A 57,671-nucleotide genomic window follows, 5' to 3' on the forward strand; every position below is an offset into this window, starting at 1 on the left:
CGGGGCGCCCAGTTATGCTGTTCGCCAGCGGCCATCACTGCAACATACCGGCCTGGATACCTGGCTGAGCTTCGGCCAGCGCCGGGTGCAGGATCAGGAAACCCTGTCGGTGGAGCTGACCTGCACCAACCACAACCTGCCGCGCCAGCTGCAGGTGGGGGATATCAACCAGGCTTGCGAGCAGACCCCCGAGTTTCTTGCGTTTCGCAACATCACGCCGGCAACCCCCAGTTTTGCGCCCCCCCTGGACAGCGACTTCCTGTGGCGGCTGATCAGCAATATGTCGCTCAACTATTTGTCATTGACCGATATCAACGCCTTGAGGGTGATCCTCGAAACCTATGACCTGCCGCGTTATCACGACCGCCAGGTGGAGAAGGTCAGCAGGAGAAGACTCGGCGCACTCCTGTCCATCAGCCACCAGCCAGTGGATCGATTGCACCGAGGCCTGCCATTTCGCGGCTTGCGGGTTGACCTCACCATCGACCCCGAGGGCTACCTGGGGGAGGGCGACGTGTTTGTCTTTGCCTCGGTACTGAATGAGTTCTTCGCGCTTTACGCCAGCCTCAACTCGTACCACGAACTGCGAGTCATCAGCACACAAGGAGACGTGTACCTATGGCCACCCCGGATGGGCCAGCAGCCCCTGCTTTAACCGCTCTGTCCCGAGTGATTCGCGAGTACTCGGTGTTTCAGGCGGTCGCGCAGATCATCGAGCGTCTGCGTGAGGCACACCCCTCGCTGGATGAGCAGGCGCTCTACGACCAGTTGGAGTTCCAGGCCAATCCAGGCTTCGGGTTTCCAGGCAACGATATTGACCGTGTGGAGTTTTTTGTCGAGCACGGCCATTTACGGGCACGACTACGTCTCAACGTGCTGGGCCTGTTTGGTACAGGGTCACCGCTGCCGGCGTTCTATGGCGAGCAAGCCTTTGCCGAAGTCAGGGGCGGCAACTCGACGCGTGATTTCCTGGATCTTTTTCACCATCGCCTGCACCGGCTGATGGTACCGATCTGGCGCAAATATCGTTACCAGGCGAGGTTTCAAACCGGTGCCCGGGATCCATTCTCCGAGCAGATGTTTGCGTTGGTGGGCCTGGGCGGCAGTGCAATTCGCAACGCCGCTCAACTGAACTGGAAGCGCCTGTTGCCCTACCTGGGGTTGCTGAGTCTGCGTGCCCACTCCGCCGCGTTGATCGAGACGGTGCTGCGTTATTACTTCAAGCACAGCCGGTTGGTGATCGAGCAGTGGGTCAAGCGCACGGTAGTGATTGCACACGAGCAGCGTAATGACCTGGGCCGTCGCTATAGCTCGCTGGGTTCTGACCTGGTGCTGGGGGATCGCATCGTCGACCGCAGTGGCATGTTCCGGGTTCATGTACTGGCACTCGACTGGGCGCGTTTTCACGAATTCTTGCCCACCGGGGCGGGGTATGAGCCGCTGTGTGCACTGGTGCGTTTCGCCGCCAGGGACCCCTTGGAATATGACGTACGGCTGGTGCTGGCTGAGGGTGAGGTGCGGCCGTTGCACATCGGCGAGCACAACGTCTGCCGCCTGGGCTGGACCAGTTGGTTGGGGCATGAGCGGGCAGATGGCGTGGTCACGTTGGCCAGTAAATCTCATTAGGGACTGATGGATATGATGAATGTGGATCTGCAACAACTTATCCAGGCATTGACGGCGCACACGCGGCGCGACCTGGAACGCTGCGCCGAACGTTGCGTCACCCGTGGCGGTGGCGAAGTCCTGGTGGAAGACCTGCTGCTGACCCTCCTGGAGCATCCTGATGGCGTATTGATGCGTGCGCTGCAGGATGCGGGCGTCGATGTCGGCGAACTGCATGCGGTGCTGCAACCCCGCACCGAACAAAGCGCCTCCCGCAATCCGGTGTTTTCACCCGCGCTGGTGCAATGGTTGCAGCAGGCCTTGCTGGTTGCCCACCTGGAACTGGGCCGAAGCGACGTGGAGCATGGCGCCTTGCTGCTTGCTCTGTTGCGTAACCCGCTGCAGCACGCGGGCAGTCGGTATCAGGCGGTATTGAGCAAGCTTGATGCGCAGCGGGTGCTGGGGTTTCTCTTGAGTGAAAGCCCGCAGATGCCTCCCGGTGAAGTGGGGAGTTCATTACTGGAACGCTTTACCCATGACCTGACTCGCCAGGCTCGGGACGGAAAACTCGACCCCGTACTGTGTCGCGATAACGAAATCCGGCAAATGATCGATACCCTCGCACGGCGTCGCAAGAACAACCCCATCCTGGTGGGCGAGGCAGGTGTCGGGAAAACCGCGATAGTCGAGGGGCTGGCCCTGCAGATAGCGGCCGGGCAAGTGCCAGAGGTGCTCAGGAGCGTGCGCCTGCTGACCTTGGACATGGGCTTGCTGCAAGCCGGGGCCAGTATCAAGGGCGAGTTTGAGCGACGCTTGAAAGGCTTGATCGACGAGGTGAGTGCATCGCTGCAACCGGTGATCCTGTTTATCGACGAGGCCCACACCCTGGTAGGTGCAGGCGGCCAGGCCGGTGGTTCCGATGCGGCCAACCTGCTCAAGCCGGCGCTGGCGCGGGGTGAGTTGCGCACCATCGCCGCCACGACTTGGTCGGAGTACAAGAAATACTTCGAGAAAGACCCGGCATTGGCGCGACGTTTCCAGCCGGTGCAGGTGCACGAGCCGAGGGTTGCGGATGCGGTGACGATTCTGCGTGGATTGGTCCCGGTGTACGAGGCCAGTCACGGCGTCTACGTACGTGATGATGCCGTGGTCGCCGCCGCGCAGTTGAGTGCTCGCTACCTCGCCGGCCGCCAGTTGCCTGACAAGGCAGTGGACGTATTGGACACCGCATGTGCTCGTGTGCGCATCAGCCTGGTCACGGCGCCAGAGGAACTGCAGCGGTTGCGTGCCGAACTGGCGGAGGGTACGCGTCAGCAACTCGCCGTGCGCCGGGACGCTGATGCGGGACTGGCCATCGATGAACTGGCGTTGCAGCAACTGACCCTGCGTCTGGAGGCCGCAGAGGTCGCACAGTTACAGCTTGAGCAGCGCTGGAGCCATCAGCGCGACCTGGCCGAGAAGGTGCTCTCGTTGCGCCAGCAACTGGCCGAGGCCCGCAGCCGGGGCGACCGGATTGAAACCCTTGAACGGGACCTTGCTGAAACCCATCACGGGTTGCAGGCCCTACCGCACGAGCAACGGCTGGTCAGCTTCGAAGTGTGCCCGCGATTGGTGGCCCAGGTAATCAGCGCCTGGACCGGCATCCCGCTGGAGCAGCTTGCCCGCGAACACAGCGCGAAGGTCATGAGCGTTGCCAGGGATCTGCGCGGCCGTATTCTCGGCCAGGAATGTGCCGTGCAGGTTCTGGATCGTTGCCTGCGCGCTGTCGCGGCCGGCGTGAACCGGCCTGATGCTCCCGTAGGAGTATTCCTGTTGGTGGGTCCCAGTGGTGTTGGCAAGACCGAGACCGCACACGCCTTGGCCGACCTGCTGTACGGCGGCGAGCGTTTTCTTACCACGGTCAATATGTCGGAGTACCAGGAGAAACATTCCTTGTCCCGGTTGATCGGTGCTCCACCGGGTTACGTCGGCTATGGGGAGGGCGGGGTGCTGACGGAGGCTGTGCGACAAAAGCCCTATTCAGTGGTGCTGCTCGACGAGGTGGAGAAGGCCGATCCGGATGTGTTGAACCTGTTTTACCAGGTGTTCGACAAAGGTGTGGCCAATGACGGTGAAGGGCGTGAAATCGATTTTCGCAACACCCTGATCCTGATGACTTCCAACCTGGGCAGCGACCGTATCACTGAGTTGTGTGCCGATGGGCAAAGACCGGATGTCGAGGTGCTGCATGCTGCTCTCCGGCCGGCCCTGACCGCTCATTTCAAACCGGCGTTGCTGGCTCGCATGCGTGTGGTCCCGTATTACCCGGTTGCGGGTGCCGTGCTGCATGAACTGATTGAAAACAAGCTGCAGCGCCTGGGCCAGCGCCTGCTTCAACGCAAGCTGACATTCAGTCACGCAGGGGAACTGGTCGGCCATATGGCCGAGCGCTGTAGCCACAGTGAGAGTGGCGCGAGGTTTGTCGATCAATGGATCGAGGCGAACCTGTTGCCACAGGTGGTGGACCGGCTGCTGGAGGCGATGGCCGTTGGCAAATCCCTGCAGTCCGTTCACGCGAGGCTGGGCACCAACGGCACTGTTCACTGTGAGTTCAACTGATGAAGAACGAACTGTTTGCCCGGTTGCCAGACCCGCTGGACTACGCCGGTGCCTTGCTGGGGTGGTTCACCCGGCTGGGTGCCCATAGCAACGAATCGACACTGGCCGAGGACTTCGCAGCAGGCGCCGCGCAGTTGAGCGCGTGCGAGCTAAGCCAGTTGTACCTGTTTGACCAGGCCACCGGCCGCCTCGACCTGGCTGCCCAGCACTTGCCGGGTGTACTGCCGCCCGGTGACGTTGCGAACCCGGGAACCGACTTCAAGCACGAGCAACTGCTGCAGTACGTTCTGGCACAGAACCGTGTACTGAACCTCACGGAGCTGGTCAGCAGTGTGTATGACACGGCGTTTCTGCCGGCGCTCGAGTTGCCCTGGCAATCACTGCTGTGCGTGCCATTGCCGGGGCCACGCCAGCAGGTGTCCGGGGTGTTGTTGTGTGCCAGTCAGCGAGGGACGGAGCTGGCTGGCTACGGGGCTTCCCTTGGGCAGTTGGGCAGCTTTGCCTTGAACCAGTTGGCCATGTTGCGACGAATGCGCCGGGTTCCCGGTGCCTTGAAGGTGGTCCGCAGCACGCCGGGCGCCAGTGCTTACGGCTTGATCGGTAACAGCACGGCGATGGATGAAACGTGCCGTCTGATCGGCAAGGTGGTGCACAGCCCCTACACCGTATTGTTGCGGGGAGAGACCGGCACTGGAAAAGAAGTGGTCGCACGGGCGATTCACGCAGCCGGGTCGCGCAGCAGCAAGGCCTTTGTGGTGCAAAACTGCGCCGCGTTTCCCGAAGGCCTGCTGGAAAGCGAATTGTTCGGCTACCGCAAAGGAGCTTTCACGGGCGCTGACAGAGACTACGTCGGCCTGTTTGACACCGCCCACGGCGGCACGCTGCTGCTGGACGAAATCGGTGATATGCCGCTGCCACTGCAGGCCAAGTTGTTGCGGGTGCTGCAGGAGGGCGAGATTCGGCCGTTGGGTGCCAATACGGCCCACAAGGTCGATGTGCGGATCCTCGCGGCGACCCATCGGGACCTCACGAGCATGGTGGCCGACGGGAGTTTTCGCGAGGACCTTTATTACCGGTTGGCGCAGTTCCCCATTGAGCTGCCGGCGCTGCGCCAGCGCGACGGTGATGTGTTGCAACTGGCCCGGCACTTCGCCGACAAGGCCTGCTCAATGCTCGGGCGGGCGTCGCTGGGCTGGTCGAGTGCGGCGCTGGATCAACTGTCCAGCCACAGCTTCCCCGGCAATGTTCGCGAGCTCAAATGCATGGTGGAGCGGGCGGTGCTGCTGTGCGACGACGACGTCATCCTGCCCGCGCACCTGTCGTTGTCGTCCGGCCTGACTGCGCCAGCGGTTGAGGCGACGCTGCGCCAGCGGATGGAGCGGGTCGAGCGGGTTGTGCTCATCGACTGCCTGCGCAAGAACCGCGGCAATCGAACCCGCACTGCCCGCGAGCTGGGCCTTGCCCGGCGGACGCTGCTGTACCGCCTTGCACGCCTGGACATTCCCTTTGGCGACGCCAAGGGAGAGTGCTGAATGGCGCGTTCCTCAAATTCTGCGAAGGTCCCGCCGACCTTCCGCACCTACCTCAACGGGAGATACCTGATGCCTGTTTGTCAGTGGCAAGCGCTGATGCTTGTGTTGTTTGTGCTGGGTGGCTGTAACACCAATCACGTCTTTGATGACGGCGACTACCGCCCGCTGGGTGATCCGCAGTCCATCAGTCGTGGCCAGTGAGCCCCCGGGAGCCCTATATGCAACTCGTGTTAGAGGTGTGCCCTGCGGGGCAGGCAGCGTCAGCGCCGGCCCTGCGCAAAACGCTCAACGGTGTCGGCGGCGTCATCGGCCGGGGAGCCAGTTGTGACTGGCGCCTTCCTGACACCAGCCGTCAGGTCTCCAGTCGTCATGCGGTGATCAGTTATCGTGATGGCCGGTACTTCCTCACGGACACCAGCAGCAATGGAACCCGCCTGGCAGGCAGTGGCGAGCGTCTGCGGGAGGGCCAGGAGCATCCGATAGATGACGGCGCGATATTTCAGTTAGGGCCGCTGGAAATCCGTGCACGGTTGGTCAGCCCTGCGATGGTTTCGGGCCAGGATGGATTGCACACGCTGATTCCCGATGACGCATTTTTTGACCTGGATCCGATGCGGGCATTGGCCCGCGAACTGCAGCGCGAGGACGAGTCGCCAGAGTTGGCCGCCCTGGGCATGCCCCCCCATGAAGCAATGCAGCGGACGGACCACGGGCCGCCGGACAGGGATCATTTGAAGGTTCCCGGGCTCGTCGAGCCCGTGCGCAAGGCTGCCTCGGGCCTCGAGCCGGCGCTTTCAAACCAAGGTTCAGAGCCATTCTGGTCGGCGTTTGCCCAGGCCCTGGGTATCGACCTGGACACCGTTGATGGGCCGGGAAGAGAGGTACTGGCGATCAAGGCGGCCGGGTTGCTCAGGCAAATGACTGAAGGATTGCAACAGAGCCTGAGCACCCGCAACGAGCTCAAGCATGAGCTGAAGCTGGCACTCACCCACACGGCGCTCCAGAGTCCCAATCCGCTTAACGACAGTGCTGATGCCGGTGCGGCCCTGGGGTTGCTGCTGGGCGTCGGGCAGTTGGGGCAGATGCCCGCCGAGAGGGTGGTCACGCGGGCCTACCGCGACCTGCAGGCGCACCAGGTGGCGTTGCTGGCGGCCTGCCGCGCAGCAGTGCGTGGAGCCCTGGCGGCCTTTGCACCGGGTCATTTGCTCCTGTGCTTCGAGCGCCAGGCGAAGCCCCCGCTGATTCCCCGGGGTGGCGCCCACTGGCGGGCGTATCAGCGTCACTACCAGGTGCTGATTGAGGACGAACATCTGAGCGAACGCTTGTTGGGCAGTGATTTCACCAAGGCCTACGAGGAGCAGATTCGTCTGATCTCCACCCTTCACCGTTATCCAGGATGACCTTCATGTCCCGAGTCACCGTTGCATTGTTGTACACCCTGATCGGTTTACTGGGTGGTTGCTCCCTGTCGCCCTTTTCGACACTGACCAAGCTGGACCTGACGCTGACCGCCAGCGAGCGAGTCAACCCGGATATTCACGGCCGACCGTCGCCGATCGTGGTGCGCCTGATGGAGCTTCGACACCCCGTGGCCTTTGAGAATGCAGACTTTTTCAGCCTTTACGGCCATGGGGCGCAGACCCTGCCCAAAGACCTGGTGAACCTTGAAGAGTTGGAGTTGCGCCCCGGGGATCAAACCACCCTCAAACTCAGCCTTGAGCCGGGCAGTCGTTATGTCGGCGTGCTGGCGGCCTATCGTGATTTGCCCCACGCGCAATGGCGCTACGTGTTGCCGGTGACGGTGCAGCAATTGACGCGCGCCGAACTGGTCCTTGATCAGGCCGGTATCCGGCTGGTGAATCCACACTCAGCCAAGGCGGTCGACTGACATGCACAGCCAAAAAGTCATCTGGCAGGAAGGCATGTTGCTGCGGCCTCAACATTTTCAGCAAAGCGACCGTTACCACGATCAGCAACTCAAGCGCCGCACCCAGTTGTTGTGCCGCCACGCCTGGGGCTTCCTGACCCTGGAAATTGATGTGCAATACCTGAATATGGGCAAGGTCGTTATCAGCCAGGCCAGCGGGATATTGCCCGATGGCAGCCTTTTCGAACTGGGCGGGGCCATGGAATCGCTGGTACTGGAGGTTCCGGCAAATGCCGGGAAGCAGGCCGTATACCTGGCCTTGCCGCTGGCTACCGGCAACTGCGTGGAAGCCCGTCGACCCGAGCAGGTCGATGTAGTAGCGCGTTACAAGACCCTGGCGGTAGACGTCAGTGACTCCAACGCCGGGGAGGATTCTCGTCGTCAGGTCAATTGCGGGCAGCTGGATTTTCGCCTGCTGCTGGGGGAGCAGCACAGTGATCAGCATTACGTGAAGCTCAAGGTTGCCCAAGTGCTCGGTTGTACCGAGGAGGGCGTCAGCCTGGACGCGGATTTCATCCCGACCTTCATTCACCTGCAGGGCTCGCGGTACCTGCTGTCCTGCCTCAAGGAGGTGATCAGCCTGCTCGCTTACCGGGGGGATGCCATCGCCGAGCGGATCCGCACCAACGGTGCCGCAGCCGGTGCGCAGGTCGGTGACTTCCTGATGCTGCAACTGATCAATCGCAGCGAACTGGTCTTGCGTCACTACCTGGGCCTGAGCCAGGTCAGTCCGGAAACCCTGTACCGAACACTGCTGTCGATCCTGGGTGAGCTGGCGACGTTTGCCAGCGACAGCAAGCGTGCGCACTTCGAGGGGTGTTACCGGCACAGCGAACAGGGTGCCAGCTTCCGTGAATTGATGGAGCCGATTCGCAGCCTGCTGTCGATGGTGCTTGAGCAGCACGCCGTCGAGCTTGTGCTACAGCCTCGCCAGTATGGGGTACTGGTGTGCCCGGTCAGGGATCTCAACCTGTTGGGGGCGGCGACCTTCATTCTGGCCGCCAGCGCCCAGTGTGACTCCGAGGAGCTGCGCCACCGGCTTCCGGCGCATCTCAAGGTCGGCCCTGTGGAGCGGATTCGCGAGTTGGTCAACCTGCAGTTGGCGGGCATCAGGATCAAGCCGCTGCCGGTGGCTCCCCGGCAGATTCCGTTTCATGCCGCAAACACCTATTTCATGCTCGAACTCGGTACCCGTGACATTGAGCAGTTGAAGCAATCGGGAGGGTTTGCCTTCCACGTCAGCGGCGAATTTGCCGAGCTGGAACTGAAATTCTGGGCCATCAGGAACTGAGACCATGGACAGGGAATACCCGCACGACGAGAAAACCATCCTGCTCGATCGACAGGGGCGCACGCCGGCGCAGGGGCCGGTCACTGACTTCGCATCGCCACCGCGTTTCGAACAACTGGAAGACCGGATGATTTACGCCGCCCGAATGCAGGGCGCGGAGCATTTCAACGTTGGCTTGAACAGTTTGGTTGCGCCTGCCTGGGCGCTGCTGTCCGAGGTGGTGCAGCTCAAGCGCAGCACCTCCCAGGAAAGCCTGCGCGGGCTCAACGAACGGCTGTCATCCGCTGTCACGCTTTTCGAGACCCGGGCCCGGCACGACGGCGCGCAGGTCAGCGAGGTCATGGCAGCGCGATATGTACTGTGCAGTGTGATCGACGAAGCGGTAGTCACCACCTCATGGGGCAGCCAGAGCGATTGGTCGAAGATGAGCCTGCTGAGCAGCTTTCACAATGAAACCTTCGGCGGCGAGAAGTTTTTCCAGCTGCTTGAGCGAATGTCGCGGGACCCTTTCAAGCACTTGGCGATGCTGGAGCTGATGTACCTGTGCCTGTCACTGGGGTTCGAGGGCAAGTACCGGGTCATGGAGCGTGGGTTGTTGCAGCTTGAGCAGGTTCGGGATGCGCTGTATCGGCAGATCCGGCATGTGCGGGGCGATTCCCCGCCTGCGTGCGCGCCGCCGCCCAGCCGGGGGGCGCAGCGCCAGAGACGGCTGAGGGTTGTGCCGGCGACCTGGATCGCAGTGTGTGTCGTGGCCAGCCTGCTGGCCTTGTATTCGGGGTTTGCCTGGGTGTTGGGAGAGCAGCGCGAGACGGTGCTGCAACGGTATCAATTATCGGCGCCGGACATTACCCGGGCGCCCCTCTAACGCAGGGAGCAACTCATGAACGCATTCTTCAGGAGCGCGGGCACCGTGCTGGCCAGGATTTGGGTCTGGAGCCTGTTGCTGGTGCTCGCGATCGCGATGATCGTGTGGTTCCTAGGGCCATTACTGGCTGTTGATGACTATCGGTTCTGGCAGGGAACTGCGGCGCGCCTGCTGACGATCAGCGGGCTGTTTTTGTTGTGGGGCCTGGCGATGGTGTATGCCAATTGGCGCAGCATGACCCGGCTACAAACCGTCGACAGTGTTGAGCAGCGCCAGGGTAAAGGGCAGATCGAAAACGAGCAGCGCCAACTGCGCGGTCGTTTCAAGGACGCCCTGTACACCCTGAAAAATTCGAGCATTTATGGCGACCGCAGCCCGCGTTGGCGCAACGCGCTGCCGTGGTATCTGCTGATCGGCAAGGAGGGCAGCGGCAAGTCCCGGTTGTTGGCCGCCAGTGGGTTGCAATTGCTCCAGGATCGTGGCGAGCCGATGGCGACGACGGGCTACTGTGATTGGCATTTCGCCGAAGACGGCCTGTTGCTCGACACGGCGGGCCGCTACCTTACCCAGCCCGACGGCGGTGTGGATGGCGCGGGTTGGTCGACGCTGTTGGGGCTGCTCAAGGCGCGTCGCCGGACACGTCCGCTCAATGGCGTGGTGGTCGCTCTCTCGATGGATACCTTGCTCCATGGCGGCGAGCGTGATCTGGAGAATGAGGCGCGGGCAGTCCAAAGCCGGCTGCAGGAAATCCGGCAGACGCTGCATGTGGACCTGCCGATTTACCTGGTGGTGACCCAGGCCGACCGTCTGCCGGGGTTTGCGGAATTCTTCGACCGTCCACTGAGTGAAGGCACTGATGCGGTGCTCGGCGAACCCATCGTTCCGGGCAAGGGCGGTATGGAAATGGGCCAGGTACGCCAGGCCTTTGAAGCACTGCTGCAGCGCCTGAGCGGTGAGCTTGTACAGCGACTGCACCAGGAGCGTAACAGCGACCTGCGGGGCCGGATGCTCGATTTCCCCCATCAGGCGGCCCGGATTGGCGAACGTCTGAGCCTGTACATCGAAGTGGCTTTCTGCGGCCCGCGTTATCAGCGCACCAACGGATTCCGTGGCTTCTACTTGACCAGTGCCGACGGTGGCCCACAGGCACTGGATCCTCGCCCACGCTTTATCCAGGGCTTGTTCAGCCTGATTCTGGCAGAAGCGGACCTGGCGGGCCTCGATAGCCTGGAACGGCGTCGAATTCGCTGGCGCCAGTGGGGGATGGGCCTGAGTGCACTGGTGGTGGTCGGGGCGGCCGGTTTGCTTTGGACCCACAGTTACTCTTCCAATCATCAACGTCTGGAGCAACTGCGGGAACTGGTGCAGCAGCCAACGACCACGCCACCTGGCCTGGACGCGACCCTGGCGGTCCTGCCCCTGCTGGACAGGCGCCTGGCATCGACGCGGGTTTTTCCTGTTCAGGGCGAAGCCCGGCTGGTTGAACGGGCGGGGTTGTATCAAGGCACGCTCAGCCATCCAGTGCTGGAGCAGGCCTATGAGCAGGCGTTGGGGCAGTTGCTGTTGCCTCAGATCAACGAGATGCTGCAGGAACAGGTGCGCGCCAGCCTGGAAGATCGCGAGCGGCTGCTGGACAACCTCCGCGCCTACCTGATGCTTAACCTGCGGGAGCGGCGAGACGTTGGCTGGTTGCGTGAGCGGGTGGCGGGGCATTGGTCTGTAAGGTTTGCCGGCGAGCCCTCTGTGCAAAGTCGTTTGAATGAACACTTCGCACGGTTGCTTGAGCAGCCGTTCGTGCAGTCGCTCGATAACGAACTGGTGGCACAGGCACGGCACGTGTTGCGAGGGGAGTCATTGGTCGATGTGGTGTACCGCGTGCTGCGGGAGCAAGCCCGCGCTCTTGAGCCTTACCGCCTTGCACAGGGGCTGGTGTTTGACGGGGTCGACCGTCCCATTCCGGGTTTTTATACCCGCAACTACCTGCGGCATTTCGAAGAGCAGGGCGCGCGCCTGGTGAACACTATCGTGCAGGACAACTGGGTGCTGGGGGAGGGTGCGGACCTGAGTGCCATGGACTTGCAGCGGTTGATGGTGGAACTCGAGCAACGCTACTTCAGCGAGTATGCCAATGCCTGGAGCGAGGCGCTTGGGCGGATTAGCCTGCGGGAGACTGACAATTCCCGCCAGGGCGCCGAGCAACTTGCCAGCCTGACGTCAGCCCAGTCACCGTTGCTGCAGTTGTTACAACAGGTGCGTGATAACACGCGCTTGCCATCGGCCACGGAGCGCCTGGATGAAGTGGCTGCCAAACTGCCCGGCCCTGCGGCAGAGCGGGTACAGGTTGCCCGGACGGCAGTCGGGTTGACCCATGTATTGCCTGACACGGCACGGCGCGCCATGCAACGCCGCTTCGAACCCTTGCACCAGTTGCTCGACAGCCAGGAAAACCCCGGCACCGAGTTGACCCAGGTGTTGCAGGCACTCAACGACTTGCACCTGCAACTGGCGACCTTGAATCGTGACGGCTCGCCGGAGCCGGTGGCCTTCGAGATGGTCAAGCGCCGGATCCAGGGGCAGCAGGATGCCCTGGGTAACCTGCGGAACGTGGCTGCTCGGTTGCCGTTGCCGTTGGCGGGCTGGTTCGAAAGCCTGGCCGACGAGCATTGGCGTCGCCTGCTCGATCAGGCCTATCGCCATGTGAACCAGCGCTATCAGAGCGAGGTATATGGTTTTTACGCCAAGGCAATCAAGCAGCGTTTTCCGTTCAATGCCCATGCCAGCAGCGACGTTTCCCTCAATGATTTTCAGGAGTTCTTCAAGCCGGAAGGGGTCATGGCGCGATTTTTTGACAGCTATCTAAGGCCTTTTGTCAGCGGTGATGCCGGCCGCTACAGGCTGCGCAGCCTGGACGGGCGAAGCTTGCCGATGTCCCGGGCGTTGCTCGATCAGCAAGAGAAGGTGCAGGTGATCAGGCGCGGTTTCTTTGCCGATGAGCCGGGGGACCTGCAGGTTCGTTTCACGTTGGCGCCCTACAGCCTGGACTCGTCGGTGAGTCGTGCGGTCTTGCGTTTTGGCGACCAGCAAATGGAGTACCGCCATGGGCCAATCGTGCCCATGGCGATGCAATGGCCAACCGAGGTGGAAAATGGTCGCAGCAGCCTGGTGCTGGAGCGGGGCAGTGAGCGGGCGCTGGGGCTTGAAAAAAATACCGGGGCCTGGTCGCTGTTCCGCTTGTTCGACCTGATGCAGAGCGAAGCTTCTGACGGGCAGGATGTGCTGATCCTCAAGGCTGACCTGGCAGGCTTGCGCGCCAACTACCTGCTGACCAGCCGGCGGACGCCCAACCCGTTTCAGATGGCGCAGTGGCGTACCTTCCGCCTGCCGGAGCAGTTGTGACCCAACCCCTCGAACGCTGGCACAGCGCTGGCCGTACAGACCGTGGAAAGGTCCGGTTACGCAACGAGGACGCCTTTCTCGATTGCCCCTGGAAGGGTTACTGGGCCGTGGCAGACGGAATGGGCGGGCACCAGGCGGGGGATGTTGCCAGCCAGTTGGTGGTCGACAGCCTGGCGTCGTTGCCTGGCCAGGGTAGCCTGGACGAGCGGGTCGAGGCGACGCGCCGCTGCCTGCAATGGCTCAACCGGCGGCTGGGGGAGGAGCTGACACTGGCCACCCATGGCGCCGAGGCCATCATGGGGAGCACGGTCGTGGCATTGCTGCTCCAGGGCGACCGTGCCGCGTGTGTCTGGGCCGGTGACAGCCGTTGTTACCTGTGGCGCGGGCAGATGTTGTACCAGCTGTCACGGGACCATTCGTTGTTCGAGCAAATGATTGACCAGCAGGTAAACCCGGAACAGGCCAGGGCCCATCCTGATGCACGGGCCTTGACCCGGGCCATCGGTTCACGGGCTCCTTTGAGTCCCCAGGTACTGGAGCTGGAGACGTTGGCGGGGGATGTCTTTCTGTTGTGCAGCGATGGCCTGTACCAGGCGCTTAGCCATAGCGAATTGGGCCAGGCGTTGAGCCTGGGTAACCCGCAGCGAATTCTGGACCAACTGTTCGCAGGCGTATTGCGGGGAACCGCCGGTGACAACCTGACGGCTGTGGTGGTGCAGTCATGAGTGAGGTGACTCACTTTGCCTTTGCCAGGGCACAGGCAAACCTGCAGCGTGGAAGCACACCCGAGTTGCTGGCCGGGCGATACCTGATCGAACGTGTGCTGGGCGCTGGCGGCATGGGCGTGGTCTATCGCGCCCGGGACCTGCTGCATGAACAGTTTGGCGAGTCACGTTCCAGTGTGGCGATCAAGGTACTGGGCGAAGCCATCCGCGAGTCTGCGGATGCCCACGTGCTGCTGTACAGCGAGTTCGCCCTGACGCGCAGCCTGCGGCATGAGCAAGTGGTGCGGGTGTTTTCGTTTGAGGTGGACGCTCCCTCCCATCTGGCGTTCTTCACCATGGAGCTGCTCCAGGGCATGACCCTGGACCGGTTGCTGCTGGAGTGCCCGAGCGGCTTACCCTGGCGAGAGTTGCAAGGCATCGCCGTGCAACTGCTCGATGCATTGCGACATTGTCATCAGCAGGGGGTGCTGCACGGGGATGTGAAACCCGGCAATGTCATGGTGGAAGAGGCAGGATTGCGGCTGTTTGATTTTGGCCTGGGCCAGGCTTCAGCGGGTCCGCCGGGCTTGAGTCGCAGCCGTTTCAACGCCTGGACGCCCACGTATGCCGCACCGGAGTTGCTGGCCGGCGGGGCACTGTCGCCCAGTACCGATCTTTACGCAGTGGCCTGTGTGCTTTACGAGTTGGCACACGGACGGCACCCGTCCGGTGAGCGGCCGCCTCGGCCCCCGCAGTTGCCTCGCCATTGCTGGCCTGCCTTACGCACGGCTTTGGCGGCAGACCCTGAACGCCGGACCATCACCCTTGATGAATTACAGGCAGTGATCGGCGATACCCGCCAGGGGTTGAGCCGCTGGTTCTAACCCGGCAAGTCATGCAATTGGCAATACTCCGCCCAACTCAGGCCTGCCATCTGCGCCACTTCCTTGTGCACCTCCAGCCGCTGGGCCTCGAACTCGGCAGGGGAATGCGCCGTCAATTTCAGCGTCAGTTCCCAGGCGAAGAGCCCTTGCTGCTCGGCTTCGGCCTCAAACGCTTCATGCAGCCGCTCGGCGCGATACTGCTCGAGTGTTTCCCCTTTGGCCTGGGCGGCCAGGGGGTTCAACGTATTCAGTTCCGCGGCCAGGGCCGGGTGCTCGGTCAGGAATCTGTCCAGGGCTAGCTGGTGGTTTTCGCCGGGTTGGGACAAAGGTTTACTCCACGGTCATTTACGACAACAAGTGCGTCAAAGGATGGGCCAACCCGTGCCAATCGACAAGCAGCAGCGCCACGGGGGGATTCTGAATAATTGCGCCAGTGGCAGCAAAAGCCTTTCGCTCGCGGTATCAGGCCGTGTAGCGTTAACCCGGCGATAAAGGCTACGGCCGGGTGTTATTTTGCGACCCTGGCATCAGGGACCGAGGGACAGGTGATGGCGCAAACGCTGTTCAAGCTTTTCTTCACCCAGCGACTGGCGGCTTTGGCCAGCACCGAGTCGTTGCGGGCCATACGCGAGGGGCTGTTGTGGATCCTGCCGTGCCTGTTGGTGTCGGCGGGTTTCCTGATCTTGTCCGAATGCGCCCGCGTGCTGGGTTTCGACCCGCAGGTGGTGGCCTTCCTGGCCGGGTTGCACAATAAGATCAGCTCGGTGATCCCGTTGCTGGTGGCCGCTTCCATCGGTTACATGCTCGCGATTCAATACCGCCTGCCGCAGTTGCCGGTAGCATTTCTGTGCCTGGCCCATGTGGTGATTGCGACGTATGTGCTGCGGGATTTTCCCCGCGCCTCGGCGACCTTCGTGCTGTTTATCGCGATTGCCTCGCCGCTGCTCAACGTGCCGGTTATCGCCTGGCTGCACCGGCGCCGCTGGACCCGGTTGGTCAATGAAGACCTGGTGGGACACAACCTCAAGGGCACCATCAATATGGTGGTACCGGGGGCGATCACCGCGCTCGGGCTGGTGCTTGTGCTGTCGTTGCTGCTGCAGATTCCTCAGGTGGCGCAGCTTCAGGGCCCACAGGTGCTCGATGCGCTGCAGTCGCCCTATGGCACCGGCCTGTTTGTGACCCTGATGAATTCGCTGCTGTGGTTTTTCGGCATCCATGGTGTCTACGCCATGCAGCCGTTGTTTGATGTGCTGGACCAGGCCGTTGTGCTCAACAACGCGGCGCTGGCGGCAGGCGAACCGATCAAATATGTGTTGAACGGCGGCTTGCTGGGCAGCTTTGCGTTTATCGGTGGCTCCGGCGGTGCGTTGAGCCTGCTGCTGGCGATCCTGGTGTTTTCCAGGAGCCAGTCCATGCGATTGGTGGCGATAGCCAGCCTGCCGCTGTCCTTGTTCAATGTCAGTGAAGTGCTGTTGTTTGGCCTGCCGATTATCCTCAACCCACGCCTGTTCATTCCCTTTCTGCTGGTGCCGGCGCTCAACGCGATGCTGGCACTCACGGTGGTGCAGTTGGGCTGGGTGTCGCCCGCAGTGGTCAGCGTGCCGTTCACCGCACCGGTGTTGCTCAACGCTTACCTGAGTACCCATGGTGACCTGGCGGCTGTGGTGCTGCAGGTGGTGTTGCTGGTGATTGGTACGCTGATTTATGCGCCCTATGTGCGGGCGATTCATCGCCAGGCTACGGAAGGCGGTACGGTGTATCTGAAGTCGCTGGACATGACCTTTCGCGGCCTGGAAGAAAAAGGGCGCTTGCTGGAACTGGACCCAGTGATGGCCTCCCATAAGGCCCAGGCGCGTCAGGTCAGCGAGTTGAGCCACATCCAGCAGATCAGCGACTATGAGTTCTACCTCGAATTCCAGCCGCAGATTTCGACCCGGACCGGGCTCTGCACCGGTTGCGAAGCCTTGATGCGCGCCCGGGATGCCGAGGGCACGGTGCATTCGCCGTGGGAGTTCCTGCAATGGTTGGCTCATGCCCGGCTGATGCCCGACGTGGATGTGTGGGTCGCGTCCCAGGCGGTGCGCCAGTATCAGAAATGGCAGAAGGTCGGCTTTGGGTTGCCGATGACCATTAATATCTCCAGTGCCACGCTCACCACCCCGGCGTACGGTGACCGGCTGGTGGAGATCCTGGCCCAGGCCCATGGCCAGGTGTCGGTGGAGATCACCGAGGATGCCTTGATCGGAGATATCCAGGGCACGCGGCAAATGATCGAGAAGCTGCAGGCGATTGGCGCCAAGGTCTACATCGACGACTTTGGCACCGGGTTTTCGGCGCTGAGTTATCTGCATCAGTTCCCGGTGGATTTCATCAAGATCGATCGCAGTTTCGTGGTGGCCCAGCATGATCCGAAGGGCGCCCAGGTGTTGACCGGGATGCTGCGGTTTTGTGAGGCGTTGAACCTCGGAGTGGTGGTCGAAGGCGTGGAAACTGCCGAGCAGCTGGCGTTTCTGCAATCGGGCTCGGAGTTGATCATCCAGGGCTGGTATTTCAGCAAGGCGTTGCCAGGAGATGAACTGGAGCGGTTTGTGCGCGGGCGCTATAACCAGATGCAGCCTAGCGCTCCAGAACCCCTCTGAAGGTTGCACTCAAGGCCCGCAACGTCTCGCGAGAGCGGCCATCACTGATTCGGCTATGCAGAACGATTTCACTGACGGGCAACGCTGGTAATCCGTACTGTTCACTTACGTCTACAGCACCTGCGGGTGCCACCCGCCGGGCCAGTGCGGCCACGCCCAGGCCGGCACTCACTGCCGCACCCACGGCCATGACGCCGCCGCCGACAAACACTTCGGTCCAGTCAATCCGCGCCTCATCCAGCGCCCGCACTGCCAGGTGCCGCACGCCGCAGGGCGAGGCCATGGTCGCCATGCGCAGGGGCGTGCCGGGCGTGTGCTGCCAGGTCGGTGCGGCGAACCAGCCAAAGCGCTCCACCACCAACACTTCACCGTCCTGGCGGTCGCCTTCGTTGCGCACGATCACGGCGTCCAGTTCGTCGCGGTCGAACGCGGCGACCAGGTCCCGGGACGAGGCAATCCGCACCTCCAGAATCACCAGCGGGTCGTACGCCGCCAGGCGGCTGAGCCACAGCGGCAGGTCCGGCCCGGCCACATGGTCGCTGATACCGATCACCAGCCGTCGCGGTGCGCCGTTGCCCATGTCACCCAATGCCCGTTCGTGAGCGTTGAGCAGCGCACGGGCGGCAACGATGAATTGCTCGCCCTGGGGCGACAGCCGTACGTGCCGTGGCGTGCGCACCAGCAGGCGGTAACCGAGGCGCTCTTCCAGGCGCTTGAGCTTGAGGCTGATGGCCGCCTGTGAAGTATCCAGGGCCTGGGCCGCGCGGGTGAAGCTGGCGAAATCAGCCACCAGGACAAAGGCATGCACGGTGTCGATATCCAGCGGTTTGAGTGCGTCGGTCATTTCAGTTCCTTATCACACTTATATCGGGTGATATCTTGCTGAAATCATGGCCGCTGCGCAAGCTGGTCACTCATCTGAACAGGAGCGCCATGATGTTTGCCAAACAGTATTCACACCGCTTGCCAGCCGATTACGACATGGGTGTCATCCGCGAGCGGGCCGCCCGCCTGGGGCCGTTGTGGGATCACACCGAGGGTTTGCTGTTCAAGGCGTTTATTGCCCAGGAGCGAGGGCAGGCGCCGGGCGTGGGCAACCTGTATTCGTCGGTTTATCTCTGGTCGGACCCGTTGCAGGCTGCGGACTTTTTACTCGGCGAGCGCTTTCAGAAGGTCCTCGACAGTTTTGGCCAGCCGCACATTGAGTCCTGGTTGCCGCTGGATGTGCAGCGAGGCCCGGCGCAAACCGCCTTGAGCCTGTATCGGGAGGAGTGGGCGCTGGCGCCGGGAGCGGATCGTGGGCAGGTCCTGGCCGCAGAAAAGGCGCGCAACCAGCAGATTGCGGACAGCAGCGATAACTTCGCGGTGTTTCTGGCGCTGGATGTACAGGCGTGGAAGCTGGTGCGGATTACCTTGTCGGGCAAGGCGCTGGATGTGAATCACCCGGGCAGCGGCTACGAGGTGTTTTACCTGGCGCGACCAGGCGTGTGATTGCCGGTCGCCGCCGATCCGTCGGCGGCGACCTCTGCCATCAGGAGTTGAGGCGCGCCTGAGGCTGGCTCAGCTTGCGCTCGGCCACGGCGCCGAACACCAGGCCCAGGGTGGTCCACAGCACCAGTTGAATGCCCAGGGAGGCTACGCGGAATTTCCACAGCAACACGGCCGAGAATTGCTCCGGCACTTCGTTGATGGTCGGGAACAGGCTGCCGGCCACCGAGACGATCACGATGTACAACGCCACACCCAGAATCGCGCCGGTCCATATGCCCCGACTGGCAATCAGCTTGCGCGCAGCGTTGATCGCAATCACCGCAGCCGCCACCGACACCAGCAGCATCAGGAAGAACAGCTTGGTGCGTTGCGCGATGGTCGCCGGGTCACCCACCGATGGCGGGTTGGCCGGATACTTGAGCCCCGGTACCACGATGATCGTCACAAACGCCGCCAAGGCCAGCAGCGCCGCCAGGCCACGGGGCCCAACCTTGCCGATGCGGCCCAGGGAGTAGGCGAACACCAGAGCGAAAATGCCGCCCAGGGACACGCTGTACACCGCCACACCGGTGAACAGGCCGAAGGTACTTTGTACTTCGCGGCTCACCAGTTCTTCTTCCGGCGCGTCGCCGTGCATCTGTGCCATCTGATCTTCGAAGGCGATGGCCTTGTCGATCTGCGGTTCGCCAAAGGTCTTGGCGAAACCGAAGGCCAGGATGCCCGCGAGCAAGCCCACCAGCATCCCGCGAACGAGTAAATGCCCTGTCATGTCGTCACGCTCCAATCAATGGCAGGGGAAACCCAGCAGGTGACGACCGTCATGCACAAACTCATGCACGTACATGCCTTTGAACACGGCGGTTGCGCCTTGCTCGGCGCCAACGAAGTAAATCGCCAGCAACAGCAGCAGGCCTCCGAAAATCGCCCAGGGCAGGATTTCGCCCAGGGGAATGGACGGGATTGAAACGTCGGAATCAGTTGCAGCGGTATAAGCCATGAGAACCTCCAGGGATGACGCGTCCCGAAATGGATAGCGAGTTGGCTGAAACAGGGTCTGGCTTACGGCTATCAGGCCGAATACAGTGGCGCGACCGCGCCGGCATTGAACCGGCTTCCTGTTGCAGAATAGTTGAAACATATTGAAACAACTTCGCGAGTCTACGCTGACTGCACCTTAAAACCAGAGCGATTTGTCATGCAGGCCACCCGTTTGACCCTTGTTTCCCATGCCAGCACCCGTGCCCAGAAGCGTGCACGCTTTGCGCTGGATGAGCCGGTGGAGATGGACTGGCAGCAGGCCGCGTTGTCCCAGGCGCAGCGTTTCAAGCGCGCGCCCCTTGTGGTGTGTGGCCCGGAGGCACGAACCCGGCAGACGGCCACGCTGTTTGCCGCCGACGCTTCGGTTGAAACAGCCCTGCGCGATTGTGATTTCGGCCACTGGCAAGGGCTGGCCATTGATGAGATCCAGCAGGCCGAACCGCAGGCACTGCAGGCCTGGCTGACCGACAGCACCTCGGCGCCCCACGGCGGTGAGTCGGTGGTGCAGTTGTGTGAACGGGTAGGGCAGTGGTTGCAGTCCCTCGAGCAAACACCCGGGCATGTACTGGCCGTGACCCACCCGTTCGTCATCCGCGCGGCGCTGTTGCACGTCATGCAATGCCCGCCCGCACTGTTCAACCTGATCGACGTGGAGCCGCTGTCATCCACCGAACTGCGCTTCAACGGCCGTTGGCGACTGCGCCTGGAAACTCACGCCTGACGCCCCGAACATGGCAAAATCCGCTCCCCGCACCGAGCACACCCATGAAGACTTACCCATGAAACGCATCCTGATCATCGGCATTGGCGCCGGCAACCCCGACTACATCACGATGCAGGCGGTCAAGGCGCTCAACCGCACCGACGTGTTTTTCCTGATGGACAAGGGCCAGAGCAAGGACAAGCTGATCGACCTGCGCCGGGAAATCTGCGAGACCTACATCACCGATCATGCCTACCGCTTTGTCGAGGCCGATTGCCCCGAGCGGGTGCGCGGTGACATTGACTACACCACCGCCGTAAAGGACCTGAACCGCGACAAGCAGCAGACCTTCGAGCGGATGATCAACGAAGAAATGGCTGACGGCGAAGTCGGTGCGTTCCTGGCCTGGGGCGACCCGGCGCTGTACGACAGCACCATTCGGATCCTGCAGGCGATTCTCGCCAGTGGCAGTTGCACGTTCGAGTTTGAGGTGATCCCGGGGATTACCAGCGTCCAGGCCCTGGCGGCCCAGCACAAGGTGCCGTTGAACCGCATCGGGCGCTCCATCGAAATCACCACCGGGCGCCGGTTGGCGGCGGGGCAGGCGAGTGATGCCGATACCCTGGTTGTCATGCTTGATGCCGAAGATTCCTACCGCACCGTGGCCGATCAAGACCTGGATATCTACTGGGGTGCCTACCTGGGCACGCCGGATGAAATCCTGATCAGCGGCAAAGTCGCCGAGGTGGCCGAAGAGATCGAACGGGTGCGCAAGGCGGCGCGCCAGGCCAATGGCTGGATCATGGACACTTATCTGTTACGCAAACCCTAGAGGTTGATGCCCATGCTCAAACTGATCGCCCTGACGCTGGCGCTGTTTGCCAGTGCTGCCCATGCCGAAGCCGAATTGCATACTGACTTGCCGCTGCCGTATCTGGAACAGACCCAGAGCGATGCGCGCAACGAACCACTGGTGATCTTCCTGCATGGTTATGGCAGTGACGAGGCGGATTTGTTCGGGCTCAAGGACCGCTTGCCGTCGACCTGGACCTACCTGTCTGCGCGGGCACCGATGCCGGTGGAAGGCGGCGGTTATCGCTGGTTTCGCAAGAAGCCGGGAGACGGCGACTTTGATGGCGAGACCGCCGATCTGCAGAGCAGCGCCAAGCTGATCGAAGACTTCGTCGCACAGGCCACCACCAAGTACCACACCCAACCCGAGCGGGTGTTCCTGGTGGGGTTCAGCCAGGGTGCAATCATGTCCTATGAGGTGGGATTACGGCACCCCGAAACCCTGCGCGGGATTGCGGCATTGAGTGGCAGCGTGCTGCCGGTGCTCAAGGCTGAGCTCAAGCCGGATGCGCGACTGGGCAAGCTGGCGATTTTCATCGGCCACGGGACGTTGGACCAGGCGCTGCCTTACTACTCGGCCACGCGGGCCAATGAGGTGTTGATGGGGATTGGTCTCAAGCCGGAATTCCATGGCTACCCCGGGATGATTCATACCGTCGGCGAGGCGGAATTGCTGGACTTGAAAAACTGGCTGGAAAACAGCCTGCGCTAAAAATGTGGGAGCTGGCTTGCCTGCGATAGCGGTGTATCAGTCGCCAAAAACAGTGACTGGTCAATCGCTATCGCAGGCAAGCCAGCTCCCACATTAGATTTTCATTGTCAGGTAAATCGGGTTATTTACCGCCGATAATCTGTTTCACCAACAGTGCATGACCGGCTTCGTCATCCGCCCGGGAAATCGCCTGCACCACCAACTGGTGGCTGCCGGAGCCGGTGAGGAAGGTGGAACTCAGTGTCTTGCCGCCGCCCATGGTCGCGGTGCTGTCCACCTGGCGCAGGGCCAGGCCCTTGACGGTGAGTTTCTTCTCGGCGCCTTTCTTGAAGTCCGGCAGGGCAGCGCTTTGCTCCTTGACGAAATCCGCCACGGCGCCGTCGAGGAACTGCGGGTCGTTGTCTTTGATCAGGCCGGCGGCACTCGGTTTTTCGACAACGAAGATCACGCTTTTGGTGGCCTGGTCGCTGTACATCGTGCCGGTGGCGCCTGCGGTGCCGTGTTCGGCATCACCGGCTGGCAGCGGGTCGGCCAGGTAGGATTTTGGCAGGTTGAAGCTGAACTTGCCGTCCAGGGTGGAGATGGTCTGGGTGGCGGTTTTCTGCGCTGCAGGCTTGCTGGCGGCGAGGACTTGGCTGGCGCCGAAGCCGGCGGCCAGCGCGAGGGCCAAGAGGGCTGCGGTCTTGCTGAGGGTGGCCATGAAGCTCTCCAGGGATGAACGAAATTGCGCCGTATTCTGTCAGAATTTTCGCAAGATCGTTCATCCCCATCCCTACACCTTGTCGGACTCCTCCTCGAGTCGGTCCATCTCAAACAACCGCGCCAATTCTGTCCGGGCTTCCTGGGCAGATTGCATCACCTTGGCTGCATCGTCGTATACCGCGTGTTGGGCCGCCAGCAGTTGCAGGTCATGGTTTTTGAAGCGACTGATGCGCGCATCGGCCTGGGCTTGGGTCAAGCCAAGGCCCACCAGGGTGCGGCGGCTCATTTCCAGGCTGGAGTAAAACGTCTCGCGCACCGGTGATGCGTCGAGGTCCACCAGGCGGTGCACGTGTTGGCGGTTACGGGCGCGGGCGATGATTTTCATGTGGGGGTAGAGGCTGCGCACCAACTCGGCGGTCTTGATGTTGATTTCGGGGTCGTCCATGGCGATCACGAAGAATTCGGCCTGGTCGACCTTCGCCGCGTGGAGGATTTCCGGGCGCTGGGGGTCGCCGTAGAACACCGGCATGCCGCCGAAACTGCGGGTCAGCTCGATGGTTTCCACCGAGGTGTCGAGGGCGATAAACGAGATATTCTGCGCCCGCAGGATCCGCGCCACGATCTGCCCCATTCGGCCCATCCCGGCGATCACTACCCGTGGCGCATCGCTTTCGATGGCGCGGTATTCCTCGGGCACTTCCACCGGCTTGGCCTTGGGCTTGAACAGTTTCGGGCAGAGCAACAGCAGCAACGGCGTCACGGCCATGGACAGGGTGATGGTCAGCACCAGGATGTCGTAGAGGTGCGGCTCGAACAGCCCTTGGTCGCGGCCGATCTTGAATACCACGAAGGCGAATTCACCACCGGCCGCCAGCACCACGCCCAGGCGCAGTGCGCTTTCGCGGTTCAGGTCACCGGCCAGGCGCCCCACGCAAAACAGCAGCGGCAGCTTGATGGCGATCAGCAGCAGGGTCAGGCCCAGCACGATCACTGGCGCGCTGAACAGCAGGCTGATATTGGCGCCCATGCCCACGCTGATAAAAAACAGCCCCAGCAGCAGGCCCTTGAACGGTTCGATCTGCGACTCCAGCTCGTGCCGGTATTCGGAATCTGCCAGCAGCAGCCCTGCGAGGAACGCGCCGAGGGCCATGGACACGCCCACCAACTCCATCAACCACGCAGTGCCGATCACTACCAGCAACGCCGTAGCAGTGGAGACTTCCCGCAGGCCGGTCTTGGCCACGATGCGAAATACCGGGCGCAACAGATAGCGCCCGCCGATGATCACCACGGCGATACTGCCCAATATTTCCAGGCCGTGTTGCAGGCCTTGGGAGGTGGTGGTGGGGTGATCGCTGCCGGCGAGCAGCGGCACCATGGCAATCAGCGGGATGGCCGCGATGTCCTGGAACAACAGGATGGCAAAGGCCAGGCGCCCGTGGGGCTGGTTGAGTTCCTTGCGCTCGGCCAGGCTTTGCAGGCCGAATGCGGTGGAGGAGAGCGCCAGGCCAAGGCCCAGCACAATCGCGCTGTTCCAGGATTGACCAAACACGAACAGCGCTACCACGCCGATCACAGTGCCCGTCAACAGCACCTGCGCCAGACCCACACCGAATACCGCCTTGCGCATCACCCACAAGCGTTTCGGCGATAACTCCAGGCCAATGATGAACAGCAGCAACACCACCCCAAGCTCGGAAAACTGGCTGACGCTTTGCGGGTTGCCCACCAGGCCCAGCACTGACGGGCCGATGATCACCCCGGCCAGCAAGTAACCGAGCACGGCGCCCAGTTGCAGGCGCTTGGCCAGTGGCACGGTCAGTACGGCGGCGAACAGGAACACAACCGCCGCTTGTAACAGGTTGCCTTCATGGGGCATTGGGGACTCCAGGATCTTTTTGCTGAATCAACAGGTTTTACTGTAGGAGCGAGCTTGCTCGCGAGGGTCGTTAACGATGACGCTGACTGTCTGAATACACGCGGTGCCTTAGCGTTTTTCGCGAGCAAGCTCGCTCCTACAGGGGTAACACAGGGCGCTATTAGAGCGCTTTTTTACGTTTTGAAATCTGAATTTTTGCAGAGTCCAAGGCTCTCGCTTCAGCGTTCATTGGAGGGCGCCCGATTCTTACGAGGCACTCGCGAAAGTATTAATACCATTTATTTCAATGGCTTTTATGTACCCGGCTAACGTTTTGACAAACAGGATCAGTTGTCACCACGGTCAGGTATTTCGAAGTCGATGCGTGTTTGGATCTGTATTAGGGGCTTCTGCGCATTCATGGATGAAAGGCTTTGACCACAAGGAGTTTCACGTGGAAAGAAGACTTGCTACTGCCGCCACACCTCGTATTTCTCCTCTTAATCTTGCTATTCGCCTCGGTATTGCCGGCCTGGTTCTAGGCCTGGCGAGTTCCCCGGTGATGGCCGCCTGTACGCCTGGAAGCCCCCCGGCCGGTGGCACGGTGACGTGCAGCGGCGTGCCTACGCTGCCGTTGTTCTTGAACACTTTTTCCAGTGCGGTGAATGACCTGACCGTCAATGTGGGTTCGGCTGCCCAACTGAACGCGACGCTGGGTGGTCTGGCGCTGAACCTCACCGGCAATAACATTACCTTGAACAACGCGGGTCTGATCGACCCGGCGTTGCTCGGGCTTGTCACTGTGTTGAGTGGCGGTGTCGTGGCGGGTAACACAGGGGCGAGTGTGATGAACGTCACCAACGCCGCCACCGGGACCATTCGGGGTACTGGGGACCTGCTGGGGCTCAATCTCGCGAGCCTCAATGGTATGGCGCTTAACCTGCAAAACGGCGCCGGCGGCAGCACCAACATCGTGAACAATGGCACCATCGGTTCCACCGCATTGCTTAACCTTTCGTTGTTTTCCGCGGACACGCCGGTGGTCGCGATTCGCGGGGGCGCGCAAGTCAACGTGATCAACGCGGGCACGATCAACGGGCGGGTGGCTTTTGAAAGTTCCACCTCGGGTAATACCTTCGTCAACTCCGGTACGATTTCTGGCGGCGTCTCCATGGGGGCTGCCAGTACCAACACCTTCACCGCCATCACCGGTTCGACGATCTCCAGCGGTGGCGGTATAGGGCTTGAGCTGGGTGGCCTGATTGGCGTCAACCTGACCTTCGCCCCGACCGGCCAGATTGATGGCGGCGCAGGCGGCGTCAACTCGCTGATCCTGCAAAACCCCATTGGCATCGGCGGCGGCACCAGTGGTGTGGGCACGGTGTCCAGCGCCAACTACGTCAACTTCAACAACCTGACGCTCAACAGCGGCACCTGGACGCTCCAGGGGCCGGTGGTCAGTGGCAGCACGACCCTCAACGGCGGGGTTGCCCAATTCAACAATAGCCAGGCGTTTGGCAGCGGCGTACTCACCTCCAATGGTGGCGCGCTGCAGGCGAGCACCGGCGGCTTGAGCCTCAGCAACCTGATCAACCTTGGGGCCAGCGGCTTGACCCTGCAAGGCACCAATGCCATCACCCTGGGCAACGTGGTCTCGGGGCAGGGCGGTTTGACCAAGAACGGCACCGGGCAGTTGGTGCTCAGTGGCGCCAACACCTACCTGGGCAACACCAGCCTCAATGGCGGCTCCGTACAACTGGGCAATAACCTGGCCTTCAGCACCGGCACCGTGACCGTCGGTGGCTCGACGGTGCTCCAGGCACCGGGCACCATCACGTTGAACAACGCGCTGGTGCTGAATTCCGCCGTTGGCACCAGCGGTGTCGGCAGCCTCACCCTGGCCGGTGCCGTCAGCGGTGCCGGCGGGATCTCCAAGAACGGCAGTGGCAGCCTGACCCTCAGCGCCGCCAACACCGGCTACACCGGCAGCACCGATCTGAACGCTGGCACATTGATTGTCAGCAACAACAACTCCCTGGGTTCCGGTTCCCTGAACGTCAACGCCGCTGCCAGCCTGGGCAGCACCGGCGCCGTGGCGCTCGCCAACAACATTGGGCTCAACGGTAACTTGACCCTGCTCGGCAGCAATGCCCTGACCCTTGGTGGCGTGATCTCCGGGGCCAGCGGGCTGGTCAAGAATGGCAGCGCGACCCTGACGCTGACGGGCAACAACACCCAACTCGGGCCGACCGCACTCAATGCCGGCACACTGCAGGTGGGCAGCAACACGGCACTGGGGACCGGCGCGCTCAATACGGCCGCCGGCACCACGCTGGACGCCACGGCGGCGGTGACCCTGACCAATGCTGTCAACATGGCCGCCGACCTGATCATCGGTGGCACCCAGGCGCTGAGCCTCAATGGCATCGTCAGCGGTCTTGGCGCCGGCCTGATCAAGAACGGTACGGCGGCACTGAGCCTCGGTGGCGCCAATACCTACACCGGCAACACCTCACTCAACGCCGGTTCGCTGATCGTGGGGTCCAACACCGCGCTGGGCGCGGGCGGAACCTTGAACACCGCCGCCGGCACCTCGCTGGACGCAAGCACTGCCGTTACCCTGGCCAATGCGGCCAACATCACCGGTAACCTGAACATCGGCGGGACCGCTGACCTGACCCTTGGCGGCCTGGTCGGGGGCAGCGGAGGCCTGACCAAGAACGGTACGGCCAAGCTGATCCTCAACGGCGCCAATACCTTCCTCAGCGGTGTCACACTCAACGCGGGTACGCTCACCGCCGGCAATAACGCAGCCCTGGGCGTCGGCAACCTGACCGTCAGCGGCGCCGCGACCCTCGACAGCAATACCAATGTGACCCTGGGCAATGACGTTGCGCTGAATGCCGACCTGAGCGTGGCGGGCAGCAACGCCCTGACCCTGGGTGGGGTGCTGGCCGGCACCGGTCAGTTGATCAAGAACGGCGCGGCCAACCTGACCCTCAACGGTGTGAACACCTACAGCGGCGGCAGTACCCTTAACGCCGGCACCCTGACGTTGGGCAATGGCGCGGCGCTGGGCACCGGAGCATTGACCGTGGGCGGCGCCAGCAGCCTCAACGGCACCGGTGCGCTGGTGTTGAGTAATGCGATCAACCTCAATGCCAACCTGACTGCCGGCGGGGCCAACCCGTTGACCCTCGGTGGGGTGATCGCCGGCACCGGCGGCCTGATCAAGACCGGCGCTTCGAGCCTGACCCTCAATGGCAACAACACCTATACCGGCACCACGGCGCTCAATGCCGGGACCTTGATTGTCGGTTCCAATACCGCGCTGGGCACGGGCGCGCTGAACGCGGCCAACGGCAGCACCCTGGACGCCGACGCCGCCATCACCCTGGCCAATGCCCTCAACCTTGGCGGCAACCTGACCGTCGCGGGCAGCAACGCATTGACCCTCGGCGGCAGCGTCAACGGCATCGGTGGCTTGACCAAGAACGGCGCGGCCGACCTGACGCTCAACGGGACCAACAACTACCTCGGCGACACGACGCTCAACACCGGCAAGATTATCGTCGGCGCCAATAACGCCTTGGGCTCGGGCGTGCTGAGTACGGGTATCAATACCAGCCTGGACGCCAGTACCGCCGTCAGCCTGGGTAACCAGATCAGCATGACCGGCCCGCTGACCATCGGCGGTAGCGCCGACCTGACCTTGGGCGGTGTCATCAGCGGCAACGGTAACCTGGTGAAAAACGGCGCGGCCAACCTGATCCTCAACGGCGCCAATACGTTTATCGACGGCACCGGATTGAATGCCGGTACCCTGACCGTCGGCAACAACCTGGCCCTCGGCACCGGCAGCCTGGCAATCAACGGCGCGGCGACGCTGGACAGCAACGCCCCGGTGGCGCTGGCCAACAGCATCGCCCTCAACGCCGACCTCACCGTGGGCGGCACTCAAGGCCTGACGCTGGGCGGCCTCATTGGCGGCGCCGGCCAGTTGATCAAGAACGGCGCGGCCAACCTGACCCTCAACGGCATCAACACCTACAACGGCGGCAGCACCCTCAACGCCGGCACCCTGACGCTGGGCAATGGCTCGGCGCTGGGCACCGGCAGCCTGACGGTAGGTGGCACCTCGACGCTGGACAACAGCGCGGCGATGACCGTGAACAATGGGATCGTCCTCAATGCCGATTTGAACGTGGCCGGCAACAATGACCTGGCGCTCGGCGGCGTGATCAGCGGCGCCGCTGCGTTGAATAAAAATGGCCTGGCCGACCTGACACTCAGCGGTACCAACACCTTTACCGGCGCCCTGAATGTCCTGTCCGGCAGTGTCACCACCGCCAGCGCAGGCGCGTTGGGCAATACCTCGGGCGCGAATGTCAGCGCCGGTGCGTCGCTGATCATGGGCAGTGATGCCGGCCTCGCGACCCTTGCAGGCAGCGGTGATGTGCTGGTCAGCGGGAGCAACACGCTATCGGTGGGTGGCCTCAATTCCACCAGCACCTTCGACGGCGGCCTGAGCGGCAGCGGTGCCCTGGCCAAGGTCGGCACCGGTACCCTCAACCTTACCGGCATCAATGGCCTCACCGGTGACACCAACGTGAACGCCGGCACCCTGAACCTCAGCGGCTCGCTGGGCAGTGCCAACGTCAACGTCAATACCGGCGGGACCTTCACTGGTACCGGTTCGGTGCTCGGTACGCTGAGCGTCAACAACGGCGGCCACCTGGCCCTGAGCAGCGGCAATACGCTGTCGGCCGGTTCGCTGGTGATGGCCGGCAACGGCAACCTGGATGTGGCGCTTGGCGCACCGTCCACCAACTCGCTGCTCAACGTCGGCGGCAATCTGACCCTGGATGGCAACCTCAACGTGACCGATGCCGGCGGCTTCGGTGTCGGGGTGTATCGCCTGATCAACTACACCGGTGCACTTACCAACCTGGGGCTGAATGTGACCGGTGTGCCGGTGGGCTTCGGCCTCGGCGACCTGGTGGTGCAGACCTCGGTAGGCAATCAGGTCAACGTGCTGGTGTCTGCACCGAACGCCAACATCCGCTTCTGGGACGGCAGCCAGACCATCGCCAACGGCGTGGTGGACGGTGGCACCGGCACCTGGACGGCGGTCGGCACCAACTGGACTTCGGTCGACGGCTTGGTCAACCAGCCGTGGGCCGCCGACTTCGGCGTGTTCCAGGGCGCGGCGGGCACCGTCACGGTGGTGGGCACGCAAGCGTTCACCGGGCTGCAATTTGTCACCGATGGCTACAACCTGGTGGCGGGAGCGGCAGGGCAGTTGACGGCGGTGAACGGCACCGGCGGCAACACTGCGATTCGCGTCGACCCGGGCGCCACCGCCACCATCGGCGTTGGCATTGACGGCACTGGTACCCTGGCCAAACTCGACAGCGGCACACTGGTGCTCAATGGCGCCAACACCTTCACCGGAGGCACCGAGCTGCAAGGCGGTACATTGGTGGTGGGCAGCAACACCGCCCTTGGTACCGGACAACTGAGCACTTCGACCGGCACCAGGCTGGACAGCAACACCGCCATCACCCTGGCCAACGGGGTGAGTCTGGGCGGCAACCTGACGGTGGGTGGCAGCAATGCGCTGACCCTCAATGGCGTGATCGCCGGTACCGGTGGCCTGGTGAAAAACGGCGCAGCCAACCTGACCCTCGGTGGCAACAATGCCTTCCTCGGCCCGGTGGCGCTGAATGCCGGCGGGCTGATCCTGGCGTCCAATACCGCACTGGGCAGCGGCACACTTAACGTGGCGGGCGGTACCACGCTGGACGCGGCCTCTGCGGTCAGCGTTAACAACGCGGTAAACCTCGCGGGCAATCTGGGCATCGGCGGCACGGCTGACCTGACCCTCGCCGGCGTCGTTAACGGCGCGGGCGGCCTGACCAAGAACGGCGCGGCCAACCTGACGCTAAGCGGCTTCAACAGTTTTCTCGGTGGTACCACGTTGAACGCCGGCACCTTGACTGCCGGGAGCAACTCGGCGCTGGGCCTGGGCAACCTGACGGTGGGGGGCGCTTCCAGCCTGGACAGCAGTACTGTGGTGAGCCTGGGCAATAACGTCGTGCTCAACGCGAACCTGGCGGTGGCCGGCAGCAACAACCTGACGCTCGCGGGTGTGATCAGCGGCGCCGGGGGCTTGGGCAAAAACGGCAACGCCAACCTGACACTGAATGGCATCAACACCTATACCGGCGGTACCACCCTGAACGCCGGCACCCTGACTCTCGGCACCGCCGCAGCACTCGGCAGTGGCGCGTTGACGGTGACAGGGCCTTCGACACTGGACAACAGTTCGGCGCTGGCGCTGGGCAACAACATCACGGTCAACGACAACCTGAGTGTGGCCGGCAACAACAACCTGACCTTGACCGGCGTACTGGATGGCGCGGGCACCCTGACGAAAAATGGCGCGTCCGACCTGACCCTTGGTGGCAACAACACCTTCAGCGGCAACTTCGACGTGCTGGGCGGCAGCCTGACCACCTCCAGTGCCACGGCCCTCGGCAACAACGCCGGCTTGAACCTGGGTGCCGGTACCCAACTCAACCTCGGCGCTTCCAGCAGCCTCGGTAGCCTCACCGGCAGTGGCACGGCACTGGTCGGCGCCGGGAACACCCTCAGCCTGGGCGGTGGCAACCTGAGCAGCACGTTTGGCGGTGTGCTCGACGGTACCGGGCAGCTGAGCAAACTCGGCACCGGTACGTTGACCCTCAGCGGTATCAATACCCTGGCCGGCGACACCAGCATCAACGGTGGCACCCTGAATGTCAGCGGCTCCCTGGCCAGCGGCAACGTCGCGGTCAACAACGGCGCGACGCTTACGGGCACTGGCAGCCTGGGAGGCGCCGTCACGGTGGCTGATGGCGGTCACCTCGCGGGCGCGACCGGCAGCACCTTGTCGGTGGGTTCGCTGGTGCTGTCGGGTAATTCCAACCTGGATGTCGGGCTGGGCACACCGGTCGCTGGCGGTGGCAACGCGCTGATCAATGTCGGCGGCAACCTGACCCTCGACGGCAACCTCAACGTCAGCGATATCGGCGGCTTTGGCAGCGGTGTGTATCGCATCATCGACTACACCGGCGGCTTGACCGATAACGGCCTGGTAGTCGGCACCGTGCCTGGCAGCGTGACGCCGGGGGATCTGCAAGTGCAAACGGCGCTGGCCAATCAAGTCAACCTGCTGGTGACGGCGCCGAACACCACGGTGCAGTTCTGGGATGGCAGCCAACTGGTGGGCGACGGCAGCATCAACGGCGGCAGCGGCACCTGGGGCACCGGCACCACCAACTGGACCAGCGTGGATGGCACCGTCAACCAGGCCTGGGGCAACAGTTTTGCGGTATTCCAGGGCACGGCGGGTACGGTCACGGTCAACGGCACGCAGAGCATTACCGGGCTGCAGTTCGCCACCGATGGCTACAGCCTGGTGAACGGCACGGCAGGCGCGTTGAACCTGGTCAATGGCGGCACGGGGAACGCGGCAATTCGCGTCGACCCCAACAACACCGCCACGATCGGTGTGGCCATCAACGGCGCCGGTACGCTGGGCAAATACGACACCGGCACCCTGGTCCTCAATGGCACCAATGGCTACACCGGCGGCACGGCGCTCAACGGCGGCAAGCTGGTGGTGGGCAACGACAGTGCGCTGGGGACCGGCGTATTGACCACGGCCAACGGCACGGCGCTGGACAGCAACACAGCGGTCAACCTGGCCAATGCGGTGGTGCTGAACGGTACCTTGAATGTCGCCGGTTCCAACGCCTTGACCCTGGGCGGCGTGGTCAGTGGCAGCGGCAGCCTGGTCAAGAGCGGCGCGGCCAGCCTGACCCTCAATGGCAACAACACCTACAGCGGCGGGACGCAGCTGGCGGCAGGTACGCTGGTGCTCGGCAATAACAATGCCCTGGGCAGCGGCATCCTTGGCGTTACCGGCAATGCAGTGCTCGACAGCACGGCGGCGCTGCAACTCAACAACGCGATCAACCTCGGTGCGCAACTGGCCCTCGCGGGGACTCAAGACACCGTCCTCGGTGGTGTTATCAGTGGCACCGCCAGCCTGGTGAAAAACGGCACCGGCGCACTGCTGCTGACCGGCGCCAACACCTACAGCGGCGGCACCACCTTGAATGGCGGCACCACCACGGGTGACACCAGCAGCTTGCAGGGCGCGATCGCCAACAATGCGACCCTGACCTTCGAACAGGCGGCCGATGGCACCTACACCGGCAACCTCACCGGTGCCGGAGTGCTGAACAAGAACGGTACGGGCGACCTGCTGCTCAGTGGCAACAACGCCTTTACCGGCGATACCAACGTCAATGCCGGCGGCCTGCTGGTCAACGGCACCCTGAACAGTGCCAACGTGCTGGTCGGCAGTGGCGCGTCCCTGGGTGGTTCAGGCCAACTGGCGGGCACGGTGACCCTGGCAAGCGGCTCGACCCTGACCGCAGGCACCGGCGGTACGCCGTTGTCGGTCGGCGGCCTCAACCTGTCCTCGGGCACCAACCTGGACTTCAGCCTCGGCGCGCCGGGGGCTGCTACCTCGGTGGTGAATGTTGCGGGCAACCTGACCCTGGACGGCACACTTAACATTACCGACGCCGGTGGTTTCGGTACCGGGGTTTACCAGCTGTTCCGCTACGGCGGCAGCCTGACCGACAACGGCCTGGCGTACGGCACGTTGCCGTCGGGCATCCTGCCGGGGGCACTGACCTTGCAAACGGCGCTGGCCAATCAGGTCAACCTGTTGGTGCAAACCACACCGGGGCAAATCCAGTTCTGGAACGGCGGCACCACCAATCCTGATGGCACCATCACTGGCGGCAGCGGCACGTGGGGCCCAGGCACCAACTGGACCGATCCGAACGGCACCCAGGGCGAGGCGTCGACCAACCAGTTCGCGGTGTTTGGCGGCCAGGGCGGGACAGTGACAGTGGTGGGCACCCAGGGCTTTACCGGGGTGCAATTCCTCGACCCGAATTACTCGCTGGTGGCCGGTGCAGGCGGTAGCTTGAGCCCGACCAATGCACCGGACGGCAGCCTGGCCACAGCGCGGGTGAATGCCGGCGTGACCACCCAGATTGATGCGCCACTGGTGGGCGCCGGCGGCATCAACAAACTGGATGCGGGCACACTGGTGCTGACGGGCGCCAACACCTACACCGGCGGCACCACCGTCAGTGGCGGGACCCTGGCCGGTAACACCACCAGCCTGCGGGGCAATATTCTCAACAACGCGCGGTTGCTGTTCACACAACTGAGCAGTGGCCAATTCAACGGTGTGCTGAGCGGCACCGGTGCGCTGGTCAAGCAGGGCGCGGGGACGCTGCTGCTCACCGGCAACCAGTCGTTCAGCGGAACGGTGGCGGTGGATCAGGGCGTGTTGCAAGTTGGCAACGCGGCCAATCCCAACGCCATCCTGGGTGGGCAGGTCACCGTGGCTAACGGTGCCGGGCTGACAGGTAATGGCAGTGTCGGCTCGCTGGTCAACCACGGTGCGGTGACGCCCGACAGCGGCAAATTGAGTGTTGCCGGCAACTTCACCAATGCCGCCGATGGCGCGCTGAACCTGGTCATCACTCCATCGGCCGCAGGCGCCCTGGCGGTGGGCGGCACGGCAAACCTGGCGGGCACGCTGAACGTGGTTAACCTGGCACCTTATGCCGGGCCCACCACCTACACCTTATTGACGGCGGGTGGCGGGGTAACGGGTACGTTTGCCAGCACCAACCTTGAGAACCTGGCGTTCCTCAATACCGCCCTCAGCTACACCCCGAATGAGGTCGCCCTGGCAGTCAGCCGCAATAACGTCAGCTATGCCAGCGTGGCAGCCACCGGCAATCAGCGGGCGGTCGCGGCGGCACTGGGCAGCGGGGCAGCAGTGGGCGGTGCAGCGGTGCAAAACGCGCTGCTTAACGGCAGTGCAGCCAGTGCCCGCGCCGCTTTCGATAACCTCTCGGGGGAAATTCACGCCAGCACCGCCAGCGCTTTGCTCGAAGACTCGCGTTACATCCGTGACGCGGTCAATGAGCGCCTGCGCCAACCGGGTTGCTACCGCCAGGACGATCCACGCAGCAGCCTGGCACCGAGCGAAAACCAGTTGAGCAGCGCCGGTTGCCAAGGCGAAATGGTCGGCTGGGCACGTGTCCTGGGCACCTGGGGCCATATGGGCGGCGACAGCAACACCGCCCGCCTGGACCGCAACCTCGGTGGCTTCCTGCTGGGCACCGACAAGCAACTGGACGACGCCTGGCGCGCCGGTGTTGCCGCCGGCTACACTCGCAGCGACCTCGACGCCAAGCGCCGCAACTCCAGCGCCGATGTCGACAGCTATCACCTGATGGCCTACACCGCGTACCAGCAGGAAGCCTTTGCCGCACGTATGGGCGTGGCCTACAGCTGGCATGACATCGAGAGCAAACGCGATGTGGCAGTCGGTGATGTAGGCCAACGCCTGAAGGCCGACTACAAGGCTCGCAGTGCGCAAGTGTTCGGTGAAGTCGGCTACACCATTCAAACCGCCAGTGTTGCCCTGGAACCGTTCGCCGGCCTGGCCTACGTCAACTACGACAGCGACACCATCAAGGAGAAGGGCGGCTCAGCGGCCCTGCGCGGTGATGCCGATCAAGACATTACCTTCTCCACGTTGGGCCTGCGTGTCGGCCAGACCCTCACCCTGGGCAACGGCTCGAAGATCACCCCGCGGGGCAGCATCGGCTGGCGTCATGCCTTCGGCGATACCCAGCCGGATGCCGACCTGAGCTTTATCAACGGCGGTGGAGCCTCATTCAGCATCCAAGGCGTACCGATCGCCAAGGACAGCGCCGTGCTGGAAGCAGGCATCGACTATCAGATCAGCCCCAACGGCAAGCTTGGCCTGGGTTACTCCGGACAAGTCTCGCGCAACGACAAGGACCACGCGATGACTATCAGTTTCTCCCTCGGCTTCTGATCAAGGCCGGGTCCCTTCAACCGCCCGAAAGGGCGGTTTTTTTATGGGCGCTACCGTGCAGTTTGATCGTTCCTACCCTCTGCGTAGGAATGCAGCCTAGGATGCTCTGCGTCCCGTTCCGCTCCGCTAATAATCATACTGGAATAACCTACAAACACTTTCCCGGGAAGAACGGGAGGTTGTGTGCCTCATTCGTGCCATGGGAGGAGAGTTGGAGATTGTCGCCACGTTTCCGGATGGCCAGGTAAAGATTGAGAACTTTGCCAACTAAGTCATTCTTTCCATCAAAGCCCGGCCATACGCCGGGCTTTTTGTTATGTGAACGGTTGTCGCCATTGTGCAGATTTATGGACAATACTTGGTATTCTCGCCCCATCGGACATCACCGTGAACCAACTCCTTGCCATGCGCGCCTTCGTCCGTGTCGTCGAAACCGGCTCCTTCAGCCGTGCGTCCGACCAGCTGGCGCTGCCGCGTTCCACCGTCAGCAAGCTCATCACCGACCTGGAGAAGCACCTTGGCGTCAAGCTGATGCATCGCACCACCCGAGCGCTGGCGGCCACGCCGGAAGGGCTTACGTACTACAACCATGCGCTGTGCCTGGTGGCCGAACTGGACGAGTTGGATAACGCCCTGCGCGGGCAGAAGCTCAAGCCCGGTGGTCACCTGAAGGTGGATGCGCCGGCGTCCTTTGCCAATTGCCTGCTGATCCCGGCGCTGGTGGATTTTCATCGGGAGTATCCCGACATCACCATCGCCCTGGGCATCAGCGACCGCGCCGTGAATATCGTGGGGGAGGGGGTGGATTGCGTGCTGCGGGTGGGCAAGCTGGATGACATGGCCATGATTGGCCGCAAGGTCGCAGACCTTGAGTACATCACCTGCGCCGCACCGGGCTACCTGGAACGTATGGGCACGCCCGCTTCTCCCGAAGACCTCGAGCAAAACCACCTCAAGGCTGGCTATTTCTTTGCCGGGTCGGGTAAACCGGAGCCGTTGATTTTCGAGAAGGGTGCCGCCCGTCATGAAATAGGCAACTGCGGGTTTTCGACCAACGAAGGCAATGGCCTTAAAGAGATGCTGCTCGCCGGCCTGGGCGTCGGGCAGCATTTCAAGTCCATCGTTGACTACTACGTTGAGACCGGCCAGTTAGTCCCGGTGCTGGCGGACTGGACCCGGCCCGCCACGCCGCTGCACATCATCTACCCGCCCAACCGGCATCAGAACGCCCGGTTGAAGGTGTTTATCGACTGGGTGATCGAGCGGTTCGGCGTCAGGCAATGATTGCCGTCACGCGGATTTCAATGCGCATCGCCGGCAGGCCCAGGGCCTCCACCCCCAGTTCGGTCCAGATCGGTGAGTGATTGGGCATGTAATGGCGGTACCACTTGACCATCTGCTCGTTCACCTCGGGAGGAAAACCGCCCACGTGGTAGGAGTTGACGTGGACCACATGCTCCCAGCCGGCACCGGCTTGCGCCAGGGTGCGTTCCAGGTTCTGGAAGGCCAGGGCAATCTCGTCGGTGAGGGACTCGGGTATCTGGAATGCGTCGTCCCAGCCGCCCTGGCCTGAGGTTTCAACGCGGTTGCCGATTTTTACGGCTTGGGCGTAATGCAGCGTTTCGCGTGCGATGTCGCCATAACCTGGGGTGATGAAAAATTCGGGCTTGCTCATGGTGTTCCTCGGTTCCAGTAGTTGACCCGACAAAGGCTAATGGACTGAATGGCTGAACAAAATCCGTGTTTTCTGTCATCACTGTGCATGGCTGTGGATAGTCCGGGTATCAGTTTTTCACATTCCCGTGCCTCACCCTTTGTTACTATCGCCCTCCGTCGTCACCAGGAGTCACTGCCACATGCAACACCAGTGGGATGAAATGCACCGTACCCGCAAGCCCACGTTTGTGCTGTGTGGCGAGCCCCAGGGGGAGGTGCTCAATCTCTACGTCCATGGTTATTCGGCGTTCTTCAACCAGCAGCAGCTGGGCAATTTTTCGCAGCAACTGGCAACCATCGAAGGCTCCACCAACCTGATGCTGTTCTGGCCGGCCGGGCATTTCCTGGAAAACCTGTTTGCGCCGTTCAAGGACGTGATCGCCTCGATGCTCGGCGGCGGTAGCCTGGGGGCGGCGACCATTGGGGTGGGCAAGGCGATTGCCTATTTCCTTGACCACTACAAGAGCGTCGAGGCGCGGGTGGACGAGGTGGCTAAAAGCCTGCTGCCCGAGCTGGCCAACTACCTGCACGGCGAGTCGATCAAGGTGCGGCAGATCAACCTGATCGGCCATTCCCTGGGCGCGCGGATCCTGGTCAAGAGCCTGCTGGCCAGCCCTGAAGTGGCCCGTGAGTTGCCGCTGAACAACCTGTTGTTGATGGGCGGCGCCATTTGTACGTCCAGCCCGTGGGACCAGGTGTCGGCGCCACTCACGGGGCGCGTGATCAATTGCCACTCCAGCAAGGATTGGGCCCTGGCGCTCAAGCCCGACACTGAACGTTGCATCGGCCGGTACGCAATCCCGCTGACGCCTGCGCTCAAGGCCAAGGTGGCGAATGTCCACTTGGCAACCTTTGACCACGCCGCCTACTGGCCGCAGTTGAAGACGGTGGTGCAGTACACCGACCTGTTGCAGGAGCGCCGGGGCATGATCCGCGCCGATCAGCGCAGCAGCGAAGTTCGGTTTGCCGAAGAGGATGTCGACCTGTTCCCGCTGTTGCTGCAGGCGCGACCGGAAGAGTTGAAGTTTTTCGCCGAGCTGATGGCGCAGAAGCGCAGTGCGTCTATCGATGCCACGGTGCGTGAGCCGTTGAAGCTGGCCATCGAGTTGCAGCGCATGGGCGGCGACACCTTTATGAACCTGGCCCGGGGCCATGGCGTGAGCTATCGCGAAATCGCCCAGGATGTGGCGCAGCGCGTGGGCATCAAGTTCGATGAGCCGATCGAGACCGTTGCACTGGCGGCGCTGGAACTGCAGGTCGCCGAGCGGCTGATCGAGCAATACAAGGACAAGCTCAGCCAGGCCGATCGCCAAGTGTTCGAGGCCGAGTTGAAGGCAGCGGCGCAGAAAGAGCAGGGCTTTTTCAATCGATTCGATGTCGGGCGTTCAGCGACGACCGCCCTGAGTGGCACCGCGCTGGCCGGGCTCACCGGGTTTATCCTGCGCCGGGGCGCTGCTACGGCAATTCCGGTGGTTGGGCAGGCGCTGGCCGCCGCGATGCTGCTGGTGACCGGGGTGCGGGCATTTTCCGGCCCGGCGTACTCCATCACTACCTTGGCGGTGCTGGTGATCGGGGTGATTCGCGAGCGTATGGAGCGCGAGGCGCTGAACCAGGAGATGGATCTGGTGGTCCAGGTGGTAGAGGCGTTTGATCTGCCCCGGGAGACGGTGATGCGTACCGTCGCGTCTGACTGATAAGCTGCGTTCACGTCTTGTGTGAATGCCTGGTACCCCGCGTGAAATTCAGCCTGCCAAAAATCGCTACCGCCCCGTTCTGCCCGCCGGAAGTCGCCGGCTCCATCGTCGTTGATCCCAGCGCTTCATTTTTCAAGCGCATACTGAAATTTGCCGGCCCCGGCTTGCTGATTTCCATCGGCTACATGGACCCGGGTAACTGGGCCACGGCCATCGAAGCCGGTTCGCGCTACGGCTACAACTTGTTGTTCGTGGTGCTGTTGGCCAGCCTGGCCGGGATGGCGGTGCAATGCCTGTGCTCCCGGCTGGGCATCGCCACCGGCAAGGACCTGGCGCAATTGAGCCGTGAGCGCTACAGCCGGCGCTCGTCGTTCGTGCAGTGGGTCCTCGCGGAAATCTCGATCATCGCCACCGACCTCGCCGAAGTCCTCGGCTGCGCCCTGGCGTTTCACCTGTTGCTGGGCGTGTCCCTGACCACCGGGATTGTGATCACCGCCTTCGATACGCTGTTGATCCTGGCCCTGCAAAACCGCGGTTTCCGCCGGCTGGAAGCGATCATGCTGGCGCTGGTGGCGACCATCGGCGTGTGTTTCTTCATCGAGCTGGTGCTGATCAAGCCTTACTGGCCCGACGTGTTCCGTGGTTTCACGCCGTCGCTGTCGGCCATCAGTGATGCCGCACCGTTGTACCTGGCCATCGGCATACTGGGCGCCACGGTGATGCCCCATAACCTGTACCTGCACACCTCCATTGTGCAAACCCGGCTGTTCGGCAAGGACCTGGCCAGCCGCCAGGACGCGGTCAAGCTGGCACGTATCGACACCATTGGTTCCCTGGCCCTGGCGCTGCTGGTGAACGCGGCCATCCTGATACTGGCCGCCGCGGCGTTCCACCAGACCGGTCACACGGACGTAGTGGAAATCCAGGACGCCTACCACTTGCTGGACCCGCTGGTGGGCGGCGCCTTCGCCAGTGTGCTGTTCGGTGTTGCGTTGTTGGCGTCCGGCCAGAGCTCGACGTTCACCGGCACCATCGCCGGGCAGGTGATCATGGAGGGCTACCTCAACCTGCGTATTCCCTGCTGGCAGCGGCGCCTGATCACCCGTGGCCTGGCGCTGATCCCGGCGTTCCTCGGGGTGTGGCTGATGGGCGACGACGCCATCGGCAAGTTGCTGATCCTCAGCCAGGTGGTGTTGAGCCTGCAGTTGCCGTTTGCGTTGTACCCGCTGATCCGCATGACGGGTGACGAGCGCCTGATGGGGCCGTTCGTTAACCGTTTGCCGACGCGCCTGCTGGCTTGGGGCTTGTTTATAGTGATCAGCGCGGCAAATGCCTGGCTGATCGGGCAGTGGGTGTTTTTTTGAACCCGGTGATTCAGGTCAGAACCGCCAATGACGTGTATTTCGCCACCATCGGATCGGCCGTCACCAGCTTCATCGGTTCGATGATGGCCGTCGCGATGATCAGTCGGTCAAACGGGTCTCGGTGATGGTGCTCGAGGTCCTTCACCGCGATGGCGTGTTCTGAGGTGATGGGTAATTCCACGTAACCGCTTTCGAGGCAGTATTCGCGAATTTCCTCCAGGTTGACGTTGAGCTTGCCGAGCCCGACCTTTATTGCCAGCTCCCAGAATGTGGCAGCGCTGACGTAGATTTCTGCCGCGTTCTCGATCAGCTTTCGGGCCTTGGTGGACAGTTTTGGATCATCGCTCAGGGCCCACAGCAGGATGTGGGTGTCCAGCAACACCCTCATGGGTGGTTTCCCTCGAACGCATCCAGCATGTCGTCTGGCAATGGCGCATCAAAGTCATCCGGTACCACCAGTTTCCCTTTCATTGCGCCGATGCGTCGGCCTGTCGGTTTCCCGACGGGGACAAGGCGGGCCATGGCGCGCCCATGCTTGGCGATGGTGATGATCTGGCCGGCGGCGGCATCATCGACCAGTTTCGACAGGTTATTTTTTGCTTCGCCCAACGGTACGGTAATCATGTGGTCTTCTCCGGATTTTGGCCAAATATAGCCAAAATTTCGAAGCCAGGCAAAGGTCAGCCGACTGCTGGTCGAGGGTGATTTTTGCGCGTGTGAGTGGGTGTTTCCGAACGGGTAATGACTGGCATCCATGACGTCTCTCCTGAAGGAATTCATCGAAGTCTGCCCGAGTGCAAGAGACTTTGGACCAGTGTTTCGCAAAAACAGACCGGACTTACCCGAAGGAGAATTTTCTCTGACAGGGTGGGGCGAATAGGGGCACTGAGGGTTCAACGGTCCCAGTACGGCACCGTCCCAAAACACTCGACGAAGTAGTCGATCACGGTGCGCACCTTCAACGACAACCGCCGACTACCCGGCCACAACGCGGCAATCTGTTGCGGCTCCAGGGTCGTCGCCACTTCATAGTCGGTCAGCACCGCCTGCAGCGTACCGGCGCGCAGGCCTTCGCCGATCAGCCACGATGGAAACACCACCAGGCCAAGGCCTTGTTCGGCGGCGTGGGTCAGGGTGTCGGCATGGTTGCCGGTGATCGGGCCTTTGACGCTGTAGGGCGTCCAGTCACCCTGGTCACGGCGGAAGAACCAGCGCTGCTGGCCGGTAACGCCCTTGTAGGCCAGGCATTGGTGGTTGACCAGTTCGTCGGGATGTTGCGGTGTACCGAAACGCTCCAGATAGCCGGGACTGGCGGCGAGGCGGAAGCGCTGGGGAGCGAAGATTCGCGCCTGCATGCCGGAATCGTTCAGCACGCCAATGCGAAACAGCAGGTCGGTGCCGTCTTGCAACGGGTCGACATAGGTGTCGGTTTGCTGGATATCCAGTTGCAGCTTCGGATAACGCCGGCACAACTCCCCCAGCCAGGGCGACAGATGGCGCTGGCCAAACACCATGGGCGCGTTGATGCGCACCAGCCCACTGGGTTCGCTTTCCTGTTCCTGCAGCGCCTGGCCGGCGGCTTCCAGTTGCTCCAGCATCAACCGTGCATGACGGCCCAGCAGGCGCCCGGCTTCGGTAGGGCTGACGGCACGGGTATGCCGATACAACAGCTGCTGGCCCAGGGCCTGTTCCATCAGCTGGATTTGCCGGGAAATGGAGGAGGGCGCCAGGCCCTCGCGGCGTGCGACTTCAGAGAAACTGCCGTAGTCCAGCACGGCGACAAACAGGCGAAGCGCCTTGAAACTCAGTTCGTTCAAGCCCTGCATCATCACTCCGTTCTGTGCGATTTACGCAAAGGTGTTGTCGGCATGCTCCCATTTATCGCACAGCAGTGCCACCGGATAATGCGCGCCATTGTTCCTCTCTCTAACGCGCAGGTGATGTATGCAGGCTTCTTCAATGGCGGGGGTGGCTCAGGCCAGGCCCAAGACGTTTCTTCGGTTGCTGTTGCTGCCACTGGTGATTTTCGCCGGCATGGGTTTGTCGGTAGAGGCCGGGTTGCTGGGCCCGCTGGGTGTGCAGGTCGGGCATTTGTGGGCGACCTTGAGCATCTTCGGCGTCGGCTCGGCGATCCTGTTTTTGCTGCTGCTGTTCAGCGGTCCGCAAAAGGGCCCGGCGTTGACCGATCTGCCGCGCTGGCAATTGATTGGTGGCTTCCTGGGGCCGATGTACGTGGTGGTGCTGACCCTGGCCACACCGCATATCGGCATCGCGATGACCATGATCGCGATCTTGTCGGGCCAGGTGGGCAAGAGCGTGCTGATCGACCACTTTGGCTGGTTCGGCACTGCACGCAAGCGGGTCAACGTGGAGCGTTGGATCGCACTGGGGTTGATTGTGGTGGCACTTGTTCTGATTGCACGGGGTTAAGGCGATGAATCTGATTCTATTGTTGGTAGTGGTGGTGGCCGCCGGTGCGGTGTTGAGTGTGCAGGCAGCCATCAACGGCCGCCTCGGGCAGGCGGTGGGCGTATTGCGCAGCAGCCTGCTGACGTTTGTGGTGGGGGCAATCAGTACGGGTTTGCTGATTCTGTTCTTTGAACCGGCCCATGCCGTCAGCCTGCTGGACGTGCCGAAATGGCAACTGACCGGGGCGTTGTTCGGGGTGGTGTACATGATGGTGATGGTCGGTGCGGTACCGATTGTCGGCACTGCGGTGGCCACGGTGGCCGTAATTGTCGGCCAGTTGGGCATGGGCATGCTGATCGACAACTTCGGCTGGCTCGGCAACCCTGCCATCGAGCTGTCCGGCAGCCGGATCGTGGCGATGCTCTGCCTGGCGCTGGCCCTGGTGTTCATGTACCGCAGCAACGCTCGTCGGGCGGACTAACGGGCCTTTGAACCTTGCATCATTGCCTATAGTCACTCCTTGAGGTGCCGGCGTTCGCCGCACCTGGACGACCATGAAAAAGGAGTCTGACCATGCAAGAGAAAACATGCGCCTGCCCTCACTGCAACTGCCAGTTGGGGAAAAACGCGGTGATGAAGGATGGCAAGGGCTATTGCTGCCAAGGCTGCGCCGAGCATCATGCCCATGGTGAGCCTTGTGCTTCGGCGACCGGGTGCGAATGTGCCAAGTCGGCCCATGGCTAACGCAGGCCACCTCCTGTAGGAGCGAGCTTGCTCGCGAAACACCCGAGAGCGACGCGGGGCACCAGATGCCCCGCGTCATCGTTAACGACCTTCGCGAGCAAGCTCGCTCCTACAGGTTTCAGACACTGGAGCGCGCATCCGAGCGGCGCCATTGCACGTTTTCGATGCCGAATTTCTCGGCCTGGGGCTGGCTGGTCTTCTTCACCTGCTCCCGGGCAAAGCGCCCGATGCGACCCACGCCCGCGTCGCAGCTTGCCCAATGCCAGGCTTCGGCGGTGTCGAGTTTTTCCAGGCGGATGATGAATGACTTGGGCTGGCCATGCAGCGTGTAGTCGATCACGAAAAGTTTTGCGTTAGTCATGGATCCGTTAACCCTCCTTGTGTCTTTAAGTGACCCTCCCCAGACGGTAAAAATTCACTCGGATTATCCGACACGGGTCATTACCATGGCTGTCCATCCTTCAACGATGTGCCTTCCATGGCCCTTGCCGCGCCCCCCGACCTCAGTAACCACGCCGTCCCCGTGCAACCCTTGGCGCGCACCTACCCGCGTGGCTTGTACGTTGAGCCGCATCAACACGATTGGGGCCAGTTGCTGTATGCGATGAGTGGCGTGATGTGGGTCGAGACGCCCCAGGAAGCGCTGGTGGTGCCGCCCCAGCGCGCGGTGTGGCTGCCGCCGGGTGTGGAGCACGGGATTCGCGTGGTGTCCGACCTGCAGATGCGCAACATCTACCTGCGCCCGGCACTGGCCGCGACCCTGGACAGCCAGGTGCAAGTGATCGAGGTCGGCGGGCTGCTGCGCGAACTGATCGTGGCGTTGGTAGAGCAGGGCGACAAGGGTGATCAGGCCTACTACGAGGCAGTGGTCGGCCTGGCCCTGCTGGAACTGCAACGGGCCCGGCGTTCGCCGATCCGCATTGCCTTGCCCGTGGGCGCCGACCGGCGACTGATGAGCGCGTGCCAGGCGGTGATGGCGTCGCCGTCCCTGGACATTCCCTTCGAGCAGCACGCCGAAGCCTCCGGTGCCAGCGTGCGCACCCTGGCCCGGCTGTTCCAGAACAGCCTGGGCATGGGCTTTGCCGAGTGGCGTCGGCAGGTGCAACTGGCCACCGCCGTGGCCGAGTTGATCCAGGGCCAGTCGGTCAGTGCCATCGCCCGGTCGCTGGGTTATTCACCCAGCAGTTTCAGCGACATGTTTCGCCGTGAACTGGGGATGGCCCCGTCGCAGTATCCTGTCTGAGGCTTGGCCGAAATCCTGAAGCACTTGGCCGATGCTTCGGATTTGAGCCCCCTACACTGACCGCATCAACCCTTGCTGCGGAGCGTTCCATGAATTACCTGATTTCCTTGGCCATCGGCCTGTTGGTCGGCGTGATTTACGGTGCCCTGGACTTTCGTTCGCCTGCGCCTCCCGCCATCGCCCTGGTGGGGCTGATGGGCATGTTGATGGGCGAGAAGCTCTGGCCCATGGGCCGGCAGTTGATCAGCAGCTGGTTGTCCTGAAACCCTTTTTAACCTCGATGGATGTTGGCCATGAAAGCACTGCAATTTTCCGCCACCGGCGATCTCGCTGCCCTTGCTTACGTCGAAGTTCCCACTCCGGTGCCGGCAGTGGGTGAAGTCCTGGTGCAGATCAAGGCTGCCGGGCTGAACCCCAGCGACGTCAAGAACGTACTCGGGCGTTTCCCTTACACCACGTTGCCACGCATTCCCGGGCGTGATTTTGCCGGGGTCGTGGTTGAAGGCCCGCAGCACCTTGTCGGCCAGGAAGTCTGGGGCACCGGCCGTGACCTGGGCTTTTTTGCCGACGGTTCCCACGCCCAGTACCTCACCGTGTCGGCCAAGGGCGTGGCCCACAAGCCCAGCCATTTGAGCTTTGCCCAGGCCGCCAGCCTCGGCGTGCCTTACACCACGGCGTGGGACGCCCTTGAGCGCAGCGGTGTCGGCAAAGGCACGCGTTTGCTGGTGATTGGTGCCAACGGGGCGGTAGGCAGTGCGGCCCTGGCCCTGGCGAAAATTCGTGGGGCCCAGGTGCTGGGGGCCGTGCGTCGGCCGGAGCAGGTCGAGGCCTTGCGTGAGCAGGGTTTCGAGGGAATTTTACTGGGGCAGCCGGAGGCGCTGGGCGGGCAGGTCAATGCCTTGTTCGGCGGGGGCGCCGATGTGATTTTCGACACCACCGGCTTCTGGTTGCCGGCTGCCGTGGCGGCGCTGGCGCCTTTCGGTCGTATCGCAATCATCGCCGCGCCGGTGGACGGGCACGTGCAACTGCCGGCCCTGGCGTTGTACCGCAAGGGCGGTTCGGTGGTGGGGATCAATTCGTTGCTCTACAACTGCGAGCAGTGCGCCGTGATGCTGGAGCAGTTCGGGCGGTTCTTTGACGAGGATTTGTTGCCGTTGCCGACCGGCTTGCGGGAAGTATCGCTGGCCGACGGTGTGCAGTGCTTTGAGGAAGTGAACCAGGGCAGCGCAGACAAGATTATCTTCCTGCCCTGATCAACCCCTGTAGGAGCGAGCTTGCTCGCGAAAAGCCTGAGAACGACGCGGGGTACCCGATGCCCCGCGTTATCGTTAACCACCATCGCGAGCAAGCTTGCTCCTACAGACGTGCTGCGTATTTTTTACTCTTGCGGAACGCCTTTCTCCCACGCCGACCAGTTCTTCAGAATCGCCTGCACCAGCGGGTTACCGGTGCGGTACAGGTTCTCCAGTGCTGGCACAAAACCGCCCTGGTCTGCGTATTTCAACAGGTTGTCCACTTCGCTGTAGCCCGGGTACGGTCGATCAAAATCGGAACCGGCCCGCACCACCGCCAGGCGATTGATATCCACCAACCCTTCACGGCTGGCCCGCAACAACGCCTCATAGGTGGAGTTGTCTTCCTGCTGGGTGGTGCAGTACACGCCTTTATTGTCCGTCAGCAATTTGGTCCAGACCTCGGCGCGCTCACTCAGGCGAGTCCCGGAGAACCAGGTATTGCCCGCCAGGGTGTCGCACCGGGTGACCTGCGGCGGCTGATTGGCCGGCGCGTACGGGTAGTGTTTGCGCCAGGCCGCGGACTCCTTGCTTTCGCTGAGTTCGACTTTCTGCGACAGCGCAAAGGCCTTGGCCTGCAGTTTGGGATTGAGCTCGAAGACTTCGGTCTTGTAGTCCAGCGGCGGTTTCTCGTTCGGCCCCTTGGTATTGATGCCGATGTAACCGGTCGGCCAATCCTTCGGTGCATCCCGTGAGTCCAGCTCCCACTGGGTGCCGAACTCCACCAGGTAATGGGCCCACGCGGCGGTGCCGATGGTGCCGTGGTGCGGGTTGATCCCGGCAATCCCGGCAATCAGGAAGTAGCTCTGGCGCAGGTCGAACTTGGGCGACAACGCCAGTGCCAGGGTCGAGGCGGCAGCGTTGGTCTGGCCCATGCCGGTGACCAGCAGGCACACGTCCTGGGTATTGCAGCGGATCACCGGATACTCGGCCGACAGGCCCGGTACGCGTACTTCCTGTTTAAGCTCCAGGCGATCGATCCAGTTTTGCGCCTCGGGGGCGAACATGGTGATCAGCATCACCTTGGGCTTGATCGGGGCCGGCGTATCGGCCAGCACGACTTGCGGCAACAGCGCCCCGGCGGCCAGGCCGATGGCGATGGAAAGACGGGTAAAAATCTTCATCTACTGCTCCTTGTTCACACTCAGAATTGATAGCCCACACCGGCGTAGTAACCCCAGCCGTTGGAGCGGGCGCGGAAGTTACCGTCGCCAAAGTTCAGCTCGCTGCCGTCTTCCCAGTTGCCGCCGTTATGGAAGTAACGGCCAACCAGGGTGAAGCGCAGGTGAGTGAACGAATACAACAGCACGTTTGTTGCAACCAGTGAGTTGGCGGTGCGCGCGGGGTTGTCTTTGTGCAGGTCCGAGCCGAAATCGTAGTTAGTGAAGCCGATATAGGTCAGCGAGGCACCATTGTCGAAGCTGCCGATGGGCACGATGTATTTCATCTGTGCCCGGTAGCCGTCCCACGAGTATTCGTTGCTGGCACCGTAGTTTTCCCACTGGTAGCGGCCATAGAAGTTCGCCGACAGGTTGACCCGCGAGTGGGTCTCGATGTCGGTGCCCAGGCCGCTGTACAAGGTGTTGGCGCGGTTGGCCTTGTTGCTGCCGTGGTCGTAGATCCAGTCGAACGCCACGTACCATTCCTTGAACGGCCCGATGGCCAGGCTGCGGCCGGCCAGGTAGTCGATGGAGATGCGCGGCTCGTGCTCCATGAACACCGGAGAACCGTGGTCCCACGCGCCTTTGTCATTGCTGTTGCCGATGCCGAAGATCTTCGGGATGTCGACGTAGCCATACAGTTCGAACGGGCCCTTGCGGCCGAAGTATTCGTACTCCAGGTAAACGTCATCGGCGGGTTTGGGGCCGAAGCTGATGTCTTTGCTGCCGATTACCGTCAGGTCCTGGTTGAACCAGTCCGACAGGTACACGCCTTTTTTCGAGGGGCTAGCTTCCGGCGCCAGGGTTTCGCCCTGTGCTGAGTCATCGGCAGGTTTTTGCTGCGCCAAAATGGGTGCGCTGAGTACTCCCGTAACGGCAGCCAGTAGCAGGGAAACAGCAAAAGGAGTGGCCGACGTGGGTCGTCTGGAAGTGGGGTGCATTGAAAATCCCTGTTCGTACGCGGTTGTGGCCCGATTCTTCGGGTTGAGGTGAACTTGGCTGCCAAGTTCGTTCCGCAAACGTTTGCACAGGTTGTACCAATTTGTGTCAATTGCATGAACGAATTAAGAAAAGTGGGAAATAGTCGGCCTTTTGGTCAGAAATGCGCCTTGGTAAACGGCAGCGCCTGATCACCGTTGCGGTTGAACAGATACGTTGCGGTTTCCCTGCGATATTCGCTGGGAGTCTGGTTCATCTCGATACGAAAGTGCCGGTTGAAGTTGGAGAGGTTGGCGTAGCCCACTTCAAAGCAGATATCCGCCACGGACATTTCGCTTTGCAGTAACAGGCGGCAGGCACGCTGCACCCGGAACTTGCGCATAAGGTCGATAAAGCCGTGGCCGGTGACGCGCTTGAAGAACCGCGAAAAGCCCGGCTCGCTCATGTCCAGGCGCTGGGCGATCACCGACAGCCGCAGGTCGCCGGTCAACTCCGTCATCAGGTAATCGAAAGCCTTGTGGATTCGCTCCGAGTTGCGGGCATCCAGGCTCGGCGTGTAGCAGGCACTGGCCAGGCAGTGGGCTTCCCGGGCGGGCGCCTGCATCAAGGTGTGCAGCAACTGGATGAACAGAATCAGGCGCGCCAGGCCTTGGGCGGGCCCGATGGATTCCAGCAGTTGCGCAGCCTTCAGGGCGGTCTCGCCGGTAAATTCCAGGCCGCGCCGGGCTCGGTCAAACAGGCTTTGCAGGTCGCCCAGCTCGGGCAGGGTGGTGCGCAGGGCCAGCAGCGCAGCCCCGTCGAACTGCAACACCACGTCGCGCCCGGTCAGGTATTCGCCCGGCGCCAGGTCGCCGATCCAGTCGTGGGGCAGGTCGGGGCCGATCAGTGCGACATGGCCGGCCCCAAACGCACCGATATAGTCGCCCGCCACCAACTTGCCGCTGCCCTGGCGGATCAGGTGAATCTCGAATTCGGGGTGATGGTTCCAGCGCGCGAGTTCGAATGGATAGTCATGTTCGTACCAGCGAAAGCCATGCTCGGGCTCGGCCAGAATCACTTCCAGCTCGGCGGGGCGTTGCTCGAAAAGGGCGGAGCGGCTTGCAGGCATGGGCTTGGCCCTTCTGGGCTTTTTGGAATGGGACCAAAATACGCCCTTTGCGCGGGCAGCCGCTACCCCGGATTTTGCCCGCCACTGATACTTTTTTGATTTGGGCTGCGCGGTTAAAAAAGTATCAGCCGGGCATCCGCCAGTCGTTTGTCCGGTTCCGGGCAAGCTGCTGTAATCGGGCCGTCAACAACAAAAACAATAAGTGGAAACCGCCATGTTCAAGATTCCGAAAGCGCTGTTCCTGCTCTCCGGCCTCACGCTGGCAATCGCCGCCCACGCGGCCGAAACCGTGACCATCGCCACCGTCAACAACAGCGACATGATCCGCATGCAACGCCTGTCCAAGGTGTTCGAGCAACAACACCCCGACGTGAAACTCAATTGGGTGGTGCTCGAAGAAAACGTCCTGCGTCAACGCCTCACCACCGACATCGCCACCCAGGGCGGCCAGTTCGATGTGCTGACCATCGGCACCTACGAAACCCCGCTGTGGGGCGCCAAGCACTGGCTGGAACCGATCACGCCACTGCCTGCCGGTTACGACGTGGACGACATCTTCCCGGCCGTGCGCCAGGGGCTGTCGGTGAACAACACCCTCTACGCCTTGCCGTTCTATGGCGAAAGCACCGTCACCTATTACCGCACCGACCTGTTCAAACAGGCCGGCCTGACGATGCCCGAGCATCCGACCTGGACCCAGTTGGGCGAGTTCGCCGCCAAGCTCAACCAACCCGCCAAGGACCAATACGGCATGTGCCTGCGGGGCAAGGCTGGCTGGGGTGAAAACATCGCGCTGCTGAGCACCATGGCCAACGCCTTTGGCGCCCGCTGGTTTGACGAGCAATGGAAGCCCGAGCTGACGAGCCCCGAGTGGACGGCGGCAGCCAACTTCTACGTCAACACCCTGAAGAACTACGGCCCGCCCGGCGTCTCCAGCAACGGTTTCAACGAAACCCTGGCGCTGTTTAACAGCGGCAAATGCGCGATCTGGGTCGACGCCAGCGTCGCCGGCTCGTTCACCACCGACAAAACCCAAAGCAAGGTGGCCGACAGCGTGGGCTTTGCCGCCGCACCCACCGAGGTCACCGACAAGGGCTCGTCGTGGCTGTACGCCTGGTCCCTCGCGATCCCGGCCACCTCCAAACACAAGGACGCCGCCAAAGCCTTCATCACCTGGGCCACCTCCAAGGAATACATCCAGTTGGTGGCGGACAAGGACGGCATCACCAACGTGCCGCCGGGCACGCGTCAGTCCACCTACAACGCGGCGTACCTGGCTGCGGCGCCGTTCGCCAAGGTGACCTTGCAGATGATGCAACACGCCGACCCTGCGCACCCGTCGGCCAAGCCCGTGCCGTACGTGGGCATCCAATACGTGACGATCCCCGAGTTCCAGGCCATCGGCACCTCGGTGGGCAAGCTGTTTTCGGCGGCGCTCACCGGCGGCATGACCGTCGACAAGGCGCTGGCCGAGGCGCAGTCCACCACCGAGCGTGAAATGAAACGCGCCGGCTACCCGAAATAATCACCTTATGGACACTGCATTCATGAAACGACTGGAAGGTAAAAGCGCGCTGGTCACCGGCAGCGCCCGGGGTATTGGCCGGGCATTTGCCCAGGCCTACATCAACGAAGGCGCCACCGTTGCCATCGCCGACATCGACCTGGAACGGGCCCGGGCCACCGCCGCCGAGCTGGGCCCGATGGCTTACGCGGTGGCGATGGACGTCACCGACCAGGCCTCCATCGACGCCGCGATTGCCGCCGTGGTGGCCCAGGCCGGCAAGCTCGATATCCTGATCAACAACGCCGCGTTGTTCGACCTGGCACCCATCACCGACATCACCCGCGACAGCTTCGACCGGTTGTTCTCGATCAACGTCGCCGGAACGCTGTTCACCTTGCAGGCGGCTGCCAAGCAGATGATCAAGCAGGGCCATGGCGGCAAGATCATCAACATGGCCAGCCAGGCCGGGCGCCGTGGTGAGCCGCTGGTGGCGGTGTACTGCGCGACCAAGGCGGCGGTGATCAGCCTCACGCAGTCGGCGGGGCTGAATTTGATCAAGCAGGGCATCAACGTGAATGCCATCGCGCCGGGCGTGGTGGACGGTGAACATTGGGACGGGGTGGATGCGATGTTCGCCCGGCATGAAGGGCTACCGCTGGGTGAGAAGAAAAAGCGCGTGGGGGCAGAGGTGCCTTACGGGCGGATGGGCACGGCTGAGGATTTGACTGGGATGGCGGTTTTTCTTGCGTCAAAGGATGCCGATTACGTGGTGGCACAGACCTATAACGTCGACGGCGGTAACTGGATGAACTGATGGCACTGGTCCGTTGCGGTGGTCGTCAATGATAGCGCAGGAGGCCTGATACTCCTCGGTGCTCTCAGGTTTTTCGCGAGCAAGCTTGCTCCTACAGCCGGCCCTGTGCTTTTGTGCGCATGCCAGAGGAGAACGCCAAAATGACCGTCCCGAAAACCGCTGTTGCCTCATTTGATGTCGATGCCCAGAAGAGTTTCACGCCGCTGTGCCCCGCTGAACTGCCGGTGGCCGGCGGCGACCAGATCGGTAGTGAACTCAACTATATGGCCAGCCTCGCCGGGCGCCGTGTGGGCAGCAAGGACGCCCACACCCCGCACGCGCCCTGGGTGGTCTCGCACCACAGCGAGATGCTGCAACCCACCGGCCTGGTGCACGCCGATGTCACCTGGGTGGCCCACTGCGTGCCCGGCACCGAGGGTTTCACGCTGCTGGACGAATTACCCACGCCCTATGACTACGACTACTTCATCTGGAAAGGCGTCGAGCCCGACCTGCATCCCTACGGCGCCTGCTTTCACGACCTCCACGACAAACTCTCCACCGGGGTCATTGAATACCTCAATGCCCAGGGCATTCGGCGCGTGATCGTCGGTGGCCTGGCGCTGGACTACTGCGTCAAGACCACCGTCTTGCAACTGTTCAAGGCCGGTTTCGAGGTGATCCTGCACTTGCCGGCGTGCCGGGGGATCAGCGAGGAGGGCGGCGTGGCAGCGGTTGACCACCTTGCACAAGTCGGCGTGATGATCAGCCGCAGCCGCGAAGAACTGGCCGCGATGGTTGTAGGAGCTGTCGAGCTTTAGCGAGGCTGCGAGGGGAGCGCTGCGGTGTGACCGGGGTACCGAGTCGCCTGTATCGCAGGCAAGCCAGCTCCTACATTTTGATTGGTGAATACATTCCAATGTGGGAGCTGTCGAGCTTTAGCGAGGCTACGTTGGGAGCGCTGCGGTGTGACTGGGGTAGCGAGTTGCCTGCATCGCAGGCAAGCCAGCTCCCACATTTTGATTTGTGAATACATGCCAATGTGGGAGCTGTCGAGCTTTAGCGAGGCTGCGATGGGATCACCGCGGTGTGACTGGGGTACCGAGTCGCCTGTATCGCAGGCAAGCTAGCTCCCACATTTTGATTTGTGAATACATGCCAATGTGGGAGCTGTCGAGCTTTAGCGAGGCTGCGATGGGATCACCGCGGTGTGGCTGGGGTACCGAGTTGCCTGTATCGCAGGCAAGCCAGCTCCCACATTTTGATTTGTGAATACATTCCAATGTGGGAGCTGTCGAGCTTTAGCGAGGCTGCGATGGGATCACCGCGGTGTGACCGGGGCACCGAGTCGCCTGTATCGCAGGCAGCTCCCACATTTTGATTTGTGAATACATGCCAATGTGGGAGCTGTCGAGCTTTAGCGAGGCTGCGATGGGATCACCGCGGTGTGACCGGGGCACCGAGTCGCCTGTATCGCAGGCAGCTCCCACATTTTGATTTGTGAATACATTCCAATGTGGGAGCTGTCGAGCTTTAGCGAGGCTGCGAGGGGAGCGCTGCGGTGTGACCGGGGTACCGAGTCGCCTGTATCGCAGGCAAGCCAGCTCCTACATTTTGATTTGTGGATACATTCCAATGTGGGAGCTGTCGAGCTTTAGCGAGGCTGCGATGGGAGCGCTGCGGTGTGACTGGGGTACCGCGTCGCCTGCATCGCGGGCAAGCCCGGCTCCCACGCTAGAGCTTCCTGCCCACTAATACTTCCTGCTCCTTCCCGGCACTGTTGACGTTGACCGTACGGGCCACACGCACGCGGTCACGGTCAAACTCACACACCACCCGGTCGCGAAACGCCGTCTGCGGGTAGATCCAGGTCATCTCCAGCGTCCCGGTATCCAGCCAGCGCGCGCCGGCAACGATCTGCGCGTCCTTGAATTCATAACCATGGTGCAACGCTCGCCCCGGCATGCTGGTGGTGCCGGTGATCCAGCGATCAATCCCCACTTCAAGGACATGGCTGGCCTTGCTGTCGGTCAGTTGGAAGCGCAGCACATCGCCCTCAACGGCGAACGCCAGTTGCCGCACATCCAGGCCATTCGGTTCCACCTGATAGCCACCAGTGAAATCCGCCGGTCCGGCGCAGGCTGAAAGCAAATCAGGCCGCAGCGCCATGCTCGCCAAACGCTCCTCCAACCGCGCATCCGCTTCAGGGTTGACGCTGCAATCACTGCCAAACGCCGCCGGAAAATGCCGCTCGACAAACGGGATCAGCTCTGCCGAATTCTTCATCCCGCCGATCACCACCAGTGTTGCGCCGTACTCACGAAACACCATCGCCATTTGCACAAACACACCCACGGCACTGAAGGCGTGTGCCGGCTTCATCATCCAGTGATAACCGTAACGACTGTCCGGCCCACCTTGTGGCCGGGTGGCCGCAGCAACCCAGGCGGCGGGGAGAATCTGCTGGCCGTTCCACACGCCGCCTTGTGCATGCAGCACGGCCAGCTTGAGCATGGCCGACGTAGGTGCCTTGAGCCCGTTACCGCCGGGGTTCACACCGTCGGGGCCGATGTCCCAGCGTTCGTTATGGATGTCCAGCGGCACAAATAGCCGTGGTTTGAGATAAGCGTGCAAGGTCTGCCCGGTGACCTTGTTGATCAGCGCCGAGAGCATGTAGCTCGCCGCACTGGTATAGACGTAGGTGGTGCCCGGCGCATAGGCCAGCGGGATCTTGAAAAACTCGGCAATCCAGCTGGTCTCGATCCCGCGCCACACCGAGCCCGAGGTATTGGCGGCGTGGCCGGTGCGCATGGTCAGCAGGTGCTCCACGGTCATGTCCGCCAGGCGCGGGTCGGCATCGGCCGGCACGAACTCGGGGAAGAACCCCACCAGCCGGTCTTCCAGCTTCAACAACCCTTCATCCAGCGCCAGGCCAATGGCGCAGGCGGTAAAACTCTTGGCCACCGAGTGCAATACCCGTGGCTCGTTGGGGTCCACCGGCCAGCTCCAGCCTTCGGCGACCACCTGGCCGTGGCGGTGCAGCATCAGGCCTTGCAGGTCGAGGCCGGCCGCTTTCACTTCGTCGAGAAAGGCAATCAGGTGCTCGGGATCAACGCCGACACTGCTGGCGCTGGCGCGGGACAAACCATCGTAGGACATGGGCATAAACAGGCTCGTGGTGGGAGGGAAATCAACGGCTGCGGTGCACCAGCCGCGAATAGGAAATCAGCATGCTGGTCAGTTCCTGGCTGACGCTGGTGAGCGGTGATGAGCGGCGGCTGATCAGGCACACATCGCGGGGGGCCAGCGGCTCGTCGATGGCGATGGTGGTCAGGGCGCTGGAAAACAGCTTCATCCCCGGCAGCATGCGCGGCTCGATGGTCAGGTAGTCGGTTTCCGAGACGATGTGCAGGGTTTCCAGCAACGAATCGGTGGTGATCGCGATCTTCGGCGGCGCCAGGCCCTGGGTGCGGAACAGTTCGATCAAGCGGTTCTCCGCGCCGCCTACCACGCCGGCCGGGCGTACGCTGATCCACTGGCAGTCGGTGAGGGCTTGCACGGATTTTGCGTGGGCCTGCGGGTGGCCCTTGCGCGCAATGATGCCGGCGTTGGAGCTGTAGAGGCGGTCGATGGCCAGGTCGATATCGGCCACATTGGGCGCCAGCGGGCACAAGACGAAATCCAGGCGCCCATCGCGGACTTTTTCCACCAGGCCTTTGGTCGTATCGCTGGCCACATGCACCTGCATGCGCGGGAAGCGCTGGGTGAAGTTGCTCAGTACCGGCAGCAGCAGCTCGGCCAAGGGTTCGGAGGTGACGCCCAGGGCGATATGGCCTTCGGGCTCGCCTTTCCAGGGTTGCAGGTCGAGCAGGGCGCGTTCGCAATCGAGGGTGATGGAGCGGGCGCGGGCCAGGAACACTTCACCGGCCGGGGTCAGGTTGATGCCCTGGTTGGAGCGTTGCAGCAGCACCACCCCGAGTTCTTTTTCCAGGGTCTGGATCGATTGGGTCAGGGTGCTTTGCGCCACATCCAGCTGGCGTGCGGCAGAGCGGAAGCTGCCTTTTTCAACCACGGAGCAGAACGCACGAAGATGGGTGAGGGTCATGACAGTCGACTCAGTCAGTGCTGCATTTAAACCATTGAATGCCAGCCAGCTTATCTGATGACTATAGGTGCGCACAGATCGGTATGAGTGATCACGATCATTATTTCTGATCGGAAAAACCGTCTGTTTTTCAGCTACAGGCCCTGATTTCTCGGTACGGTAAGGCCTGGGCAACCCACGGACGGTTGATGATCGGATAAACCGAGCCCGATCACTCGGAGCGTTCTTCTCAAGTTCATCCGGTGGCGAATAAGATCGGTCCAGGAACATTCGCAAACCGTAATCAGCGACTAAAACAACAACAACTATTCAGGTGTTCGGCCGTGCCTCTTTTTGGGTCCTGCCAGCGTCCGAACCCAAGCGTAAGGATCATTCAAGGTGCATTTATCATGAACAAGACTTTAATCCTGGCTGGCGCCTTGTCCGCCGCGCTGGTGGGCACTGCCCACGCCGAGAATCTGTTGAAGGTCGCGTTGAACGCCGACATTCGCAGCACCGAGCCAGGCGTCAACCGTGACACCAACTCCGACGCCGTCATCTTGCACATTACCGAAGGACTGGTGGCCTTCCGTGAAGATGCCACCGTCGGCCCACTGCTGGCCAAGGACGTGCAGGTGTCCGACGACGGCCTGCGCTACACCTTCCATCTGCGCAGCGGGGTCAAGTTCCAGAACGGTGCGCCGTTGACCTCCGCCGAAGTGCTGTGGACCTGGAAACACTACCTCGACCCGAAAACCCAGTGGCGCTGCGCCCCTGAATTCGATGGCCATGGCGGCGCCAAGATCGTCGACATGAGCGCCCCGGACCCACTCACCGTGGTGTTCACCCTGGACAAACCCAACGGCCTGTTCCTGACCAGCACCGCACTGCCGGAATGCGGCGGCAGCGGCATCCTGCACCCAGACTCGGTGGTCGACGGCCAATGGAAAACCCCCATCGGCACCGGCCCGTTCCGCCTGGGCGAGTGGAAGCCCGGCCAGTACATCGACCTGCTGCGCAACGCCCATTACACCCCGCGTGACGAGAAAGAACCGGACGGCTACACCGGCAATAAAACCACCACCCTCGACCGCGTACGCCTGCTGGTGATCCCCGACCCGGCGGCGGCCAAGGCGGCCTTGCTGTCGAAGAACGTCGACCTGCTGATTGACGTCACACCGCTGGACGCCACCGAACTGGCGGCCAACCCCGGCATCAAGGTCACCTCCAGCGGCACCATGTCGGTCAACGCGCTGTTGTTCCAGACCCGCGACCCGTTGCTCAAGGATGTGCGCCTGCGCCAGGCCATCGCCCATTCGCTGGATTCGGCGCAAATCGTCGCCGCCTTGACCGGTGGCCGCTCCCAGGCCAACAACTCGATGGTCGCCAGCGGCAGCCACTACCACCAGGCCATCGAGAACCAGGGCTTCGACTTCGACCCGGCCAAGACTGCCCAACTGCTGCGTGAAGCCGGCTATAAAGGCCAGCCGATCAAGCTGATCGTCAACAAACGCTACGCCGCGATCTTCGACATGGGCGTGTTCGTGCAAGCCATGGCCAAGGCCAGCGGCATCAACCTGGAACTGGAAACCCTGGAGTGGGGCACTCAGCTGGAGCGCTACCAGACCGGCAACTACCAGATGATGGCGTTCCCGTATTCCGAACGCCTCGACCCGGCCCTGAGTTTCGACTCCATGACCGGCGACAAGGACAAGGAAGCCCGCAAGGTCTGGGACAACCCCCAGGCCCAGGAATGGCTGCGTGAAGCCCAGCGCGAAGGCGACATCACCAAGCGCCAGGCGCTGTTTGATCAACTGCATCAGCAGAT

The 57,671-nt window shown here is 62.3% G+C and carries 47 protein-coding genes and 1 pseudogene (2 of these 48 only partly in view); 32 read left to right on the forward strand and 16 right to left on the reverse strand.

What is annotated here, in order from left to right; all coding sequences use genetic code 11:
- From tssF to V3W39_RS23730, 12 genes are all read left to right on the forward strand, one after another.
- Positions 1-655, forward strand: partial view of a type VI secretion system baseplate subunit TssF gene (gene tssF, locus V3W39_RS23675; RefSeq protein WP_330213423.1) — the 3' portion only. The gene continues 1,121 nt to the left of window position 1, outside the view; 655 of the gene's 1,776 nt are visible here — the last part of the coding sequence; its start codon lies beyond the left edge, outside the window; its stop codon occupies positions 653-655.
- A complete protein-coding gene (tssG, locus tag V3W39_RS23680) occupies positions 619-1,626 on the forward strand; it encodes a type VI secretion system baseplate subunit TssG (protein ID WP_330213424.1) in 1,008 nt (335 codons plus the stop codon). The genes tssF and tssG overlap by 37 nt, the downstream gene beginning before the upstream one ends.
- Positions 1,627-1,632: 6 nt before the next feature.
- The gene (tssH, locus tag V3W39_RS23685; RefSeq protein ID WP_442968424.1) at positions 1,633-4,203 is read left to right on the forward strand and encodes a type VI secretion system ATPase TssH; all 2,571 of its coding nucleotides are present in this window, start codon (positions 1,633-1,635) and stop codon (positions 4,201-4,203) included.
- Positions 4,203-5,735, forward strand: a complete 1,533-nt coding sequence (locus V3W39_RS23690; RefSeq protein WP_330213426.1) for a sigma-54 interaction domain-containing protein — start codon at positions 4,203-4,205, stop codon at positions 5,733-5,735. The genes tssH and V3W39_RS23690 overlap by 1 nt, the downstream gene beginning before the upstream one ends.
- A 69-nt stretch (positions 5,736-5,804) precedes the next feature.
- Positions 5,805-5,936, forward strand: a complete 132-nt coding sequence (locus V3W39_RS23695; RefSeq protein WP_177078492.1) for a type VI secretion protein TagU — start codon at positions 5,805-5,807, stop codon at positions 5,934-5,936.
- Between the two features lie 17 nt (positions 5,937-5,953).
- Positions 5,954-7,135 carry a type VI secretion system-associated FHA domain protein TagH gene (tagH, locus tag V3W39_RS23700; RefSeq protein ID WP_330213427.1) on the forward strand — a complete coding sequence of 394 codons (1,182 nt, stop codon included), beginning with the start codon at positions 5,954-5,956 and terminating at the stop codon, positions 7,133-7,135.
- Positions 7,136-7,140: 5 nt separating this feature from the next.
- Positions 7,141-7,623 carry a type VI secretion system lipoprotein TssJ gene (gene tssJ, locus V3W39_RS23705; protein ID WP_177044538.1) on the forward strand — a complete coding sequence of 161 codons (483 nt, stop codon included), beginning with the start codon at positions 7,141-7,143 and terminating at the stop codon, positions 7,621-7,623.
- Position 7,624: 1 nt separating this feature from the next.
- The gene (gene tssK / locus V3W39_RS23710; protein WP_330213428.1) at positions 7,625-8,953 is read left to right on the forward strand and encodes a type VI secretion system baseplate subunit TssK; all 1,329 of its coding nucleotides are present in this window, start codon (positions 7,625-7,627) and stop codon (positions 8,951-8,953) included.
- 4 nt (positions 8,954-8,957) lie between these two features.
- Positions 8,958-9,818 carry a type IVB secretion system protein IcmH/DotU gene (gene icmH, locus V3W39_RS23715; protein WP_330213429.1) on the forward strand — a complete coding sequence of 287 codons (861 nt, stop codon included), beginning with the start codon at positions 8,958-8,960 and terminating at the stop codon, positions 9,816-9,818.
- 15 nt (positions 9,819-9,833) lie between these two features.
- The gene (gene tssM / locus V3W39_RS23720; protein ID WP_330213430.1) at positions 9,834-13,214 is read left to right on the forward strand and encodes a type VI secretion system membrane subunit TssM; all 3,381 of its coding nucleotides are present in this window, start codon (positions 9,834-9,836) and stop codon (positions 13,212-13,214) included.
- Positions 13,211-13,939: a PP2C family protein-serine/threonine phosphatase gene (locus V3W39_RS23725; protein WP_330213431.1), complete on the forward strand. Its 729-nt coding sequence runs from the start codon at positions 13,211-13,213 to the stop codon at positions 13,937-13,939. Before tssM ends, V3W39_RS23725 begins: the two co-directional genes overlap by 4 nt.
- A complete protein-coding gene (locus V3W39_RS23730; RefSeq protein ID WP_330213432.1) occupies positions 13,936-14,802 on the forward strand; it encodes a serine/threonine-protein kinase in 867 nt (288 codons plus the stop codon). The genes V3W39_RS23725 and V3W39_RS23730 overlap by 4 nt, the downstream gene beginning before the upstream one ends.
- Here V3W39_RS23730 and V3W39_RS23735 read toward each other — a convergent pair.
- The gene (locus tag V3W39_RS23735; RefSeq protein WP_177044555.1) at positions 14,799-15,128 is read right to left on the reverse strand and encodes a DUF6388 family protein; all 330 of its coding nucleotides are present in this window, start codon (positions 15,126-15,128) and stop codon (positions 14,799-14,801) included. The two genes, V3W39_RS23730 and V3W39_RS23735, sit on opposite strands and share 4 nt — an antisense overlap.
- Before the next feature lie 222 nt (positions 15,129-15,350).
- Here V3W39_RS23735 and V3W39_RS23740 point away from each other — a divergent pair, with 222 nt between their 5' ends.
- The gene (locus V3W39_RS23740; RefSeq protein ID WP_330213433.1) at positions 15,351-17,444 is read left to right on the forward strand and encodes a PTS sugar transporter subunit IIC/EAL domain-containing protein; all 2,094 of its coding nucleotides are present in this window, start codon (positions 15,351-15,353) and stop codon (positions 17,442-17,444) included.
- Here the strand turns inward: V3W39_RS23740 and V3W39_RS23745 are convergent.
- Entirely contained in the window at positions 17,422-18,288 is an 867-nt protein-coding gene (locus V3W39_RS23745; RefSeq protein ID WP_177078471.1) for a LysR family transcriptional regulator, read from the reverse strand. The two genes, V3W39_RS23740 and V3W39_RS23745, sit on opposite strands and share 23 nt — an antisense overlap.
- A gap of 92 nt (positions 18,289-18,380) precedes the next feature.
- Between V3W39_RS23745 and V3W39_RS23750 the strand changes: the two genes are divergently transcribed.
- Positions 18,381-18,935 (forward strand): DUF4865 family protein, encoded by a 555-nt coding sequence (locus V3W39_RS23750; protein ID WP_177044717.1) that lies wholly within the window; start codon positions 18,381-18,383, stop codon positions 18,933-18,935.
- Between the two features lie 40 nt (positions 18,936-18,975).
- Here V3W39_RS23750 and V3W39_RS23755 read toward each other — a convergent pair whose 3' ends face one another.
- Together V3W39_RS23755 and V3W39_RS23760 are read right to left on the reverse strand one after the other, a co-directional pair.
- Complete coding sequence (locus V3W39_RS23755; protein WP_259197239.1) at positions 18,976-19,704, reverse strand: CbtA family protein; 729 nt, start codon at positions 19,702-19,704, stop codon at positions 18,976-18,978.
- Positions 19,705-19,719: 15 nt separating this feature from the next.
- Positions 19,720-19,932: a CbtB domain-containing protein gene (locus V3W39_RS23760; RefSeq protein ID WP_169388061.1), complete on the reverse strand. Its 213-nt coding sequence runs from the start codon at positions 19,930-19,932 to the stop codon at positions 19,720-19,722.
- A 198-nt stretch (positions 19,933-20,130) separates the two neighbouring features.
- Here V3W39_RS23760 and V3W39_RS23765 point away from each other — a divergent pair, with 198 nt between their 5' ends.
- Genes V3W39_RS23765 through V3W39_RS23775 form a run of 3 tightly spaced genes read left to right on the forward strand, consistent with a single transcriptional unit; the run spans position 20,131 to position 22,240 of the window.
- Entirely contained in the window at positions 20,131-20,694 is a 564-nt protein-coding gene (locus V3W39_RS23765; protein ID WP_177044562.1) for a histidine phosphatase family protein, read from the forward strand.
- A 58-nt stretch (positions 20,695-20,752) separates the two neighbouring features.
- The gene (cobF, locus tag V3W39_RS23770; protein ID WP_177044564.1) at positions 20,753-21,508 is read left to right on the forward strand and encodes a precorrin-6A synthase (deacetylating); all 756 of its coding nucleotides are present in this window, start codon (positions 20,753-20,755) and stop codon (positions 21,506-21,508) included.
- Positions 21,509-21,520: 12 nt separating this feature from the next.
- Positions 21,521-22,240, forward strand: a complete 720-nt coding sequence (locus tag V3W39_RS23775) for an alpha/beta hydrolase (RefSeq protein WP_330213434.1) — start codon at positions 21,521-21,523, stop codon at positions 22,238-22,240.
- A gap of 121 nt (positions 22,241-22,361) precedes the next feature.
- Here the strand turns inward: V3W39_RS23775 and V3W39_RS23780 are convergent, their stop codons facing one another.
- A complete protein-coding gene (locus tag V3W39_RS23780; protein WP_294732981.1) occupies positions 22,362-22,940 on the reverse strand; it encodes a hypothetical protein in 579 nt (192 codons plus the stop codon).
- 72 nt (positions 22,941-23,012) lie between these two features.
- Positions 23,013-24,821 carry a monovalent cation:proton antiporter-2 (CPA2) family protein gene (locus V3W39_RS23785; RefSeq protein WP_177044570.1) on the reverse strand — a complete coding sequence of 603 codons (1,809 nt, stop codon included), beginning with the start codon at positions 24,819-24,821 and terminating at the stop codon, positions 23,013-23,015.
- A 403-nt stretch (positions 24,822-25,224) separates the two neighbouring features.
- Here V3W39_RS23785 and V3W39_RS23790 point away from each other — a divergent pair, with 403 nt between their 5' ends.
- The 3 genes and pseudogenes from V3W39_RS23790 to V3W39_RS23800 all read left to right on the forward strand — a co-directional run bounded on the left by V3W39_RS23790 (position 25,225) and on the right by V3W39_RS23800 (position 37,074).
- Positions 25,225-35,790: an autotransporter-associated beta strand repeat-containing protein gene (locus tag V3W39_RS23790; RefSeq protein WP_442968425.1), complete on the forward strand. Its 10,566-nt coding sequence runs from the start codon at positions 25,225-25,227 to the stop codon at positions 35,788-35,790.
- Positions 35,791-35,980: 190 nt separating this feature from the next.
- Positions 35,981-36,061: pseudogene (locus V3W39_RS23795) on the forward strand (transcriptional regulator); the annotation flags it as partial.
- Between the two features lie 116 nt (positions 36,062-36,177).
- A complete protein-coding gene (locus V3W39_RS23800; protein WP_256390446.1) occupies positions 36,178-37,074 on the forward strand; it encodes a LysR family transcriptional regulator in 897 nt (298 codons plus the stop codon).
- Here V3W39_RS23800 and V3W39_RS23805 read toward each other — a convergent pair.
- Entirely contained in the window at positions 37,064-37,465 is a 402-nt protein-coding gene (locus V3W39_RS23805; protein WP_330213436.1) for a RidA family protein, read from the reverse strand. The two genes, V3W39_RS23800 and V3W39_RS23805, sit on opposite strands and share 11 nt — an antisense overlap.
- 181 nt (positions 37,466-37,646) lie before the next feature.
- Here V3W39_RS23805 and V3W39_RS23810 point away from each other — a divergent pair, with 181 nt between their 5' ends.
- Together V3W39_RS23810 and V3W39_RS23815 are read left to right on the forward strand one after the other, a co-directional pair.
- Positions 37,647-39,200, forward strand: a complete 1,554-nt coding sequence (locus tag V3W39_RS23810; RefSeq protein ID WP_330213437.1) for a DUF726 domain-containing protein — start codon at positions 37,647-37,649, stop codon at positions 39,198-39,200.
- 41 nt (positions 39,201-39,241) lie between these two features.
- Positions 39,242-40,564, forward strand: coding sequence for an Nramp family divalent metal transporter (locus V3W39_RS23815; protein ID WP_330213438.1), 1,323 nt, complete (start codon positions 39,242-39,244; stop codon positions 40,562-40,564).
- 10 nt (positions 40,565-40,574) lie between these two features.
- Here V3W39_RS23815 and V3W39_RS23820 read toward each other — a convergent pair whose 3' ends face one another.
- The 3 genes from V3W39_RS23820 to V3W39_RS23830 all read right to left on the reverse strand — a co-directional run bounded on the left by V3W39_RS23820 (position 40,575) and on the right by V3W39_RS23830 (position 42,390).
- On the reverse strand, positions 40,575-40,952 hold the full coding sequence (locus V3W39_RS23820; protein ID WP_177044580.1) for a type II toxin-antitoxin system VapC family toxin: 378 nt from the start codon (positions 40,950-40,952) through the stop codon (positions 40,575-40,577).
- Positions 40,949-41,320, reverse strand: coding sequence for a type II toxin-antitoxin system Phd/YefM family antitoxin (locus V3W39_RS23825; RefSeq protein WP_256352142.1), 372 nt, complete (start codon positions 41,318-41,320; stop codon positions 40,949-40,951). Before V3W39_RS23825 ends, V3W39_RS23820 begins: the two co-directional genes overlap by 4 nt.
- Before the next feature lie 137 nt (positions 41,321-41,457).
- On the reverse strand, positions 41,458-42,390 hold the full coding sequence (locus V3W39_RS23830) for a LysR family transcriptional regulator (RefSeq protein WP_177078570.1): 933 nt from the start codon (positions 42,388-42,390) through the stop codon (positions 41,458-41,460).
- A 118-nt stretch (positions 42,391-42,508) separates the two neighbouring features.
- Here V3W39_RS23830 and V3W39_RS23835 point away from each other — a divergent pair, with 118 nt between their 5' ends.
- From V3W39_RS23835 to V3W39_RS23845, 3 genes are all read left to right on the forward strand, one after another.
- Entirely contained in the window at positions 42,509-42,994 is a 486-nt protein-coding gene (locus tag V3W39_RS23835) for a DMT family transporter (protein ID WP_177078449.1), read from the forward strand.
- Positions 42,995-42,998: 4 nt separating this feature from the next.
- Positions 42,999-43,454: a DMT family transporter gene (locus V3W39_RS23840; protein ID WP_088425290.1), complete on the forward strand. Its 456-nt coding sequence runs from the start codon at positions 42,999-43,001 to the stop codon at positions 43,452-43,454.
- Between the two features lie 92 nt (positions 43,455-43,546).
- A complete protein-coding gene (locus tag V3W39_RS23845; protein WP_008437063.1) occupies positions 43,547-43,717 on the forward strand; it encodes a metallothionein in 171 nt (56 codons plus the stop codon).
- A gap of 118 nt (positions 43,718-43,835) precedes the next feature.
- Here the strand turns inward: V3W39_RS23845 and V3W39_RS23850 are convergent, their stop codons facing one another.
- Entirely contained in the window at positions 43,836-44,078 is a 243-nt protein-coding gene (locus tag V3W39_RS23850) for a DUF6555 family protein (protein WP_330213439.1), read from the reverse strand.
- A 117-nt stretch (positions 44,079-44,195) separates the two neighbouring features.
- Here V3W39_RS23850 and V3W39_RS23855 point away from each other — a divergent pair, with 117 nt between their 5' ends.
- The 3 genes from V3W39_RS23855 to V3W39_RS23865 all read left to right on the forward strand — a co-directional run bounded on the left by V3W39_RS23855 (position 44,196) and on the right by V3W39_RS23865 (position 46,213).
- On the forward strand, positions 44,196-44,960 hold the full coding sequence (locus tag V3W39_RS23855; RefSeq protein ID WP_177044588.1) for an AraC family transcriptional regulator: 765 nt from the start codon (positions 44,196-44,198) through the stop codon (positions 44,958-44,960).
- Between the two features lie 89 nt (positions 44,961-45,049).
- Positions 45,050-45,223, forward strand: a complete 174-nt coding sequence (locus tag V3W39_RS23860) for a DUF1427 family protein (protein ID WP_177044590.1) — start codon at positions 45,050-45,052, stop codon at positions 45,221-45,223.
- Between the two features lie 30 nt (positions 45,224-45,253).
- Positions 45,254-46,213, forward strand: a complete 960-nt coding sequence (locus V3W39_RS23865; protein WP_177120804.1) for a quinone oxidoreductase family protein — start codon at positions 45,254-45,256, stop codon at positions 46,211-46,213.
- 125 nt (positions 46,214-46,338) lie between these two features.
- On the opposite strand, the gene V3W39_RS23875 is transcribed toward V3W39_RS23865, so the two are convergent.
- From V3W39_RS23875 to V3W39_RS23885, 3 genes are all read right to left on the reverse strand, one after another.
- Positions 46,339-47,376: a purine-nucleoside phosphorylase gene (locus tag V3W39_RS23875; RefSeq protein WP_330213440.1), complete on the reverse strand. Its 1,038-nt coding sequence runs from the start codon at positions 47,374-47,376 to the stop codon at positions 46,339-46,341.
- 20 nt (positions 47,377-47,396) lie between these two features.
- Positions 47,397-48,353 carry a nucleoside-specific channel-forming protein Tsx gene (locus V3W39_RS23880; RefSeq protein ID WP_177133295.1) on the reverse strand — a complete coding sequence of 319 codons (957 nt, stop codon included), beginning with the start codon at positions 48,351-48,353 and terminating at the stop codon, positions 47,397-47,399.
- A gap of 155 nt (positions 48,354-48,508) precedes the next feature.
- Positions 48,509-49,459: a helix-turn-helix domain-containing protein gene (locus V3W39_RS23885; protein WP_177078444.1), complete on the reverse strand. Its 951-nt coding sequence runs from the start codon at positions 49,457-49,459 to the stop codon at positions 48,509-48,511.
- Positions 49,460-49,673: 214 nt separating this feature from the next.
- On the opposite strand from V3W39_RS23885, the gene V3W39_RS23890 reads away from it, so the two are divergent.
- The 3 genes from V3W39_RS23890 to V3W39_RS23900 all read left to right on the forward strand — a co-directional run bounded on the left by V3W39_RS23890 (position 49,674) and on the right by V3W39_RS23900 (position 52,580).
- On the forward strand, positions 49,674-50,984 hold the full coding sequence (locus V3W39_RS23890) for an ABC transporter substrate-binding protein (RefSeq protein WP_177044612.1): 1,311 nt from the start codon (positions 49,674-49,676) through the stop codon (positions 50,982-50,984).
- A gap of 22 nt (positions 50,985-51,006) precedes the next feature.
- Positions 51,007-51,780, forward strand: a complete 774-nt coding sequence (locus tag V3W39_RS23895; RefSeq protein WP_330213441.1) for an L-iditol 2-dehydrogenase — start codon at positions 51,007-51,009, stop codon at positions 51,778-51,780.
- Between the two features lie 140 nt (positions 51,781-51,920).
- Entirely contained in the window at positions 51,921-52,580 is a 660-nt protein-coding gene (locus V3W39_RS23900) for a nicotinamidase (RefSeq protein WP_177044616.1), read from the forward strand.
- Positions 52,581-53,493: 913 nt separating this feature from the next.
- On the opposite strand, the gene V3W39_RS23905 is transcribed toward V3W39_RS23900, so the two are convergent.
- On the reverse strand, positions 53,494-54,924 hold the full coding sequence (locus tag V3W39_RS23905; RefSeq protein ID WP_330213442.1) for a serine hydrolase domain-containing protein: 1,431 nt from the start codon (positions 54,922-54,924) through the stop codon (positions 53,494-53,496).
- A gap of 25 nt (positions 54,925-54,949) precedes the next feature.
- Positions 54,950-55,864, reverse strand: coding sequence for a LysR substrate-binding domain-containing protein (locus V3W39_RS23910; protein ID WP_177044620.1), 915 nt, complete (start codon positions 55,862-55,864; stop codon positions 54,950-54,952).
- Positions 55,865-56,253: 389 nt separating this feature from the next.
- On the opposite strand from V3W39_RS23910, the gene V3W39_RS23915 reads away from it, so the two are divergent.
- Positions 56,254-57,671: the 5' portion of an ABC transporter substrate-binding protein gene (locus V3W39_RS23915; RefSeq protein WP_177044622.1), read on the forward strand. Its footprint extends 142 nt past the window's final position; only the first 1,418 of its 1,560 coding nucleotides appear in the window; its start codon is at positions 56,254-56,256; the stop codon falls past the right edge of the window.

The sequence above is a fragment of the Pseudomonas sp. Z18(2022) genome, assembly GCF_036346535.1.
Lineage (GTDB): Bacteria > Pseudomonadota > Gammaproteobacteria > Pseudomonadales > Pseudomonadaceae > Aquipseudomonas > Aquipseudomonas yamanorum_A.

Excerpts from the sequence above, each read along its gene's own strand:
- V3W39_RS23865 (WP_177120804.1), top strand. The coding sequence starts at position 45,254 with ATGAAAGCACTGCAATTTTCCGCCACCGGCGATCTCGCTGCCCTTGCT.
- V3W39_RS23880 (WP_177133295.1), bottom strand. The coding sequence starts at position 48,353 with ATGCACCCCACTTCCAGACGACCCACGTCGGCCACTCCTTTTGCTGTT.
- V3W39_RS23775 (WP_330213434.1), top strand. The coding sequence starts at position 21,521 with ATGCTCAAACTGATCGCCCTGACGCTGGCGCTGTTTGCCAGTGCTGCC.
- V3W39_RS23890 (WP_177044612.1), top strand. The coding sequence starts at position 49,674 with ATGTTCAAGATTCCGAAAGCGCTGTTCCTGCTCTCCGGCCTCACGCTG.
- V3W39_RS23730 (WP_330213432.1), top strand. The coding sequence starts at position 13,936 with ATGAGTGAGGTGACTCACTTTGCCTTTGCCAGGGCACAGGCAAACCTG.
- V3W39_RS23760 (WP_169388061.1), bottom strand. The coding sequence starts at position 19,932 with ATGGCTTATACCGCTGCAACTGATTCCGACGTTTCAATCCCGTCCATT.
- V3W39_RS23790 (WP_442968425.1), top strand. The coding sequence starts at position 25,225 with ATGAAAGGCTTTGACCACAAGGAGTTTCACGTGGAAAGAAGACTTGCT.
- tagH (WP_330213427.1), top strand. The coding sequence starts at position 5,954 with ATGCAACTCGTGTTAGAGGTGTGCCCTGCGGGGCAGGCAGCGTCAGCG.
- V3W39_RS23785 (WP_177044570.1), bottom strand. The coding sequence starts at position 24,821 with ATGCCCCATGAAGGCAACCTGTTACAAGCGGCGGTTGTGTTCCTGTTC.
- V3W39_RS23740 (WP_330213433.1), top strand. The coding sequence starts at position 15,351 with ATGGCGCAAACGCTGTTCAAGCTTTTCTTCACCCAGCGACTGGCGGCT.
- V3W39_RS23755 (WP_259197239.1), bottom strand. The coding sequence starts at position 19,704 with ATGACAGGGCATTTACTCGTTCGCGGGATGCTGGTGGGCTTGCTCGCG.
- V3W39_RS23860 (WP_177044590.1), top strand. The coding sequence starts at position 45,050 with ATGAATTACCTGATTTCCTTGGCCATCGGCCTGTTGGTCGGCGTGATT.
- V3W39_RS23695 (WP_177078492.1), top strand. The coding sequence starts at position 5,805 with ATGCCTGTTTGTCAGTGGCAAGCGCTGATGCTTGTGTTGTTTGTGCTG.
- V3W39_RS23840 (WP_088425290.1), top strand. The coding sequence starts at position 42,999 with ATGAATCTGATTCTATTGTTGGTAGTGGTGGTGGCCGCCGGTGCGGTG.
- tssM (WP_330213430.1), top strand. The coding sequence starts at position 9,834 with ATGAACGCATTCTTCAGGAGCGCGGGCACCGTGCTGGCCAGGATTTGG.
- V3W39_RS23900 (WP_177044616.1), top strand. The coding sequence starts at position 51,921 with ATGACCGTCCCGAAAACCGCTGTTGCCTCATTTGATGTCGATGCCCAG.
- V3W39_RS23835 (WP_177078449.1), top strand. The coding sequence starts at position 42,509 with ATGCAGGCTTCTTCAATGGCGGGGGTGGCTCAGGCCAGGCCCAAGACG.
- V3W39_RS23805 (WP_330213436.1), bottom strand. The coding sequence starts at position 37,465 with ATGAGCAAGCCCGAATTTTTCATCACCCCAGGTTATGGCGACATCGCA.
- tssG (WP_330213424.1), top strand. The coding sequence starts at position 619 with ATGGCCACCCCGGATGGGCCAGCAGCCCCTGCTTTAACCGCTCTGTCC.
- V3W39_RS23745 (WP_177078471.1), bottom strand. The coding sequence starts at position 18,288 with ATGACCGACGCACTCAAACCGCTGGATATCGACACCGTGCATGCCTTT.
- V3W39_RS23765 (WP_177044562.1), top strand. The coding sequence starts at position 20,131 with ATGCAGGCCACCCGTTTGACCCTTGTTTCCCATGCCAGCACCCGTGCC.
- V3W39_RS23905 (WP_330213442.1), bottom strand. The coding sequence starts at position 54,924 with ATGCCCATGTCCTACGATGGTTTGTCCCGCGCCAGCGCCAGCAGTGTC.
- V3W39_RS23690 (WP_330213426.1), top strand. The coding sequence starts at position 4,203 with ATGAAGAACGAACTGTTTGCCCGGTTGCCAGACCCGCTGGACTACGCC.
- icmH (WP_330213429.1), top strand. The coding sequence starts at position 8,958 with ATGGACAGGGAATACCCGCACGACGAGAAAACCATCCTGCTCGATCGA.
- V3W39_RS23895 (WP_330213441.1), top strand. The coding sequence starts at position 51,007 with ATGAAACGACTGGAAGGTAAAAGCGCGCTGGTCACCGGCAGCGCCCGG.
- V3W39_RS23875 (WP_330213440.1), bottom strand. The coding sequence starts at position 47,376 with ATGAAGATTTTTACCCGTCTTTCCATCGCCATCGGCCTGGCCGCCGGG.
- V3W39_RS23820 (WP_177044580.1), bottom strand. The coding sequence starts at position 40,952 with ATGAGGGTGTTGCTGGACACCCACATCCTGCTGTGGGCCCTGAGCGAT.
- V3W39_RS23750 (WP_177044717.1), top strand. The coding sequence starts at position 18,381 with ATGTTTGCCAAACAGTATTCACACCGCTTGCCAGCCGATTACGACATG.
- V3W39_RS23885 (WP_177078444.1), bottom strand. The coding sequence starts at position 49,459 with ATGCCTGCAAGCCGCTCCGCCCTTTTCGAGCAACGCCCCGCCGAGCTG.
- V3W39_RS23810 (WP_330213437.1), top strand. The coding sequence starts at position 37,647 with ATGCAACACCAGTGGGATGAAATGCACCGTACCCGCAAGCCCACGTTT.
- cobF (WP_177044564.1), top strand. The coding sequence starts at position 20,753 with ATGAAACGCATCCTGATCATCGGCATTGGCGCCGGCAACCCCGACTAC.
- tssH (WP_442968424.1), top strand. The coding sequence starts at position 1,633 with ATGGATATGATGAATGTGGATCTGCAACAACTTATCCAGGCATTGACG.
- V3W39_RS23780 (WP_294732981.1), bottom strand. The coding sequence starts at position 22,940 with ATGGCCACCCTCAGCAAGACCGCAGCCCTCTTGGCCCTCGCGCTGGCC.
- V3W39_RS23855 (WP_177044588.1), top strand. The coding sequence starts at position 44,196 with ATGGCCCTTGCCGCGCCCCCCGACCTCAGTAACCACGCCGTCCCCGTG.
- V3W39_RS23910 (WP_177044620.1), bottom strand. The coding sequence starts at position 55,864 with ATGACCCTCACCCATCTTCGTGCGTTCTGCTCCGTGGTTGAAAAAGGC.
- V3W39_RS23845 (WP_008437063.1), top strand. The coding sequence starts at position 43,547 with ATGCAAGAGAAAACATGCGCCTGCCCTCACTGCAACTGCCAGTTGGGG.
- tssJ (WP_177044538.1), top strand. The coding sequence starts at position 7,141 with ATGTCCCGAGTCACCGTTGCATTGTTGTACACCCTGATCGGTTTACTG.
- V3W39_RS23850 (WP_330213439.1), bottom strand. The coding sequence starts at position 44,078 with ATGACTAACGCAAAACTTTTCGTGATCGACTACACGCTGCATGGCCAG.
- V3W39_RS23830 (WP_177078570.1), bottom strand. The coding sequence starts at position 42,390 with ATGCAGGGCTTGAACGAACTGAGTTTCAAGGCGCTTCGCCTGTTTGTC.
- tssK (WP_330213428.1), top strand. The coding sequence starts at position 7,625 with ATGCACAGCCAAAAAGTCATCTGGCAGGAAGGCATGTTGCTGCGGCCT.
- V3W39_RS23825 (WP_256352142.1), bottom strand. The coding sequence starts at position 41,320 with ATGGATGCCAGTCATTACCCGTTCGGAAACACCCACTCACACGCGCAA.